The following is a 56,438-nucleotide window of genomic DNA, read 5'->3' as shown; positions in this document are numbered from 1 at the left end:
CTAAAGGTGGAGAAAGTTCCTACTGTACATATTTCGCAGCAAGGTTACGTTTTTCCTAGCAAGGATCACAGCCCCACTGGCTTCGTCCGCGCAAAGGAGTAAACGTGATCAGGAACTTTCTTGGAAAATTAGCTCTCGTCACTGCGTCCGTATCTGTGGCATTCACCGGCCTTGCCCCGGCCGGAGCCCAGGCGAATACGCCATCCACCTCCTCCGCGCAGGCCGGAGCCGCGGGATACTCCTACGTTCAACCCCGTAAGGCCCCCTGCGGAGGATTCGACGGCTACGTGGAATGGGGTGGTTCGGGCACGGTCGCCGACCCGGCATGGGTTGAATTGCAGGGACAGCACTGGAGCGTCTGCGATGGATACACCGCCTATATATATCTGGAATCGAGCATTGGTGGAGACAGCTACTACGTCGGCTTGGTGGATCCCGAGGAGTCGATTCCCCTAAATTGGGGCACCACCAAAACCGGTTCCATCTACGACAACCTCTATGTAGTGGTCTGCGTGCAACCCCCTGTCGGCAGATTTGTGTGCGGCGAACCGGCTTATGCCTGAGTTCGGCATGGCTCCGTCAATCCGGAGCCTTCCGGGAAGCGCCTGACTGAAGGAACCGTGGGTCCAGACAGCACCCCGGCTGATTTTCCTGCATGTCCAGAGTCGAGGCGCCGGTCGGAGCGATGGAGCCGTGGCCACGGCTCCATCGCCGTTCGCGCCTTTCCGGATCAACGAGACCGACCGCCCGACGCACTGCTCGGGCTCGGCCGGGCGGCCCGATCGCGGGGATCAGGCCGGGGTCTGGATGAGGGTTCGGGCGTGGCGGAGGTGCTGCACGAGGGCGTGTCCGTCGTGAGGCTCCGGGGTGACGTGCCGGCAGGTGAAGCGGTCGTCGGTGGAGTTGGTCCACGCGATGTCCGTGCCGGCGCCGGTGCCTGTGCCGGTGCCTGTGCCGATCCGGCCGATCGCGGTGAGTTTGAGCGTGTCGCCTGCGGGGCGAGCCTGGTGAAACCGTTCCCAAGGCTCTTCTCGCACCGTGTAGACGATGTTCCAGTCACCCGCGCCGAGTGCCAGGTTGAACGGGTCGATGGCGAGCCGTTCAGCGCATTCGAGGGCGAGCGGGTGGTAGGGGAGGGCATCCAGGGAGATCTCGGCGCCCAGGCCGGTGGACAGGGCGGTCAGCGCGTCGAGGAGGCCCGGGCGGGTGTTCGCGCCGGCGGTCGCGAGGCCCGCCTGCCGTACGGCGGCGGCCTCGTGCCATCGCGCCCGGGGACGGGCGACGTAGTCGAGCCAGGCGCCGCGCCGGGAGGCGGCGGACCGGTCGCGGGAGCGTGCCGCGTGGGTGAGCTGGAGGTAGGCGCTGAAATGTCCGCCGAGGTCGCCGGCGAGCACGATGAGGTCGCCGGGGCGGGCCCCGCGCCCGGGTGGCGCGCAGGGCGCACTGGGCGCACTGGGCGCACTGGGCATGGTGGGCATGGTGGGCATGGTGGGCATGGTGGACGCGGTGTCGGATCGGCCGTCTCGGTCTCCATCCCCGACGCCGATCGCCGATGCCACGACCTCGGGTGAAGGGCCCTCCGTGGCGTCGCATCCGGCGAAGACGATGTCGTTGGCCGCGCACTCCTCGGCGGCGCCCTCGATGACCTGGGCGGCGGCCTCGGCCGGCCACTCCCGGGGCAGGATCAACGCGAGCATGACGGCCTGCGGCTCGCCTCCGCCCGCGAGGATGCCGCTGCACGCGCTCGTCACCGCGAGGCGCCCCCACAGGCGGTGGTCCGCCCAGCCGTGCCGTACGGCCATGGGCCCGGCGACCCGGTCGATAGCGAAGTGCAGCAGCCGCCCGTCCGGCGTGCGCATGGTGCTCGCGGCATCGCCGAAGCTGTTCGCGAACGCCTCGTGGGTGGACAGGCGCGGCAGCAACTCGCGGATCAATGTTTTCTCGCCGATGTCCGCAATGGTGGGCATTTTTCCTGTGAGCATTTTTCCTCCTTGTGGGAGCCCTTGGCCGCTCTGTGGGTGGCGGTCAGGCCGTACGGCTGCCGACGCGGCCGACCGAGGGGCGTTGGATGAAGTAAGAAACTCAGCCGACGTGCTCATGGGACGCGCTTTTGGGATGTGTTCCCGGGAAATGCCATGTCATCGGCAGGATGATGAGGCATCCGCTCATCTCCTTATCGGTACAATAAGCTACCGGAATTGGGGCCGCTGTCGCGGTTATCTCCCTCCTGGTCGGCTCGTTTGTTGATATGGGCGAGATCGATATGTTGCGATCTTGATCTGGTCACCCGCCCGGTCCGGGGCTCTCCGTCTCCGATTCTCCGGGTCTCCTGGGGGTTCCCGGGAAACCGGGCGTGATCGCTCCGGGGGGTGGATGCCGGGGGCCTTGGTAAGGTGCCGTGCCCGTAAAAGGGGAATCTGGTCAGGCCTGAATTCGCCCTCAGCCGCTTTCTCCGCTCGACATAAGGCATATGTCGGGATTTACCCTGGGAGGAGTTCGGTTCCGGGGAGCGCGCATCAGGTGCGGTCCGCTCTGGCTAGCCTCGTCGCATGACCACGGAAGATCGACTCGCCACTGTCGACGACCTGCTGGCCCGCCCTTTTCCAAGCGAAGAAGAACGAGTGGTGCCGCCCGGAGGGACGTGGGAGGGGTATCGCTCCAGCGGGCAGCGCCACCACATGTGCGTCCTCAAGGCCGGCCGGGACTTCTGGGACGACCGCGGCGAGGATGTCGTCGAGGCGGCAGAGGAAGAGATCGCCGCCGCCTTCGAGACGCTGGCAACCGCGCTGACGTTGCGCTGGGGACGGCCTGAGGTGGTCGACCTGTGGCCTTACGTGGAGAGCGAGATCGCGGCGCCTGAGCTGATCAGCGAGCTCTGCCAGCTCAGCGGGAAGATGTCCGTCTGGCATCCCGGCGCCGGCCGATGGGTTGCACTCGCGGTCGGTCAGGCTGATCCGGAGTTCCCGATCCAGTTGCTCGCGGCCGTTGGTGAAACGTCGCTCCTCGCGGGCTCTCCTCAAGGGGCCGGGCCGGGTGGCCGGGGCTGTGCCGTACGACGGCGCTGAGCTGGGGGGTTTGTTGGGATTTATGCCCTAAAAGCGCTGAATGTGTGATGTGTTGTGCAGTCAAACGCAACGGGGGCGCTGTGATATGGATCACATTGGTGTCTTGGGGGGTTTAGTGGTGACTCATGGGGAATGTGAGATCATTGGCAAAGGGGGTAAATGCCGCTAAATAGCATGCATCTCGCCGCATGTCGCGGCTGTCATGCCAATGGGTATCGAGGTCCGTGGGATTGACAGAGGTCTGACTGCCCGTTGAGCATGGTTCCCCGTAATTGGTCGCGCGCACGGCCGTTTTGGTGCTCATAATGGCTTGAATTCGACAATTCGCCTGACATGATCAACTGAAGTTTCCGAGATCACCCGGGTGATCCGTCGACTCTGGGAGCCCCCGACCCATGAGGACCAGTGAGAGGCCGGTTCGCGATGGCCGCACCCCGCAGGGGGGCGGCTCGGGCCAGGCCAAGGGCGCGCCGGGCGGCCTGTCCGGCCCCGCCTCGCGCAAGTTGCCCGTGCCTCCGCGTGAGCGCAAGCCGGCGTTGGCGGCGCTCGCCGTACTGCTGATTCTCGGTGGAGCCCTGGCGACGACCCTGCTTGTTCTACGCAGCGGCGACCGGGTTTCGGCTATCCGCATCTCCGCGCAGGTCGGTGCAGGTCAGCCGTTCACTCCCGAGGTTTTGGAAGAGGTTCAAATCGCGGATACGGGCATCGGTTATGTGTCCTTCGCGGAGCGGGAAGAGGTCATGAAGACTTTCGCCCGGGTGACGTTGCTCCCGGGCACGCTGCTCACCGAGGAGATGACGGTGAGGGAAAGCGAAGAACTCGGCCCGGGCAAGGCGATTGTGGGCCTCGCCCTCAAACCGGGGCAGGTGCCGGCGGGATTGGACGAGGGCGACCGGGTGCAGGTGATTTTTGTACCCGGCCGAAATGGGGCGGGTGAACAACCGAAAGTGCTGGCGCAGGCGGCGCTGGTCCATCGGGTGCCGTCCGAGGGCAGGGGCAACGGGGTGATCAACGTGATCGTGGCCAGCTCCGCCGCCCCCACCATCACGCTCTACGCCTCAAGCGGCGAGATCGCGCTGGCCGAGCTTCCAGGAGCGCGGTGACGTGGCGCTGATCGTCCTCGCCGCCGACAAAGGGGCCCCCGGGGTGACGACGGCGGCGACCGCGCTGGGCGCGGTGTGGCCCCGGCCCGTGCTCGTGGCCGAGTGCGACCCGGCCGGCGGCGACATCGCCTACCGGCTGCCCGCCGAGGACGGCGGGATGCTCAACCCCGGCCGGGGGCTGCTGACGCTCGGCGCGACCGCCCGCAGAGGTCTCACGCCGGAGCAGATCTACGAGCACACGCAGCGGATCATCGGCGGGCTCGACGTGCTGGCCGGGCTGACGCACGGCGAACAGGCGGCCGGGCTGACATGGATGTGGGGGCCGCTCGGGCGGGCCTTCGCCGCACTCCCGAACGCCGACGTGCTGGCCGACTGCGGCCGGCTCGGCGGGCACCCGCAGATGAACGACCTGATCGCCGAGGCCGAACTCGTGGTGCTGTTCACCCGGGCGAGCCTGCCCCACGTGGCGCACCTGCGGGAACGTCTCGCGATCATGCAGAAGGGGCCGCAGGTGGGCGTGGTGGTGATCGCCGACAGCAGGCAGTACCGCGGCTCGATCGACGAGGTGCGCCGCATCGTCGCCGCGACGAACGCCGCCACCAACAAGGAGGTCGCCTTCGTCGCGGGCCTCGCCTACGACCCGAAAGGCGCCGAACTGCTGGGCGGGCAGTGGGGCGGACGCCTGGACCGCTCCCTTCTGATCCGTACGGCGCGCGAACTGGCCGGTCGCCTCGCCAGCAGCGTGCGCGCGCCGGAGCCGGCGCGATGAGCGCGGCGGGGACGGAGAGGCGGGCCGGGTGAGCATCATCGACCACGCGCTGGTGAAGCGGTTCCGGCAGGAGGTCGGCGACCGGCTGGCGCACCAGCGCAGACTCGACCAGGCGAGCGGCCTGCCGCCGATGACCGGCGAGGACGAGCGGCAGTTTGCCAGGGCGCTGATCGCGCAGGTGCTGGAGGAGTTCGCGCGCGGCGAGATCGGCGTAGGCCGTACGCCGCCGACCGCCGAGGAGGAGGAAGGGCTCGCGGCGGGCATCCACGCCGCGCTGTTCGGCGTGGGCCGGCTGCAGCCGCTCCTCGACGACTCCGACGTCGAGAACATCGACATCAACGGCTGCGACCGGGTCTTCGTCGGCTACGCCGACGGCCAGGAGCTCATGCACGAGCCGGTGGCGGAGTCCGACGAGGAGCTGATCGAGCTGATCCAGATCCTCGCGGCCTACAGCGGCCTGTCGAGCAGGCCGTTCGACACCGCGAACCCGCAGCTCGACCTGCGCCTGCCCGACGGGTCCCGCCTGTCGGCGGTCATGGACGTCACCGTGCGCCCGGCCGTGTCGATCCGCCGTGCCCGCCTCGGCAAGGTCTTCCTCAGCGACCTCGTGGGCAACGGCACCGTATCCCCGGAGGTGGGCCGCTTCCTGTCGGCCGCGGTCGCGGCACGCAAGAACATCATGATCGCGGGTTCCACGAACGCCGGCAAGACGACACTGCTGCGGGCGCTGGCCAACGAGATCCCTCCGTACGAACGGCTCATCACCGTCGAACGTGCCCTCGAACTGGGCCTCGACCAGTTCGCCGAGCTGCACCCGAACGTCGTCGCCTTCGAGCAGCGCCTCCCCAACGCCGAGGGGCAGGGCGAGATCAGCATGGCGGAGCTCGTACGGCGGAGCCTGCGCATGAACCCCAGCCGCGTCATCGTCGGCGAGGTGCTCGGCGACGAGATCGTGACGATGCTGAACGCGATGACGCAGGGCAACGACGGGTCGCTGTCCACGATCCACGCGAACTCCAGCATGGAGGTCTTCAACCGCATCGCGACGTACGCGCTCCAAGCGAACGAGAGGCTCCCCATCGAGGCGAGCCACATGCTGATCGCCGGAGCGATCGACTTCGTGGTCTTCATCGAGAAGCGCAACGAATACGCCGCGGGCGGCACCCTGCGCAGGTTCGTGTCGAGCATCCGCGAGGTGACCGGCTGCGACGGGCGGGTGCTGTCGTCGGAGGTGTTCGCGCCGTCCGACTACGGCCCGGCCCTGCCGCACGCGCCGATCTCCTGCCTGGACGAGCTGGCGGCCCACGGCTACTCGCCAGGGGGGTGGGGGTGATCCCGGTACCTCCAGGTCTGCTCGACCCGATGGCGCTGTTCGCCGGCGCCCTGGCGGGCGGAGGGCTGTTCCTCCTCGTCATGGCGATCCGCGGCATCCGCCCCCGCCCGGAGGCCGCCGACCGCAAGGCGCGCCGGCGGGAGCTGGTCCGGGTCCTGTCCACCCGTACGGCTGTCGCCTCCATCGCCGCGGTCGTCGTCCTGGTGGTGACCGGGTGGCCGGTGATGGCGGTGGGAGCCGTACTGCTCGTGCTGGGCTGGCGCGGGCTGTCCGGCGGCGCGGGCGAGGAGCGGGCCGCGATGAAGCGGCTGGAGGGGCTCGCCGCCTGGACCGAGTCGCTGCGCGACACCATCGCCGGGGCCGCGGGTCTGGAGCAGGCCATCCCGTCGTCGATCCGCGCCGCCGCGCCGATGCTCAGACCGCATCTGCGGTCCCTGGTCGACCGGCTGCACACGCGCATGCCGCTGCCCGACGCACTGCGGATGTTCGCCGACGAGCTGGACGACCCGTCCGCCGACCTGGTGATCGCCGCCCTCATCCTCAACGCCAAGCTCCGCGGCCCCGGCATGCGCGACGTGCTGTCCGCGCTCGCCGTGTCGGCCCGCGAGGAGCTCGACATGCGCCGCCGCGTCGAGGCCGAGCGCCGCTCGACCCGGCGCAGCGTGCAGATCGTGATCGGTACGGCCATCGCCTTCGCGGCCACGCTGATCGTGTTCAACCCGAGCTACGTCGCCGAGTACGACAACCTGCTCGGGCAGGCCGTACTCGTCGTGGTGGCCGGGCTGTTCGGCGCGGGCTTCGTGTGGATGCGCAGGCTCGCGCGGTTCGACAAGCCGGCGCGGCTACTCGGCCGGTTCACCGAACGCGCCGAGCGCCCGGACCGGCCCGAACGCCCGGACCGGTCTGACCGGCCCGAACGGCCGGAGCGGGTCGGGGAGGTGGCCAGGTGACGGAAACGCTGCTCGCCGGTGCCGTGCTCGGGCTCGGGATCTTCCTCCTGCTGCGGGCGCTGTTCCCCGCCAGACCCAGCCTCGTGTCGCGGCTGCTCGCTCTGGACGCCGCGCGGGAGGGCACGGACGGCCCCCGGCTCCAGCTCGTCCTCGCCGACGAGGAGGTCGGCGCCTTCCGGCGCAACCTCGGGGCCAGGCTCGCGCAGTTCTACGCGGCGCGCGGATGGGAGATCAGGTCGCTCAAGGCGGACCTGGCGCTGCTCGGCCGCTCGTTCGAAGGTTTCCTGGCGACCAAGGCGCTGCTCGGCGCGTCGGGCCTGCTGGCCTTCCCCATTCTGCTCGGCTGGCTGGCCCTCATGGGGTGGGGCGTGTCGGTGTCGATCCCGCTGTGGGCGGCGCTGGCCGCGGCGGCGGTGTTCTTCATGCTCCCCGATGTCCAGACGCGCCGGGACGCGGCGGCCCGCCGCCAGGATTTCCGGCATGTCGTGGGGGCGTTCCTCGACCTGGTCGCGATGAACCTGGCCGGAGGCCGAGGCGTGCCCGAGGCCCTGATGATGGCGGTGTCCGTGGGGGACACCGGGGATTCCGGCGACGTGTCCGGGTCCAACTGGGCGATGTCCCGCATCCGGGAGGCTCTGTCGAGCGCCCGCATCGTCGGGATCACCCCGTGGCAGGCGCTCGGCCAACTGGGCGAGGAGATCAACGTGGACGAGCTGCGCGACCTGTCGGCGGCGCTCGGGCTGGTGGCCGACGACGGGGCGAAGATCCGCGCGTCGCTGTCGGCGCGTGCGGCGACGCTGCGCAGGCGCGAGCTCGCCGAGATCGAGGGCCGGGCCGGTGAGCGGTCTCAGTCCATGCTGGTCGCCCAGTTGCTGCTCTGCGCGGGGTTCGTGGTGTTTATCAGTTTTCCGGCAGCGATGAAGATGTTGGGGTTGTAATGCTGAACCATCCGTGGATCGTGTACGCCAAGGCGGCGATAGCCGTCCGCGTGGAACGCGCGCGGAACGCCCCCTCCAAGGGCGCCTCCGCCGTCGAATGGGTGATCATCACCGCGATCATCGCCGGTGTCGCCCTCGGCCTCGCCACACTCATCCAGAACCTGGTCGAAAGCCAGCAGGCCGAACTGGAGAACACCTTCGGCGGCGGTGGCGGCGGCGGAAACGGGCAGCGGGACCGGTGACCCGCCGCGGCGCACGGCGCGACCGGGGAGCCACCGTCGTCGAACTCGCGATGCTGATGCCCGTGATCCTCGCCGTGGTGCTGCTCATCGTCCAGTTCGCGCTCTGGTTCCACGGCCGCCAGGTGGCGGACGCGGCGGCCAGGGAGGGCGCCCGCTTCGCCCGCGTGGCGGGCCCCGAGGCCGGGGGATGGCAGGCCGATGCCGAGGCCCGTGCCGTACAGATCGTGCGCGCCATTGGGCCGAGCCTCCTGCGCGGCGCCACGGCGCGGGCGTGGGAGGAGGGCGATCAGCGAGGAGTGGAGGTGACCGGTACGGCGGTGCAGGTCGTGCCGCTGCTCCCCGACACCACGTTCACGGTCACGGCGAGGTTCGGCGGACCGGTGGAGTGCTTCAGGCCCGATGACGGGAGCGACTCGTGCGGTTGAGGGGACGGAGGGACGCCGAACGCGGGTCCATGTCCGCCGAGGCGGTCATGCTCGCGCCGGTGTTCGTGCTGTTCCTGCTGTTCCTCGTCGCTGCCGGCCGCATCGTCGAAGCCCAGGGCGAGGTGAACGGCGCCGCCAGGGACGCGGCCCGCGCCGCCTCCGTCGAACGTTCCACCGCCGACGGCGAGGACGCCGCCGAACGCACCGCCCGCGCGGTGCTGTCGAAGCAGTGCGACTCCCCGGAAACCTCTCTGCGCTGGTCCAGAGTGCTCCAAGGCGGACATGTGCGGGCCGAGGTGAGCTGCGAGTTGAACCTGGGCTTCCTCGGCGTCTCCCAGCGCATGACCGGCACCTCCGTCGTCCCGCTGGAGCGGTTCAGGAGGATGGAGTGAACGCGGATCGCCGCCGCGCCGCCGACCGGGGGTCGATGTCGGTCTTCACCGTCATCTTCTCCGTGGTCGTCTTCCTCCTCGCCGGACTGCTCGTGGACGGCGGCGCCACCATCAACGCCAAGCTGCGCGCCGCCGACATCGCCGAGCAGGCGGCCCGCGCCGCGGCCGACGAACTCGACGTCGACCACCTACGGCGGACAAACCAGGCGAGACTGCTCGGTGGCGGACAACCGTGCGCGCGTGCCCGCGAGATCATCGAGGAGCACGGCGACGACGGCGTGAGCACGGGCGACTGCTCGGTCGGATCCGGGCAGACGCAGGTCACGGTCGCGGTGCGGGTGCGGTGGGAGGCTTTCTTCCTCTCGGCTCTTGGCTTTTCCGGCGGAGAGATGGAAGGTGAGGCCACAGCCGGACCTGATCTCGGAGAGGAGGCACCCTGACCACCAGGGGGAGAAGCGGGACATCGGGCAGGGGCCCGGACGGCGACAGGCGAGGGGAGGTGAGGGACATGGGGGACAGGCGTCCATCGGACCGCCGCACGCCGGACGATCGCATGAGGGACGGTCGCGGGCGGGACGGGCGAGTGAAGGACAGTCGCGGGCGGGACGGTCGCGCGGCGGACGGCCGGGCCGGTGACGGCCGTGTGGGTGACAGCCGGGCCGGTGACGGCCGTGTGGCGGACCGGGGCATGCGGCCCGGCCGCCCGGTGTCGCGGACGCCCGTGCGCATCAGGCCCCGCCGTACCGCGGGCGACATTCTCATCGGCATCGGCGCGCTGTGCGTCCTCGCCCTACTCATCGCCGGCGTCCCCTTCGCGCTGCTCCGCCTGGCCGGGCCGCCGATCTCGCCGGAACTGCTGAGCCTCGACCTGCTGTCCAGCCAGGTCGGCATGAGCACCGTCATCGCGATCCTCGTGCTGCTGGTGTGGCTGGCCTGGCTGCAGCTCGTCGTCTGCGTGATCGTCGAGGTCTACGCGGGGGTGCGCCGCGTCGGCATGCCCGCCCGCGTCCCGCTGTCGGGAGGCACGCAGGCGCTGGCCAACCGCCTGGTATCGGCGGCGCTGCTCCTGTTCACGGCCTCGGCCGTCGTGTTCCCCATGGTGAAGGCGAACAGCGGACCGCCGCCTTCGCCCTCCGCCATCGCCTCGGCCCTGGCCGCGCCCGTGGCGGAGGAAGACCGCGACCGGCCGTCGCTGAGCCCGGTGAAGAAGGCGAAAAAGGTGTACGTGGTGCAGCCGCCGCACGGGCGCCACCACGAGAGCCTGTGGGAGATCGCTGACAAGTGCCTCGGAGACGGGCGGCGATACGGCGAGATCTACCGGCTCAACCAGCACAAGGAGCAGCCCGACGGGTCCAAGCTGCAGATAGCCGACCTGATCCGCCCGGGCTGGGTGCTCGACATGCCGGACGACGCCGTCAACGTACACATCGTGCCAAGCGAGCAGCCCCGCAGCGCCACGCTCGACCGCCACCCGGGCAAGCCCGCCGAACTCGACGGCAAGACCGACTACCTCACCCCCGGCGACGCCCGCGGCGGAACCACGGCCCAGGCCGAGGACGCGACCCGCGTCGCGGGGGCGTCCGGTCCCGCCTCCGACTCCCCGTCCGCTGCCTCTGATGGGGTACGGCAGGCGCCGGGCGACGCCGACAGGACCCTGAACTACCAGGACTATGTCGTCGAGTACACCGAGCAGCGGCCGACGGTGGACGCCGGGGCGTTAGCCGTACAGGACAATACTGGCGGCGACGGTGCAAATCCGGGCGCGGAGCACCACCGGCACCTGTCCGAACTCCAGCGGGTGGACAGGGAGCCGGCCGTACAAAACGCAGAGACCGCACAAACTTCACAGGACGAGCGGGCGGGCCGGGTCGGCCAGAACGACCAGACCGACCAGACCGAGTCCGGAGGCGCCCGGCTCGAACCCCTCGACTACCTGGCCGGGGCGTCGCTGGCCGCCGCCGGTCTGCTCGTGGTGCTTGGCAGGCGGAGGCGCGAACAGATGTGGCACAGGGCGTTCGGACATCGCATCGCACGACCGAGGGAGGAGGCGGCCGAAGCCGAGACCGCGCTGCGCCTCGGCGCCGACGCCCCCGGCAGCCGCATGCTCGACGTCGGACTCAGAGTCCTCGGCAGAGAACTGGCCGCACAAGGCCGCACCCCGCCCACCATCTACGCCGCGCACCTGTCGGCCGCCAGCCTGGACCTGTGGATTCACCCGCCGCAGCAGGACGCCCCCGAACCGTGGACCGCCCACGACGGCGGCCAGGTGTGGCGGCTGGCCGCGCTCGACGGGCGCATGCTCGACGAGAGGACCGCGGCCGACGCGGCGGCGCCGTACCCGGGGCTGGTCTCCATCGGCACCGACGGACGCGGACGCGTGCTGGTCGACCTGGAGGCCGCGCAGGGCCTCATCGGCATCCACGGCCCGCAGACCACGGCGGCGCTCGCCGCGCTCGCCGTCGAACTCGCCACCAACCGGTGGTCGGACCGGATGCGCCTCACCCTCGTCGGCTTCGGCGAGGAACTCAGCGCCATCGCCCCCGAACGCATCCGCTGCGTGTCGAGCATCGGCGAGGCCCTCCCCGAGTTCGAGAAGCGCGCCGTCGACATCCTGCCCGACCAGGTGCTCACCGGGCGCGTCCACTCGCGGGCCGCCGACCCCGCGTGGCCCCCGCACTACCTGCTGTCGGCCGTCGCCCCCACCGAGGAGGAGGCCGCCCGGCTCGCCATCCTCGCCCGCACCGGCACCAGATCGGCCACCGGCTACCTCATCGCCGGAAACCTCCCGCACGCCACCTGGACATGGGAGATCACCGCCGACGGGCTCACCCGCATCGACGCGCTCGGCTTCGAAGTCGACGCCCAGCTCCTCCCCAAACGCGACTACAGCGCGCTGGTCGAACTGTTCAAAACCGCGCGCCGACTCGACGGCGAACCCATGCCCGTGGTCGCAGCCCCCGACACGCCGATCTCCATCCGCGCGCCCGAGATCGAGGTGCGCATCCTCGGCCCCATCGAACTCGAAGGCGTCGGCCCCCTCGAAGAGGGCCGCCTGCCCCTCGCCCAGGAACTCGTCGTCTACCTGTCCACCCACCCCGGCGGCGTACACCCCGTCGTCCTCGGCGGCGTCCTGTGGCCCCGCGGCGTCCACGCCGACGTGCGCGACTCCGCCATCGCCAGGGTCGCCGACTGGCTCAGCGCCGACGGCCGCGGACGGCCCCACCTGTCCACCGACGAGTCCGGGCGGCTCAAACTGGGGCCCGAGGTGCGCACCGACTGGTCGCTCTTCCAAGAGCTCGTCCGCCGCTCCCACAGCGACGCCCCCGCCCGGACCAACCTGCTCGAACGCGCCCTCAGCCTCGTCCGCGGCCCCCTCATGGCCTCGCGGCCCAAGGACCGCTACGCATGGCTCGCCTCCGACGACCTCGAATACAACGTCATCGCCGAGGTCGCCGACGCCGCCCACCGGCTCTTCGAGATACGGCTCGCCGCCGACCAGCCCGTCGCCGCCGTCGCGGCCGTCCGCGCCGGACTGCTGCTCGCCGCCGACGACGAGGCCCTCTGGCGCGACCTGCTGCGCGGCACCTACGCCACCGGCGACGCCGCCCGCCTCCGGGCCGTCGCCGACGCCCTCCACCGGCGCGCCGCCTCCCACCCGTACGGCGGCGGCATGTCACCCGAGACCGAATCGCTCATCGACGAGCTCCTGCCGTCCTGGCGCGTCACCCCGTTCCCCTCCACCTCGGCGGCTCCCCCCGCGCGGGAGGACGCGGGATGACGACCGGTGCGTGCCATAGCGAACCACGCGAACCCCTGGTCGCCCCCTGGCCGCCGTGCCCCGGGGCGGCCTAGCGTGACCGCCATGCGCAGCCTGATCGCGCTCGCGGCCGTACTGGCCACCTGTACGGCATGCGCCGAGCCACGCCCCTTCACCCCGGGCGGCGCCCTCGCCGACACGCCCGCCGACACGCCGCCACGGACTGCGGCAGGTACTGCGGCGCCCTCCGGCTCCCCGTCGGGCTCGGTCGGCTCGTCCGCCTCCGGCGGGGGGCGCGTCGACACCGTCACCGTGGGGCCGGGGCTGACCGTCACCATCGAGTGGCCGGCACGCGAAAGCGCCGGCCGTACGGCGATGCTGAAAGCGCTGACCGACTACATCGTCGGCGTCCGCCGGGCCGTGGCCGGCGACACCACGACCGACTACCGCACCCTCGTCCAGGACGACGCCTCCCGCCACGCCCTCGCCTGGGTCGACACCTTCCGCCGCGACGGGCACTCCCTCCAAGGCCACATACGCATCTACCGTCCGGCCGTCAAAGCCGTCGTCGGCGCCGGAGCCGAAGTGAGCGCCTGCGTCGACGAATCGGGCGCCGAACTCATCGACGCACGCACCCGGAAGGCACTACCCGACCAGCCCGCCTGGACCAGGTCACCCGACGGCATCTACGCCCAGATGGCAGGCGTACGGCGCGGCGACGACGGCGTGTGGCGGGTGATCTCCCTGCAACACGCCCAACAACCTCAAGATCCCGCGAAGGAGTGCTTGCAGTGACGAGGCTGCTTTCGTTGCTTGTCGGGGGTTCCTTGCTCGTCAGCGGCATGGGCGGCGGCATGGGCGGCGGCATGGCGGGCATGGCCGCGCCCGCCGCCGCCCAGGCGTCCACCAACCCCGGCGACGGGGGAGGGCCCTCAGGCGAGACCTGGCAGAAAGGCGACCAGGCAGGCGTCAACCTGCGCAACTCCACCATCGTGGTGAACGGCGGCGGGGGCGGTGGAAAGAGCACCGGATATCGCCTTAAGAGCCCCTGCTGGTACGAACCCGCCCGCTCGGCCCAGGAAATGCTGGACGCCCAGCAGGGCGTCCGCGACCAGTGGATGCGCTTCACCCCCGGAGCCGACTCCAAGAAACACGACAAGTTCCTCAAGCAGTTCAAGGACAAAGTCGGCGAACGAGGCCGATGGTGGGCCCCCGCCTACAACGCCAACGACCCCAACGGCAACGCCTGCTGGAGCGGGCTCCAGCCGTTCCTCTGGGTGCCCGAAGGCGAAACCCCGCCGGCCGGCATCACCCTCGCAGAACTCACCGACATCGCCCGCGCCGCCCTCACCGTGCCCAAACCCGCCATCCGCATCAACCCCGACGCCGAAAGCTACGTCAACCTCGACACCTTCGTCTGGCTCGACGGCACCGGAACCACCACCCGGTCCTCCACCGCCTCCCTCGCCGGCATGACCGCCACCGTCACCGCCACCCTCAGCCGCATCGCCATCAAATCCGGCACCTCCGGCGCCCGCGCCACCGTCGCCAACAACTGCGGCCGAACCGGCCAGCGCTACACCCGCGGCGCCGCACTCCGCTGCGGCGTCCGCTACAAACGCGCCTCCCTCGACCAGCCCCGCGACGTCTACACCATGACCGTCACCGCCACCTGGACCATCACCGCCAACGGCGTCGCCGGCACCTACGCCCCCGTCTCCATGAGCGCCACCCGCGACATCCCCGTCGGCGAAGTCCAAACCACCGTCCGCAGCCGCTCCTAAGCCCACAAACCGGTCAGCTCCAGAGCCTCCTCGGGGGATGCGGCGTGGCGGATGCCGGGGACCGGTCGGCCACGCTCGTCGAGGATCCGCCACCCACCGAGCTGGACCACCGGCACACGCCCCCTACGCATGGCGAGGGCCAGCTCCGACAGCGTGCCCCACGAACCGCCCACCACGATCACGGCGTCACCGGAATTCACGATGATATTGTTGCGAGCCTCCCCAACCCCCGTCGGAATCGCCACCGTCAGATCGGGATTCGCGCCCTCCTTGGTGTCCCGGGAAAGAACTCCCACCACCGTGCCCCCCGCCTCCCGCGCCCCCGCCGCGACCGCGGCCATAACCCCCGAATAACCCCCGCAAATCACCACCGCCCCCCGCTCGGCCAGCAACCTCCCCAACTCACGCGCATTCCCCCGGTCCTCCTCCGTGCATTCCCGAGGCCCACACACCGCCACCTGAACAGCCATACCTCCCCCTTCCCCTGAGTCACTCAGAAACGGTCGGCAATGATGGAGCGACAGCGGGATGCGCTGAGAAGAGAGCGATCCGCTCATTCAGCTCCGCCCCGAGGGCGCTCGCGCCGATTGGCGGGGTGGGGGCAGGTCAGGGCTCAAAGCGGGGTCACTGCAAGAGAACGGGTCGCTGGGGCGCACCTGCGGTCAGGATCTCAGCGACGAGATCGCTGAGGCCGAGTGGGTAGATGGTCTCGCTCGTCGAGCGCAGTTCAGCAAGAGTCCACCAGCGGCGGGCCTGGATGTCGTCGGGCTGGGTGGCGCGGTCGGGGTCGATGTCGTCAGCCGCGAAACGTGCGAGGTAGTACCGCTCGACTTGGCGGACATCTTGGCCGCCGACCTCGTGCTCGGTGCTGCGTTCGGCGATCTGCCCACCTAGGTGGACTTCGCCCTCCTCGACACCGAGCTCCTCGCGAAGCTCGCGGAGAAGAGCGGTGATGTGGTCCTCTCCGCTGTCGAGGGAGCCGCCGGGTGTGGCCCAGAAACCACCGTTCTCCTCATAGCGCAGCAGCAGCACACGCTCGTCGTCGTCCAGGGCGATAACGCGGGCGGCTGCACGCAGCGGCGTGGTCATCATGCCATCCAGTGTGGCAGCTCAGATCCGTTCGACAAGATAGTCCCCGATGCACGCGGCATCCAGATCGCACGCCTGAAAAGTGGCGAGGGCGTGGGCGGGGGTTTCCACGATGGGTTCGCGGCTCTGCTTTGAACCAGCTCATGGCTGCTTCGGCGTCGGCGAATGCCGGAATCACAAGCTGTTCCCGCGGAACAAGGGGGACCTCGTGCGAGTAAGGAAGGATCACTCTACGACCCGCATCGGCGGTCAGGAGATACCAGCTCAGGACTCGACGAACAGCCAGGGCCTGGTCCTTTGCACTGGTCTCTTCTCGAAGCCGTTCCTTGGCATGCGCCCTGAGAAGGTCGTGCAAGCGGTAGCGACTTGGCGACACCCTCTGCAGGAGATGCGCCGCAGCCAGCATGTCCAGGAGCCGCTGCGCGGCGCGCTGATCAGTGGAATCCACCAGCGCCATGGTCGCCGTCAAGCCGAACTCCCGGCCGGGGTGGAGGCCGAGGAGCCGGAAGGCGTGCTGCACCTCGGTTGAAAACCCGCGATACGACCAAGAGAACGCGGCGCGCACGTCACTGAGTTCGTCTTCGCTGGAGGCGAGGGAATCCAGCCGGTGCTGTTCGACGGCATCGGCGTCGCCCGCGAATTCGTTGTCCGAGTTCTGTATTCTTGTCGGTTCGCCGCTTTAGAATATGCCGTTGCGCTTCTCGTAAAAGTCGGCAAATGGGATCGACTGGCTCACCGCCATATCTCTCCAGTAGTTGGCCTCCACAATCTTTTCCGGGTCCTTCACGATCTCCGCTGCTTCGAACAAGCCATCCTCTTGGTAGTGCATGGTGATGAGGATGGAGGAGTCGAACAGCCAGTAGTCGTAGTGAGGAAGCCCCTCGGGCCAACTCCCGGACGAGACGGGGATAAGCCGCACGTCTTCGCCGGCCGGCACGGTGTGCGTGTATGCCCAGGCGCACTCGAACCGCACGTAATCGGAAAGGGGTTCCTCCACCACATGGACTCGATGCAGGAGCTTGCCGGCACCCCGAGCGGGCTTGACGGTTTCGCTGATCCACTGTGCGATCCCGGGGAACTCACCTCGCTGCCGCCCCGCCAGGAAGAGATCGAACTCCGCCTTCTCGTAGGAGACGTCGTAGCGCTGTAGCGACTCCAGGCGATAAGCCGTGAAGCGGAACTCCGAAAAAAAGCGATTGAACTCCGGGTCATCGAGGGAGCGGAACACTCGCCCCATTCAGGCGGCCTTGTTCTTGGCGCGGAGCCTCTCAACAGCACCCAGCAGCACCTCCGGGGCGATCTGTAGAGCGATCTCACCCGGCAGAACGTTGACGAGGTTAGAGAAGGTTTCCTGATCGACCGCAGGCCCTTGAATCACTATCTGGCCATCCTCGGCGAGATAGATGGTCGGGCAGCCGTTGCCGCCTGAGTTCTGGTCTTTGCAGAGGATTTCGAGCTGCATGGAGACCCTCCGTGAGGTCATCAAATGGCCTCAAAGGTATCCCGGTAAAGCTCTCAGGTCAAGGCGAAAGAATAGATTGGCCATAATGCGCATTACATGCAGCAATGGTCCTGAAAGCGTTGGCTTCGCTCCTCAGTCCGAAGTTCAGCTAGTCTAGCTGGGGCCTGGCTGGCATTTCGGCTTGACGGAGCCAGAGCCTTAGCGAGGCGACGACGAAACCCGCGAGATAGCGGTCGGCGAGTTTGTCCAACGGTGTCGCGATCGCCCGCCACTGCTTGAGCTTGGCGAAGCAGCGTTCGACCAGCTTGCGCTGCCTCTAGACCTCGGCGTCGAAAGCATAGGGGCGGCCTTCACGGCTACCCTTGCGCAGGCCCTGCGCCAGCGGTTGGCGATATGGTCCCGGCGCCCGGGAATGACCAGGGAACTCCGGTGAGCAGGCGCCACAGGATGCCGTCGATGACCTGGCGGTGGTCCCGCTGCGGGCGACCTCGGCCGTCCGCGGCGGGCAGGAGCGGCTCAATCCGCCGCCAGGCGCTGTCGGTCAGCTCGCCAACGTCTCACCATGAAAGATCATTCAAGCGCAAACGGCGTGATCATTTGTCAGACATGCTCCAGCCGCACCTATCCGGGCTGCCCCGTTTAACAGATGACCCGAACCGTCCTACTGAGAAGACAGTAAGGTCGTCGATGCTGTCGCCCGGCTGGACGCACGTGTATGAGCCCGAGAATCCTGCTGAACGATAGATGCGGATTGCTTTAGAAGAATTATTGATGACCGAAAAGGTGTCGTCGTTGATCGGCTCCGGCAGAGGATTTTGGCTTCCGTATCCCTGATATTTCGTTCCCGTGAACCAGCGGTCAGTCCAGAGGCACCAGTGGCCACTGGCGCAGGTGGCCGCTTGTGCCGGTGTGGCGGAGACGAGAGTTGTTGCCGCGATGCCGGCGGAAACAACAGCCAGATGGAGTAACTTCTTAAGCCTCAATACCCCACATCCTTAATAAGGTATGGCGATGCCGCAGAATTCCGATTCTAGCCAATGTCAAGAGCAGTAAATCATGACGACTATGGTGTGTAAAGGGGGGAATTTGTGCCACATGGCACGTAGGTTTTACCCCTAATGTCCGAATGTTCGGGCCCGGGACGCGAGCTCTGCCGGGGCTCTACCTCACCAACACCTACTACGAGCGGAGCCGTGGACCCCGCGGGGTCAGGGGATGAGGGCAACCTCGGGGAAGCGGGTGTCGGGGCTCTCGAACAGGTGGGTCGGCTTGCCTCGCAGGTGTAGGTCGAAGAAGGCGCCGACGTACGCGCGCTGGGCCGCCACCGAACGGCCGGGATCGATCGTGCCCACGTAGTCCGCGAGCGGCACGTTGGGGAGCTTGGCCGCGATCTGCGGCAGCAGCGGCTGCAGGTCGGTGAACGAGCCGTGGGCCGCGCCTTTGAAGCGAAGCTCCCGCTTCCATCCGGTCGAGGCCCGCCAGAACGACTTCCAGCTCGGCTCACTCTCACGCGTGTGGGTCTCGGCCGCCAGTTGCAGGAACGGCCTGGTCACACCGCGTACGGCGATCGGGCCGACATAGGCGCCGTCAAGGTTGACGCCCGCGTCCACGCGGGTGTCGTCGCGGGTCAGTTGCGCGGCGACCGACCCGCCCAGCGACTGTCCCAGCGCCCCCACTCGCGAGGCGTCGGGCGCGCCGAGCATCCCCTCGGGCAGTTTGCCGCTGATCGGGCGGCCGTGGGCCAGGGCGGTGACCTGGTCCAGGACGTAGCGCATGTCCGCCATGCGCGCCCGCGCGTGCTTGGCCAGCAGCTTGGCGATGACTTTCGGCGTCAGCTTCGCGGGCAGCGGCAGGGCGCGCACCAGGCGTCCGCCGGGAAACTCCACCTGGTCGGCTTCGTAGGTGTGGTCGATGGTGACGACCAGGTAGCCGCGCGAGGCGAGATCTTCGACCAGGGTGGTGCCCAGCGTGCGCGGCCCGCCGTCCCCTGAACCGAAAAGCACCACCGGCAGCTTGCCCGCACGCGGTTCGACCGGCGCGTCCGTGCGGGCGTGGGTGCGCGTGGCGTACCTCGGCTCCAGGCCTCATTTTGAACGATCAGCAAGCGTCAGCGGGGCCGGGGTTCGAGTCCCTGACGGCGCACCTGAGAGAAACCCCAGGCCAGTGCTGCTGGCCTGGGGTTTTGTTACTCGTTGACCGTCTCGACAGTTTTCCTCACTGCATGTTGATCACGCTGGTCGTTCGTTGTTTGCTCGCCGGCCGAACCTGGTCGTCCTGGCCGAGGCTGACCAGGACGGCAGAGTCCTACACGTGGCGTCCACTACCAGCCGCGCCGGGCTTACACCCAGTCACCCCAACAGCAGTTCGGTGCGAGCTGCCACTTGTAGCGGGTTCGACCATCGACGCCGGTCACCTTCACCCGGATGGTGCCGCCGTTCCTGGAAAAGTAGTCCGCGTACACGCCAGTGCGGGGCCGCAGCTGGCCGCCGAGCGAGGCCCAGCCGCTCCAGCTACCGCCTGGTGAGAGTTGCCACTTGTGGTTCAGGTCCCCACCGTCCGCGCGGCCGAAGATCTCGAGGCGGCCGTCCTGGTTGCGGGTGACTCCGACGCCGGAGGTGACGTGGCCGCCCAGGCTGTAGTTTCCGCTGTTGATCGGTCCGCCGGGGGTCGACGCCCAGGCATGCCAAACGGCGCCGTCACTGCCGACCCAGAATCTCTCGGCCCGGCCGTCGGCGTTGTACTCCGTGACGGTGGCTCCCCAGCCGCCTGCAAATGCGGGTGCGGGCACCGCAACGAGTGCCGTTACCAGCAGGGCCGCTGCGAGCAAGGCCCTGCTCACCACTTTCCGCATACGAATCTCCTCGTTCTAGATGGTGTACTCGACCTCGTAGCCGCGTGATACGGCCCTGAGGAAAACGATTTCTCTGGTATTTGCTTAGGCGGATACGGCGAAAAGACCGTTGGGAGTGCTGCGGGATCCGCGATTATGAAGGTGGCGATTTCTTGAGCGAACTCCTCCTTTCGCGCCTTGATCGCACCAATGAAATCGCCACCGGGTGCCCTGCCGGAACAGTCCCACGCCCTAACGAAAGGTGCAAGAATCCCGGCTATAAGTAAGATGGCCGGATAGGTAGACGATTAGTTATGGATGCAGGTAATAGCACGGGGGTACAGCGCTGGAACGGGCGCTGGAGGCGGCCAAGGCGAAGGGCTTGGCGCACGTCAATCTGGACGGCGCATTGATCGAGACCGATCGGTGTTCCGCTCCCGGCCCTGGCGGCTACGACCTTTGATGGTCGGGCAAGCACAAGCGCCACGGCGGCAACCTCTGAACGCCCCCCATCGGCAAACTCGCCTGACCAGCCAGGCTCACGCAGCGTCACAGAGCTGCTGAATGCCTACTTTTCAGTTGCGCTGCAGCACGGCGCGCGCCGCTTGAATCAGAGCGGTGACAGGGGGGTGGTCATGGTCGGTAAGCCAGGCCAAGGCCGACGTGGAGAGGGGTAGATCCGTGACATCGACGTACGAGACGCCACGGCGGGTGTAGTCGTAGCGAGCCTCGGCGGGCAGGAAGGCGATGGCCTGGCCACGGGCGACGGCTGACAGCAGCGCATCCATGTCCCCGGCCATGGGTCCATAGCGTACGGGCCTGCCGTCGGGGCGGGGGTTGACCGTCCAGTAGTCCCACCATTCCCGAAGTTCCGGGATCGGGACATCGACCACCACGTGGTCGGACAACTGGGCCAAGGTCAGCGGTGCCCGAGCCACCAGCGGGTCGTCGGCGGGTAGACAGGCGACGCGGGGCCCTGTCGCCAGGTGCAGGCTCCGCACCCCGGGCGGCAGAGGGGGCCGGAGGAACGCAGCGTCGACCTCTCTGCGGTGCAGGACATAAGTTTGCTCGACGAAATTCATGGAGCGGATCTCCACGGTGATGGCAGGGTGCCGGGCTGAGAGTTCGGCGAGGATGGCGATCGCGTATGGCATGAATGCCTCACCGCCGATGGCTCCGATCCTCAAATGGCCTCGCACTTGCCGCGCGTGGGTGGCGGCGATAGTTCGAAAGCGGTCCATAGCCGCCACGACGCCACGCGCTTCGGGTACCAGAGCCCGGCCGGCAGCGGTGAGATCCACGCGACGGGAGGAGCGCTGCACCAGGTTGACACGCAGTCGGTCCTCTAATGCCCGGATTTGTTGGCTCAGTGCTGGCTGCGTCAGGAACAGACGTTGGGCGGCGCGACCGAAATGGAGTTCTTCGGCCAGCACTAAAAATAGCCGCAGTTGGTGAAGGCTGGGCTCGCGGGATGGGGGGTCGTCCGAAGAGGGCTGAGCCTTGCTGGCGCCACTGCGATCCATAAGGCGAAGTATAAGTACTTATCTACGGCTTTTGTGGCGAATTGGTCCTGCTTGATTGCTTGCCTGAGAGAAGTGCTCTGAGCTGGGATGATTGGGACTTCGGCTTGGCGGAAGAGGGTAGCCTTAGTCCGGTCTCTGAAGTTGTGGAATCGGGAACGGTGCCTGCCTGCTGCTTGGCGACGCAGCACCCGAGAGTCCTCTAAAGTTCTTTCTCCGGCTTCCTGTGTCTCCAAGGGATGAACAGCCAATGCGTGGTCACTCTTCGAGAAGCAGTCTGCATGATCGCCTTTCCGGTCCTCATCGTCCCATAAGGGATCGAAGTGACGTTGTCAAGCCCTCGGTCGATGCAAAGCCGAGAGCGCTCGTCGCCCCTGCGAGGAATTGGCTTAGTTTGTCGATGGCGGCGTTTGTAGACGCATTTCAAAGGAAATTATCGATCCGGGTCGAGCCGACCGCGGCTCGGTGGGCTGCCGCCCGTCCGGCGACGTCTATGTGGTCCTGCTGGGCCCGGATCAGGTAGCCGTCCTTCCCGTGCGTCCGTCGAAGCCGATGGCCGAGGGCATCTGCGATCTGGGCCGGACCAAGGCTCACACTTAAGACCTACACAGTTCCCAGTACGCCTCGCGCAGCTCGGCGGTCTCAGACAAGCGGCGTGCTTCCAGAGCGCTGACGACCTCGGCCGCGCGCCAGTAACTGGAGGGTGCCAGCAATCCGCTGGTAATGGCGACCAGAGCGGTATCTGCGGCTTCGTCGGGCAGATCGGCGGCCAGGAGGGCGAGCGCCAAGTCGAGCCGTGCGGAGGCCGCCCTCCTGGGGCGGGGCGGGCCGTCCGTCGTTGACTCCAGACGAGCGAGCACGCCCCGCGCGTACCGTTCGGCCGCCGGATCCCCGATCCACGACAGTGTGGTCGCTGTGTAGGCGTCGCTCTTGGCCGGGTCGTACCGGTAGTGGTGCTCGGGACGGTCGGGTATGGGGAGGGGCTCTACGAGCCGGGAAACCCTGCCAAGGGCATCGCGGGTCTCAGGACCCGCACCGAGGCGTGCCCATGCACGACCTTCCTGCGCGGTCGCCTGGATATAGGCGGAGCTTCCCTTCGGGGCCACCCTCTGCGCGCTTTGAGCAAGGGCTAGCGCCTGCCGATGGTCACCGGACGTAAGGGCTTGCCAAGCCTCGGTTTCAAGGCACCAGCCTGCTATCTCGGCATGCTCAGCATGTTTCGCGAGTTGCATTGCAGTGCGGAGACGTGCGGCACCCGAGGGGAATTGGCGGAGATCGATATGGCACGTCGCAGCGAGCAGGGACAGCCAGCCGCCGGCCACGATGATCCGCCGATGCTCCGCAAGGGTCATTCTGGCGTTGACGAACGTCGAGACATAGGAAATGTGTCGCCGCACCCGCTGGAGCAACTCCGCGGGGGGTGTTCTGGGATAGGCGACCGCGAGGTCATCAACGGCCATTTCAAGCCGTTCAAGCGTCTCTTCGCCCATATCGCTTGCGGCAACACGCCGTGCGAGCTCCATGGCCTCTAGTTCGTCATCGCCTGCTGCCTCGATTTCCACCTGAAATGCGTCATTCTCGTGAAACAGGTCGTGCTCGGTTGTCTGGAAGACCCGCGCGTACAGCTGAGGATACGGCTCGCTCGGCCGATGCTTTCCGGCCTCCCAGGAGCGGATCATGCGGACGAGGGACTCATGTGTTGGCAAATGAGCTCGCTGTCGGCCTTCGGCGACTTCTCGAATCCGAGTGGCCATCCCAGCCAGGGATAACGTGCTCTCCAGACGCTTCATGCGCAATCGGACGGCCCACGCAGGAATATCGCTCATGCTGACTCATCTCGCGAATGGACACGGGGGATATCTGCCGTATCCAAAAGTATCCCCTGCCGCGACCCCGATCAGGCGGCTTGAGATGGACCAACGAGTGATCCAACGGCGGGACGGACCCGCCAAGCCCTTCGCGCGGTTCGGTGAGGAGCCTGGCGTACCGCACCAGCCCGGCCTCCGCACATCGCACGCCATTCAGAACGAGGAGAAACCATGCCCGACCGGAATGTCTCCCTATCCGCTTTCGGTATCGGCCGCCGACTGCCGGGGGAGTACTTGCTGAACATGAGCCTGGACGACGCTCTTGGCCGGATCCAGGGCCGGGCTCTCCATGTGCGAGTCGCACACGCGATCCTGCACCGCATCGCCCATGCGGCCTACCCGCCCGGCTCGCTCCTGCCCTCCGAGCACGCCCTCGCCGACAGGTTCGGCTGCTCACGGCTCACCGTACGGCAAGCCTTGCAGGCACTCGCCGCACTCGGCATCGTGGCCCCCATACCCCGCAAAGGTTGGAGGCTGCGCCCACGCGACCTGGCCCAACCGGTCCGCGACCACCGCTACGAGATCATCGCCGCCGACATACGCCGAAAGATCACCACAGGCCGCTATCCGGCTGGAGCGCTCCTCCCCGGTGAACTCGACCTCGCCCGCCTCCACCGCTGCAACCGCTCCACCATCCGCAAGGCCCTTGCCATGCTCCAAGACGAGGGCCTGCTCGACTGCGCGAGAAGTATCGGCCGGCGGGTCGCCGGCAGTGGCACCGCGGGAGAAGGCAGCGGTGTCCCGGCAGGGCCGCGACCGCGACGCGTGCTGGAGGCGATCCCCCGTCGATACGCCAACGGACCCGCCGCTCAAGGCGGACCTTCGGCCCCGGCCACACCGGCTGCCCGAGCGGTACGGCGGTAGCCTCCACCACGGGCTACCGCCGGAGGGTGACCGCGACCCTGCCGGTCAGGCCCGGCCTCCGAACGACCTGCGAGGTCGAAACGCTGACGGCGGAGGCGGGTGAGAGCCTGGGAGCGCACCCGTGGGCTTATGCGCCTTCGTGGGTGAGGAGCCACTGTTTGACGGGGGTGCCGTAGTAGTAGCCGCCGAAGCCACCGGACTGGGGGAGGATGCGGTGGCAGGGGACGAACGGCGCGATGAGGTTTTGGGCGCAGGCCGAGCCGGCGGCGCGGGCGGCGGTGCGGGGGAGGCCGGCGTGTTCGGCGAGGTCGGCGTAGCTGACGGTGGTGCCGGCGGGGACGGCGCGAAGGGCGGCCAGGAGGCGCTGGCGGGTCTCGGTGCCGGGCTGGCTGACGGGGATGGCGTCGAGTGCGTCGAGGTCGCCCTTCAGGTAGTCGCGTACGGCTTGCGCCGCCGGGCCGATGTCGTCGACGACCGCGAGGCCGTGCGCTTGGAGGGTGAGCGGGAGCCGTACGAACATTTCCTGGGGGTCGGCGGTGAAGCCGGCGGCGACGAGGTCGTCGCCGTAGGTGAGGAGCGAGAGAGGTCCGGGAGGGGTCGGCACGACCTGTGCCTGCACTTTCGGGCTCATGGTGAACTCCACAGGTGGAGAGCGGCGTATGCCCGCCAGGGGCGGGTCCGCTCGATGTCGTCGTCGGTGATGGACAGGCGGCGCATGGCGCGGCGGAGGCCGAGGTCTCCGTCGGGCCATGCGTCGGGGTCGGACATGGCGCGCAGGGCGATGTAGCCGGCGGTCCAGGGGCCGATCCCGGGCACTTCCATGAGGCGGGCCCGGGCTTCGGCGGGTTCTTGGCCGCCGTCGAGGTCGATGCGGCCCGTCGCGATGTGTTCGGCGAGGACACGCAGGGTTTGGGCTCTGCGGGTGGTGAAGCCGAGGCCGGTCAGGTCTGTCTCGGCGAGGCGTTCCGGGGTGGGGAACACGTGGGTGAGGGCGGGGTCGGGGCTGCCTGCCACGCGGGTGCCCAAGCCGGGGTGGGTGATGAGGCGGCCGAGCATGGTGCGGGCTCCGGCGACGGAGATCTGCTGTCCGACGACGCCGCGTACGGCGAGCTCGAACGTGTCGTACGCCCCGGGCACTCGCAGCCCGGGGCGGGCCTCGAGGAGGGGGGCGACGGCGGTCGCGCCGAGGACGGCGGCGATCGACTGCGGGTCGGCGTCGAGGTCGAGCAGGCGCCGGGAACGTGCCACGATGCGGGCGAGGTGCTGGGCGTCGTGCAGGGCGGCGTCGAGCCGTACGAACCCGGGCTGCGGAGTCAACGTGATCACACCGCCGGGGATCACCCTGCTATACGCCGTCTCCGTCACCCGCTCCAGCCCCGGTACGGCACGGGCCGCGAGGAAGGCCAGCAGCGCCCCCGCCTCGTACGGCGTGCGGTGGTGCAACCGCACCGACAGTACAGCGGAGCCTTCCGCGCGCGCCTGCGGGTCGGCGGCCCGGGCGGCGCGCCGCAGTTCGCCGGGCGGGAAGCCGTACACCTCTTTCATGGTCGCGTTGAACTGCCGCAGGCTGCCGAATCCCGAGGCGAAGGCCACGTCGCCGATCGGCAGGGCGGTCTCGGTGAGGAGCTGCTTGGCGAGCAGCATCCGCTTGGTCCGGGCCACCGCGAGCGGCCCGACGCCGAGTTCGCCGACGAACAGGCGGTGCAGGTGGCGTTCGGTGATGTGGAGGCGCCCGGCGAGCCCCGCGACGCCGTGGTCGTCGGCGACGCCTTCGTCGATGAGGCGGAGTGCCCGGCCGACGGTGTCGCCGCGGTGGTTCCAGCCGGGGTCGCCGGGGCTGAGTTCGGGGCGGCACCGTTTGCAGGGGCGGAAGCCCGCGGCCTCGGCGGTGGCCGCGTGCCGGTAGAAGCGCACGTTGCGGGCGCTCGGCGTGCGGGCGGGGCAGATCGGTCGGCAGTAGATGCGCGTCGTGGTCACGGCGGTGTAGAAGCGGCCGTCGAAGCGCGGATCACGGGCGCTGACCGCGCGGTAGCAGGAGTCGAAGTCGAGCTCGGTAGCAGCCACGATTCGACGTTATCCGCACTTCACCCCGCGGGACCGGCGGGTTTCGGACATGTGCGTGGGGGCTCGCGGCGGCCTTGGACCCGGCGGGTACCGAAGCGGCTGAGAGCCTCTGTGGGCCTACTTCGACGAGACCCCGACACCCAAGTCGAACTCGCGGTAAACCCTGGCCCAGAAGCCGTCTCTGAGCCACACGCGGGCCTCCGGGTAGGGGCGCAGAGAGTGACCGAGCTCCTTCTCCGCCTCGATGAGGAGCTCGGTGTCGATGACGGTCGGCAGGATGGGGCCGGGAAGCAGGTCGCGGATGTTGTCGCGGCCTCGGGTGAGGATCCACTTCTGCGCGACGTGCTCGCCGACCTCTTCCACGCGCTGGCGGTTCGGGCCGAGCTTGGCGACCTGGCCGACCTGCTTGGCGGCGGGCCTGGCGGGGGTGCGGCCGGCGAACACCTGGGCGGGGGAGGGCGTCGCCGGGGCGGCGACGGGGGGAACCGCCTGGGGGGCGCGGCCGAAGAAGGGGCGCAGGAAGTCCGCGCTGATCACTTCGACGGTGTCGGCCTCCCAGACGAGGCGTTCGGCCTGGTTGGTGCCGTAGGGCGGCTCCACGCCCCAGAGGTGGACGCGCACGCCGTACGCCTGGGCGGCTTCGACGGCGGGGACCATGTCCTCGTCACCGGCGAGCAGGATCGTGTCGCTGACCGCGTGGTGGCGGGCCAGGGCTTCGAGGTCGCTGCGGATCTGCGCGTCGACGCCCTTCTGCTGTCCCCGCGCGTTGAGGTTGCCGAGCCGTACCTTCACCCAGGGGAGTTGCGCGATGACCCGCTGGTCGACGGTCGGGACCCGATCTCGGGCCGCGTCATACCAGTAGATTCGCAGCAACTCCCCGTGAATGCGATCATCAGCATGCTTTTGCAAAGCTTGGATCAACTCGTCCGCGGCGACCCGGTATTCCTTGCGCTCCTTGGCGCCGAGAAGCACCTCGCCGGCCGCCGCGTAGAGGTAGCCGACATCCACGAGCACCGCGTATTTGGCCGCAACAGTGTGCGGCGCGAGGTCCGGGGTGGCCATGTGGTCCTCCATGCCGCGGGGCTGAGTCGGGGTGGCTTCCAGGTGTCGGCTGACTATATACGCCTACTTTTCTAGATAGTCCCAAGTCTCAAGGAAGTTGACACCCCATTCGGGAGATCCATCACCTGTAAATAGGCTGGGAAGCTCTCCTCCATGCGCCAGGGCCATGGGTAAGCGGCTTTCTCATGAGATCAGCCGGATTCCTCCACGATTCCAGGCTTTGTGTAACTTGTACCTTGGAGACGACGCCCCTGGCCGTCAGGGCCGCGACGAGGGCCGCGACCTCTTCGGCAGTGGCGTCACCGCGAACGATACGCAGGTACGGTGCTTCCATAGGGCCTCTTTTCGCAGATCCACGGGTAAACAAGCCTTCCTGATATGCGAGGATCGTCAGGAAGGATCCGGATTTGCTTACAGCTCGCTTGCAGCGCTTTGCCTTACAGCGGGATGTTGCCGTGCTTCTTCGGCGGCAGGGTCGCCCGCTTGTTGCGGAGGGCTCGCAGCGCCCGGATGATCTGCACCCGGGTGCTCGCGGGACGGATCACCGCGTCGACGTAGCCCCGCTCGGCGGCGAGGTACGGGTTCGCCAGCGTGTCCTCATATTCCGTGATGAGGCGGGCGCGCTCGGCGTCCGGGTCCGCCGCTTCGGCGAGTTCGCGCCGGTAGAGGATGTTGACGGCCCCCTGCGCCCCCATGACCGCGATCTGCGCCGTCGGCCAGGCCAGGTTGATGTCGGCGCCGAGGTGCTTGGAACCCATGACGTCGTAGGCTCCGCCGTACGCCTTGCGGGTGATCACCGTGACCAGGGGCACGGTGGCCTCGGCGTAGGCGTACAGAAGCTTGGCGCCGCGCCGGATGATGCCGTTCCACTCCTGGTCGGTGCCGGGGAGGAAACCGGGCACGTCCACAAAGGTCAGGACCGGGATGTTGAAGGCATCGCAGGTGCGCACGAAGCGGGCGGCCTTCTCCGAGGCGGCGATGTCGAGGGTGCCGGCGAAACTCATCGGCTGGTTGGCCACGATGCCCACCGAACGGCCCTCGACGCGGCCGAAGCCGACCAGGATGTTGGGGGCGAATCCCGCGTGGACCTCCAGGAACTCGCCGTCGTCCAGCACTCGGCCGAGGACGGCCTGCATGTCGTAGGGCTGGTTGGCCGAGTCGGGGATCACGCTGTCCAGCTCGGCGTCCTCGTCGGTGATCTCAAGAATCGGGTCGAGCGGGTAAACCGGGGCCTCGTCCATGTTGTTGGACGGAAGGTGAGACAGCAGCGCACGGGCGAAGTCCAGGCAGTCCTGCTCGTCGGTCGCCTCATAGTGCGCCACGCCGGACCGGGAGTTGTGGGTGTGCGCGCCGCCGAGTTCCTCGAAGGTCACTTCCTCGCCGGTAACCGTCTTGATCACATCCGGACCGGTGATGAACATGTGAGATTTCTCCTGAACCATCAGGATGAAATCGGTAAGCGCCGGCGAATAGACCGCGCCGCCCGCGCACGGGCCCATGATCAAGGAAATCTGCGGAATTACTCCGGACGCATGGACATTGCGCTTGAAGATCTCCGCATAGAGCCCGAGCGAGACCACGCCTTCCTGGATGCGCGCGCCGCCCGAGTCGTTGATCCCGATAACGGGGCAGCCCGTCTTGAGCGCATGATCCATGACTTTGACGATCTTCTCGCCGAAGACTTCACCGAGAGATCCACCGAAAACCGTGAAATCTTGCGCGAACACCGCGACCGGTCGGCCGTCCACCGTTCCGTATCCGGTGACCACGCCGTCGCCGTACGGCCGCTCCTTGTCGAGCCCGAAGCTCGTCGAGCGGTGCCGGGCGAACTCATCGAATTCGACGAAACTCCCCGGGTCGAGGAAGGCGGTCAGTCGTTCGCGCGCCGTCATCTTGCCCTTGGCGTGCTGCTTCTCCACCGACCGGGCGGAACCGGCGTGAGCCGCCTCGTGGAGACGTCGCTCAAGGTCGGCGACCTTGCCCGCCGTCGTGTGGATGTCCACCGCGGGAACCTCAGGCTTAGCCTCGGCACTCATCGCTTCCCTCACAGCTTCTACCGCTACCAGTACGTTTTCGCTCGTCCGCAAGGGTAGCCATCCTGCGAAGACGCACTTCTGGCAGGGCCGGAATCCGTGCGAGACCCTCCGAAGACACGCCACACCTCCGAAGACACGCCCAGCTGGTCGATATGTCCGCCAAGCAGCCTCACTGGCCTGCGCCTCTGCCAGACTGGCGCATATGACCGACGCGGTGCGCACACAGGGCCTCTTCAAGCGATTCGGGCAGCAGACCGCCGTAGCCGGTGTGGACCTCGTCGTCCCCCGAGGGAGCTTCGCCGGCCTGGTCGGACCCAACGGCGCAGGCAAGACCACAACCCTCAGCATGACGACCGGGCTCCTTCGGCCCGACGGCGGCAGCATCCACATCGACGGATTCGACGTGTGGCAGGACCCCGTCGCCGTCAAGGCCAGAATCGGCGTCCTCCCCGAAGGGCTGCGCCTGTTCGAACGGCTCTCGGGCCGCGAACTGCTGCACTACAACGGCCAACTGCGCGGCCTGCCCAAACCGGAGGTCGAACGGCGTACCGAGGAACTCCTCGCGGTCATGGACCTCCTGGGATCCGCCGACAAACTCGTCGTCGATTACTCCACCGGCATGCGCAAGAAGATCGGCTTAGCCGCGGCGCTCCTGCACAACCCTGCGGTCCTCTTCCTCGACGAACCCTTCGAAGGCGTCGACCCCGTCAGCGCCAACACCCTCGTCGACGTGCTCACCCGCTACACCTCCTCCGGATCGACCGTGGTCTTCTCCAGCCACGTCATGGACCTCGTCGAACGCCTCTGCGACTGGGTATCGGTCATGAGCGGCGGATACATCGTCGCCCAAGGCCCCCTCGACCAGATCCGCGCCGGACGCACCCTCAACCAGGCGTTCCTCGACCTCGTCGGCGCGAGCAACTCCGGCAGCGGCAGCGGCAACGGTGAGGAGGGGCTGTCGTGGCTGGGCTCGGCACAGGCGTGAACCTCGGCATCGGAGGCGTCGCCGCACTCTTCTTCAAGCTCAAACTCCGCCTGATCATCGGCAACCTGCGCGGCGAGACCGCCCGCCAGATCGGGTTCGTCTTCAGCGTCCTCGCCGCCGTCGCCGTCGCCGTGATCGGCTTCATCACCATGGGCCTCGTACGGCTCGCGCCCCCCGACATGGCCGTCGACCTCGTGGTCATCGCGTTCACCATGTTCTGGGTGGCCTGGGCCATCGGCCCGCTGATGATGTTCGGGCTCGACGACACGCTCGACCCCTCCCGCGTGGCCCTCCTCCCGCTCACCACCGGGCGGCTCGCCGCCGGCATGTTCACCGCCTCCGTGACAGGCGTGTGGCCCCCCGTCACGCTCATCATCACCTCCGGCGCCCTCACCGGGATCGCCGTCGGCGCCACCGGGATCACCACCGGAATCGTCGCCGTCGTCCTCCTCTTCGCCCTCTGCATCGTCACCTCCCGCCTCGTCACCACCGCCCTGTCCGGCGCGCTGCGCAGCCGCCGAGGCCGCGACCTCGCCGCCGTCAGCGTCGTCTTCGTCGTCCTGCTCAGCCAACTGCCCAACCTCGTCGTCAACCAGGGCTCCGCCCTCGACGTGCCGCGGCTCATCGGCGACATGGCGGGCGTCCTGCGCTGGACCCCGGCCGGCATGGCCGGGCACGCCATCGGCGCCGGCGGCCTCGTCGCCCTCGCCGAACTCGCCGCCGTCGCCCTCATCGTCGCCGTCTTCGGCATCCTGTGGATCGCCGCGCTCAAACGCGCCCTCGTCACCCCCGACACCTCCACCCAGGCCGCCGGCGTACGCTCCCGCAGCCTCGCCGCCCGCGTCCTCCCCGAAAGCGCGTTCACCGCGGTCGTCGTCAAAGAGCTCAAATACGCCCGACGCGACCCGCGCGGCCGTGTCGGCTGGATCACCGCCGTCGCCGTCAGCGGCGTCCTGCTGTTCTCCATCAGCGGCCAGGGCGGCGGCGCAGCCGCAGGCGCGTGGCTCGTCTACTTCCCCGCCTGCCTCAGCGCCCTCATGACCGCCCTCCAGTCCGCCAACGCCTTCGGCATCGACGGGCGCTCCCTGTGGATGAACGCCGTCGTGTACGGCACAGCCCGGGACCTGCGCACCGACCTCGCCGGCCGCCACCTCGCCCTCGTCGTACTCGCCGTCCCCCTCATCACCGCCGTCGCCATCGCCGGCGCCCTCCTCGCGGGCGACTGGACCTTCGCGTGGTCGGCCGCCCTCACCGGCTGGGGCGTCTTCGGCGTCGGCCTCGCCGTCGGCTCCGTCACCACCGTGCTCGTGCCGTACACCACCCCCGAACGCCTCAACTCCTTCAGCGGCGCCGCCCCCGGCCAAGGCGGCATCGCCTTCCTCAGCTCCTTCGGCTCACTCCTCGTCACCGCCCTCCTCGCCCTCCCCATCGCCCTGCCCCCGCTCCTCGGCGCGGCCTGGTGGAGCCTCCTCGCCGTGCCGTACGGCCTCACTGCCGCCTGGGCCGGCCGCCGCCTCGCCTCCGCCCTCGGCCTCGCCCGCATGCCCGAAATCCTCGCCGCCGTCTCCCGCCCGTCGTGAAGCACCGCAGGTGAGAGGGTGTGCAACCTGTGGTCTAGTCCAATTTGCGGGGGCGGGCGCGAGGAGCGCGGGGGGACTCGCTAGTGTTCGCTTCATGAGCGCGATCGCTTCGCATCAGGCAGGACGTTCCTCCGCAGAACGGCACAGCGCTGTCGTCGAGATGCCCGATGAGCTCCGTGCTGACGTGCGGTTGCTCGGGGGGCTGCTGGGGCAGGTGATCGCCGAACACGGCGGTCCGGATCTCTTGGCAGACGTTGAGAAACTGCGCAAAGCGGTGATCGCGGCGCGCAGAGGTGACGTCACGGTCGACGAGGTGGCTGCGCTGGTCGACACGTGGCCGATCGAGCGGGCCGTGCTGATTGCGCGGGCTTTCACGTGCTACTTCCACTTGGCGAACCTCGCGGAGGAGCATTTCCGCATCCGCACCCTGCGGGCGCGGGATACGGGCGAGACGCCGCTTCCGGATTCGCTGGTGCAAGCCGTACTGGAGGTCAAGAAAGACCTGGGGGACGCCCGCGTCGCCGAACTGATCGAAGGGCTGGAGCTGCGGCCGGTGATGACGGCCCACCCGACGGAGGCGCGCCGGCGGGCGGTGGTGACGGCGATCCAGCGGATCAGCGCCCAGCTCGCCGAGTACACCATGCCCGGGCGCGGTTCGGGGGAGAGGGCCGAGTCGAAGCGGCGCCTCCTAGAGGAGATCGACATCCTGTGGTGCACGTCGCAGGTCCGTTCGACGAAGCTCGACCCGCTGGACGAGGTCCGTACGGCGATGGCCGCGTTCGACGAGACCCTGTTCCGCGTGGTGCCGCTGGTCTACCGGTCCCTGGACGCCGCGCTCGGCGAGGGGACGGGCACGAGGGCCCCGATGGCGCGGCCGTTCATCCGCTACGGAAGCTGGATCGGCGGCGACCGCGACGGCAACCCCAACGTGACGGCGTCGGTGACCCGGCGGGCGCTGCAGATCCAGGCCGAGCACGTCCTGCTCGCGCTGGAGAACGCGACGACCCGGATCGGCCGTGCGCTGACGCTGGGTGCCCGTCACGCCGAGCCCTCGCCGGCGCTGAAGGCGGCCCTGGCCGCCGCCGAGGACGCTGTGCCGGACATGGTGTCGGAGCTGGGGACGCGCTCCCCGGCCGAGCCGCACCGGCAGTGGATGCTGTACATCGCGGCCCGCGTCGTCGCCACCCGCCGGCGCGACCTCGACCTCGCCTACCGGTCGCCGGACGAGATGCTGGCCGACCTGCGGCTGTGCCAGGAGTCGCTGGCGGCGGCCGGCGCGACCCGCCAGGCGTACGGCGAGCTGCAGCACCTGATCTGGCAGGTCGAGACGTTCGGCTTCCACCTCGCCGAGCTGGAGGTGCGCCAGCATTCGCAGGTGCACGCGGCGGCTCTGGAAGAGGTGAGGGCGGGCGGCCCGCTGTCGGAGCGCACCGAGGAGGTGCTCGCCACGATCCGGGTGATCGCCTGGATCCAGGAGCGGTTCGGCGTGAAGGCGTGCTCGCGTTACGTCGTCTCGTTCACGCGGACGTCGGACGACGTCGCCGCCGTCTACGAGCTTGCCGACCACGCCCTCGGCGGGCGCGCCCCGGTGCTGGACGTGGTTCCGCTGTTCGAGTCGGGCGCCGACCTCGCGAACGCGCCCGCCGTACTGTCCGGCATGCTGGAGCTCGAACCGGTGCAGCGGCGGCTCGCGACCAACCACCGCCTGCTCGAAGTGATGCTCGGCTACTCCGACTCCGCCAAGGAGCTCGGGCCCGCGGCGGCCACGCTGGCGCTGTACCAAGCGCAGGAGCGGCTCACGGCGTGGGCCGCCGAGCACGACGTGCGGCTGCGGCTGTTCCACGGCCGCGGCGGCGCGCTCGGCCGCGGCGGCGGCCCGGCCAACCGCGCGGTGCTCGCGCAGGCCCCCGGCAGCGTGGCGGGCCGCTTCAAGGTCACCGAGCAGGGCGAGGTCATCTTCGCCAGGTACGGCCACGCCGCGATCGCCCGCCGCCACATGGAGCAGGTCACCAACGCCGTCCTGCTGGCCTCCACGCCCGCCGTCGAGGCCCGTACGGCTGACGCCGCCTCACGCTTCCGCCCCCTCGCCGAGCGGGTCGCCGCCGCGTCGGAACGCGCCTACCGCGCCCTCACCGAGGCTCCCGGCTTCCCCGAGTGGTTCGCCCTGGTGAGCCCGCTTGAGGAGATCGGCGCCCTGCGTCTCGGCTCGCGCCCCGCCCGGCGCGGCCTCGGCGCCCCCCGGTCCCTGGACGACCTCCGGGCCATCCCGTGGGTGTTCGCCTGGGCGCAGACGCGGGTCAACCTCCCCGGCTGGTACGGCCTCGGCAGCGGCCTGGCCGCCATCCTGGAGTCGGACTCCGGCCTCGAAGAGCTCCGGGCCGCCTACCGCGAATGGCCGCTGTTCGCCTCCCTGCTGGACAACATCGAAATGTCCCTGGCCAAGACCGACCGGGCCATCGCCTCCCGCTACCTCGCCCTCGGCGGGCGCGACGACTTCGCCCGGCAGGTCCTCGCCGAATACGACCTCACGCGCAAGCTCGTCCTCACCGTCACCGGCCACAGCCGGCTCCTGGAGAACCGCCGCGTCCTGTCCCGCGCCGTCCAGCTCCGCGACCCTTACGTCGACGCGCTGTCCCACCTGCAACTCCGCGCCCTCAAGGCGCTCCGCTCCGGCGACACCCTCACCGGCGCCGAACGCGAACGCCTCTCCACCCTCCTCCTCCTGTCCGTCAACGGCGTGGCCGCCGGCCTTCAGAACACCGGCTGACGCCCCTCACGAGTAAAGGTGGCGCGACGCTCATGCCGCGTCGTGCCACCGGCGTGGGCACTCACTCGTCACGACCCGCCCGCGCCGCATCCGCGATGTCGGCCATGCTCAGCCCCGCAGGCTTCCTCCGTGCAGCCCTCGCATACACCTCGGCGACGGTCGGATGCGAGGCGGCTTCTACGATCAGCCGACGTAGATAGGCCGCCAAGCTCGTGCCTTCGGCAGCAGCCCGGTCGCGCACGACATCCAATACCTCAGCAGGCAGACCGCGGATCTGAACATGGCGGGTTTTCACGCTTCACCATGATGGCGAGCCATGGGTTCCACGGTGGGGAATCCCGTTAAACGATGCGGGTGGCGCCGGTGTAGATGTTGAACCTTTCGCCGCGGAGGAAGCCGATGAGGGTGGCGCCGAACTCTCTGGCGAGGTCGACGGCGAGGGAGGAGGGGGCGGAGATGGCGCACACGACGGGGATGCCGGCGCTGAGCGCCTTTTGCAGGATCTCGTAGCTGCTGCGCCCGCTGACCAGCAGGATGCGGTCGTGGAGGGGGAGCCCGCCGGTGAGGAGGACGTGGCCGATGAGCTTGTCGACGGCGTTGTGGCGGCCGACGTCTTCGCGTACGGCGAGAGCCGTGCCGTGGGCGTCGAACAGCCCGGCGGCGTGGAGGCCGCCGGTTTTGCCGAAGACGCTCTGGGCGGCGCGGAGGCGGTCGGGGAGGGCGGACAGGGTTTCGTGGGAGACCCGCGGGCCGCTCGCCGGGGCGAGGGGCGGGCGGCGGTCGCGGAGGGCGTCGATGGTGGCGGTGCCGCACACGCCGCACGCGCTTGAGGTCATGAAGTGCCGGTCGAGGCCGGGCAGGTCGGGGAGGCGGGGCCGGCGCAGCCGTACGGTGACCGTGTTGTAGCGCGCTTCGGCGGGCACGTCGGCGTCGGTGCAGTAGCCGATGGCGGCGATGTCGTCCTCGCCGGCGACGCCTTCGCCGTACAGGAAGCCGGCGGCGAGCTCGAAGTCGGCGCCGGGGGTGCGCATGGTGATCGCGAGGGTGCGGCGTTTGCCGCCGGCCTGGACGCGGATCTCCAGCGGCTCCTCGGTGGCGAGGTCGTCGCGCCGCTCCTTGATCTGGCCCCGGTTCACCTCGGTGACCCTGGCCCGGGTGGACGGGCCGGGGCGCGGGACACGCGGGACACGCGGGATGGTCATGGGGCGACTCGCGCGACGGTGACGAGGGCGTTGTAGTCGGGGATGCGCGCGTCGGCGGACCTGCGGACGGGGTCGAGGAGCACGTTGCCCTCCGGCCAGTGGATCTGCAGGTTGCCCGGCATGAGCGGGGCACGCAGCACGCGGCCGGTGAAGCTGCCGGCGGCGCCGCGCAGTTCGACGGGGGTGCCGTCGGGCAGGCCGAGCCGGTCGGCGTCGTAGGCGCTCATCAGCACCGCCTCCCTGGTGGCGCCGTTGAAGCCGTCGCGCCGCTCGTGGACCATGCTGTTGAACTGTTTACCCCGCCGCGTGGCCACCATGAACGTGCCGTCGGGGCGTTCGAGGGAGGGCAGGGCGACGGCGGAGAACCGGCCGCGCCCGTCGGGGGTGCCGAAGTGGCCGCCGGGGCACAGGTGGCGCCCGCCGTACTGCACGTTGTCCCCGAAGGCGGACAGTCCGGCGATGCCCTCATAGAACGGCACCGCCCGTTCGATATCCTGGCGGATCTGCGGGGTGCCGGTGTAGCGGACGCGGTCGGCGAGGTCGGGCCGTACGCGCGCCGCCAGCTCGGTGAAGATCCGCCACTCGGGCCGGGCCTCCCCGATGCGCGGGCCTTCGATCTCGGGCGAGAAGATCACGCGCCGCTCGGTCGAGGTCTCCGTGACCCCGCCTTCCATCTCGTAGCGCGTCTGCGCGGGCAGCAGCAGGACGTCGCCCTCGTCGGAGGGGACGAGCATCTGCGACGACATCACGATGTCGATGTGGACGCGGAGGGGGAGCCGGGCCAGGGCCGTACGGCAGTAGCCGGGGTCGGGCAGCACCTCCAGGAAGTTGCCGCCTGAGGAGATCAGCGCGTCCAGGTCGCCGGCGTGGGCGGCATCGATCATGTCGGTCGCGGTGAGACCCGGCGAGGTTGGCACCTCGAATCCCCACATGTCGGAGAACTTCTGGGCGTTCTCCGGCGTGATCGGCAGCCCGCCGGGCAGCCCCGTGGCATACGCGCCCATCTCGGCGCCGCCCTGCACTCCGCTGTGCCCCCGGATCGGCATGAGGCCGCAGTTGTCCCGGCCGACAAAGCCCCGGGCCAGGGCGAGGTTCACGATCGACCGCACGTTGTCCTCGCCGTACGTGTGCTGGGTGACGCCCATCGACCACACCAGGACCGCGGACCTCGCCTCGCCGAGCAGCCGGGCCAGCTCGAACATCTGCTGCCGAGTGGACCCCGACAGGGCCTCCAGCTCCTCCCACGTCTGCTCGGACACGGCACGCGCCGCCTCGTCGAATCCCGAGGTGTGCTCCTCGACGAATGCCCTGTCGACCCAGCCGTTCTCCACGAGATGCTTGAGCACGCCGTTCAGGAATCCGATGTCGCCGCCGACGTTCACGCCGAAGAAATAATCCGTGATCTTGGTGCCGAAAACCGCGGACTCCGCGTTGGACGGCACCCAGTATTTCTCCATGCCCGGCTCGCGATAGGTGTTGACCATCGCGATCCGCGTCCCCGCCTTTTTGGCGTGGTAGAGATATTTCATCGCCACCGGCTGGTTGTTCGCCGGGTTCGAGCCGATGAACACAATGAGGTCGGACCCCACCCAGTCCTTATACGAACACGTTGTGGCGGCGGCCCCGATCATTTCCTTGAGGGCCACGGTGGACGGCGAGTGGCAGATCCGGGCGGCATTGTCGATCGAGTTCGTGCCGAGCGCGCGCACCGCCTTCTGTGCGGCGAAATAGTTCTCATTGGGAATGCCGCGGCTGGTCAGATAAACCCCGAGCCGGGCGTCGCGCAGCCTTTCCGCGGCGAGGTCCAGCGCCTCGTCCCACCCGATCCGCCTGAATCCCCGCTCTCCCGCGCGCCGCAGCATCGGGTACGGCAGGCGCCCGAGTTCGCGCAGTTGCGCGCTGCGCAGCCGTTCGAGGCCGGTGACGTCGGCGAGGACGGCCGGGTCGAGCGCGGGCATGGTGTTGAGCTGGAGCAGCCTGAGCCGGATGTTGCACAGGTGGACTTCGTCCATGGTCCAGTCGCGCATGCCTTTGGTGCCGAGCGCGCAGCCGTCGCAGGTGCCCTGGGTGAGGATGCGCCACGCGTAGCGGCGGTTGCCCCGCACCGAGCGGAACGCCTTCCACAGCTCTAGATAGTTGTTGGGTTTCCGCTCCCCGATGCCGAACGGTTTCCATCCTGCCCAGTTGCGCGGATCCAGGCGTTTGCTCATGGAGGCTCCTCACCGTGGTGGCTCTAAGCCATCATGCTCCCCTTGCGATGGGTCGGGAAGTTTGTCCGTCTCGTGAAACTTTCCGTAAAGGAGCGCAGGCGCGGGACCAGGCGCGATGCGAGACAATGGGCCCCGTGCCTGAATCGCCGTACACCGACCTCGACCGGCCGCCGCTGTCCGAAGCGGCGCTCAACCACGCCCTCGTCCGCCCCGGCGGACTCTGGACCGGTGTGACGGTGGTCCAGCGGACCGGATCCACCAACGCCGACCTGGCGCAGGCGGTGGTGCGCGACGGCGCCAAAGAGGGCCAGGTGCTCATCGCCGAGGTGCAGGAGCAGGGGCGCGGACGCCTCGGGCGCACCTGGACCGCGCCTGCTCGGGCCGCGATCTCGATGTCGATGGTCCTGCGGCCCGACGTGCCGGCCGGGCGGATCGGATGGGTTCCGCTGCTGATCGGCCTCGCCGCCGCCTCAGGCCTGCGCCGCCTCGCCGAGGTGGACGTGCGCCTCAAGTGGCCCAACGACCTGCTCGTGGGGGAGCGCAAGCTCGCCGGTGTGCTCGCCGAGCGGGTCGACGACCACGTGGTGGTCGGCATCGGGCTCAATGTGGCGCAGCGCGCCGGTGAGCTGCCCGTGCCGACGGCCACATCGCTGGCGGTCGAAGAGGCCGCCTGCCTCGACCGCGACCCCCTCGTGCGGGCGATCCTCAGGGAGATCGAGGAGATCTACCGCGAGTGGGTCGCCGCGGGAGGAGACGCCGACGCGAGCGGCCTTCGCGCGGCCTGCCTCGCGGTGAGCGCCACCGTCGGGAACGACGTCAGGGTCGCGCTGCCGGGCGACGGGGCGCTGACCGGCCTCGCGACCGGCATCGACACCGAGGGCCGCCTGCTCGTGGCCGACGCCGACGGCAAGGAGCACGCGCTGAGCGCGGGCGACGTCGTCCACGTGCGCCCCGCCGGCCAGGAGCCCTAGCCAGGCCGCCCTGGCCGGGAGCCTTGGGTGGGAGCCCGGCCACGAGCCCCGGCCGGGAGTCTTGGCCGGGAGCCTTGGGTGGGAGTCTTGGCCGGGGGCCTTGGGTGGGAGCCTTGGCCGGGGGCCTTGGGTGGGAGCCCCGGCCGGGAGTCTTGACCGGGAGGCTTGGCCGGGGTCTCGCCACGAGCTCTGGCCGGGCGTCCTCCGCGGGTGCCGGTGGCCCGGCCTGATTGCCGATTCCATGGCGGCGTTCCCGCCGCCGTGCCACGATTTGCGCCATGGGTCTGCCTGATCGCCACCTGACAGCGGGGGAGAGGCGCGTGCTCTCCTTCCAGCCCCATCGCAAGCAGCTCCTGGGGCCGCTCGTCGCATTGGTGCTGATCGCCGCGGCCTCCGGCGCCGCGATCTACTTCATCCCGTCGGACTTCGAGTACGCCCTCCACGCGCGGGTCGGCGCGGGGGTGCTGGCCGTCATCCTCATGACCATCTGGTCGTTCGTCCCCTACCTGCAGTGGACCAACACCGCCTACACGCTCACCACCCACCGCTTCACGGCCAGCAACGGGGTGCTCAGCAAGTCCATCGACGAGATCCCGATCGCGAAGGTCAACACGGTCAGCTCCGACCAGTCGTTCGTCGAGCGCCTCCTCGGCAGCGGCACGCTCACGATCGAGTCGGCGGGTGAGCACGGGCGGCTCGCTTTCCGCGACATCCCGAAAATTCAGGATGTGCGGGCCGAACTCTTCCGCCTGACCGAGGAGGCCGCGGGCGAGGACGACGCGAGCGACCCCGAGCACGCCGACCCCGAGCACGCCGACCCCGAGCACAGCGACGCCGAGCACAACGACGCCGGGCCTGCCGACAGGGCCGGGCATGCCGACGTCCTGGCCGGCGCGGGGGACGCGAAGGGCGCAGGGGGCGGCGGCGACGCTGATGAGAGGCCCGATGGGCGGGTGCCGTAGCCTTGCGGGCCGGGGGGAGTCGATGAGCGGAGTTCAGGCGGAAGGCCACTCGACGGCACAGCGGATCGGGCGTCTGCTCGGCGGGCCGCCGCCCCGCCACACCCGCGCGGAGGTGGCTGAGATGTCCGGGGTCCCCCCGGAGCTTGCCGAACGCATCTGGCGCGCTCTCGGCTTCGCGTCGGTCGCCGCTGACGCGCCCGCCTTCACCGACGCCGACGTCGCCGCACTTCAACGCGTGGGTTCGATGCTCGGCGACGAGATGCTCGACGAGGCCACGGTGATTCGCATGGCCCGCGCGCTCGGCCGTACGACCTCGCGGCTGGCCCAGTGGCAGGCCGAGATCATGATGGGCGCGATGATCAGGCCGGGGGCCGGGCACGGCGAGGAGGACCTCGGCCGGGTGCTCGACGCGGCCCGCCGTCTGCTCCCCGACTTCGAGCACGTGCTCGTCCACGTGTGGCGCGCCCAGCTCGCCGCCGCCGGCACCCGGTTGCTCACCGTGGCCGGGCTCGACGACGACTTCGAGCCACGCCGCACCACCATCGCGGTCGGCTTCGCCGATCTCGTGTCGTTCACCCAGCACGCCAGAGAGCTCGACGAGTACGCCTTGGGCGACCTGGTCGAGGGCTTCGAATCGCGGGCCGCGGACGTCGTGGCGGCGCGCGGGGCGCGGCTGGTGAAGACCCTCGGCGATGAGGTGCTGTTCACCGCCGCCGAGCCCGGGGTCGCCGCGGAGGTGGCCTTCGACCTGGTCGACGCGGTGCGGGAGCGCGACGACGGGCCCGATGTGCGGATCGGGCTGGCCTACGGCCCGGTCCTCCCGATGATGGGCGACGTGTTCGGCACGACCGTCAACTTGGCCGCCAGGCTCACCGCGATCGCCCGTCCTGGCACGGTGCTGTCCGATGAGCCGCTGGCGTTGGCGCTGGACGGGGCGCAGGGCGTTGAGGCCCACCGGATCCGGCGGAGGCCCGCCCGGGGACTTGGGGTAGTACAGCCATATGTGCTCCGGCGTACGTAGCGCGCCGGTCAGCGGGGGAAATGTGCGCAATAGTTGAATATTAAAGGTTGTCGGGCGTAGCCCCAGCCCCACGGCGCGACGAGGCGCCACCGTAACGTGAGGAAAGCGAGGTGTGTGGCGATGCCGTATGAAGTGCAGGGAGTCGTCGCGCTTGGCAAAGGTGAGCCGGTTTCCGTGGAGACGGTGCTCGTGCCCGACCCCGGGCCGGGCGAGGCGGTGGTCAACGTCCAGGCCTGCGGGGTCTGCCACACCGACCTGCACTATCGCGAAGGCGGGATCAACGACGACTTCCCGTTCCTGCTCGGCCACGAGGCCGCGGGCATCGTCGAGGCCGTCGGCCCCGGCGTCACCACCGTGTCCCCCGGCGACTACGTGATCCTCAACTGGCGGGCCGTCTGCGGCGAATGCCGGGCCTGTCGGCGCGGTAGACCCTGGTACTGCTTCAGCACCCACAACGCCGCCCAGAAGATGACGCTGGCCGACGGCACGCCGCTCAGCCCCGCCCTCGGCATCGGCGCCTTCGCCGAGAAGACCCTGGTCGCCGCAGGGCAGTGCACCAAGGTCGACCCCGCGGCCCCGCCCGCCGTGGCCGGCCTGCTCGGCTGCGGCATCATGGCCGGCCTCGGAGCCGCGATCAACACCGGCGGCGTCACGCGCGGTGACAGCGTCGCGGTCATCGGCTGCGGCGGGGTCGGCGACGCAGCCGTACTCGGAGCCTCGCTCGCCGGGGCATCCAAGATCATCGCGGTGGACATCGACGACAGGAAGCTTGAGTGGGCCCGCGGATTCGGCGCGACCCACACGGTCAACTCGGCCGCCACCGACCCCGTCGAGGCCATCCGCGAGCTCACCGGCGGAAACGGCGCCGACGTCGTCATCGACGCCGTGGGCCGCCCCGAGACCTACAAGCAGGCGTTCTACGCCCGCGACCTCGCGGGCACCGTCGTCCTCGTCGGCGTGCCCACCCCCGACATGACCCTGGAACTGCCCCTGCTCGATGTCTTCGGGCGCGGCGGCGCGCTGAAGTCGTCGTGGTACGGCGACTGCCTGCCGAGCCGCGACTTCCCCATGCTCATCGACCTCTACCTCCAGGGCAGGCTCAACCTGGACGGCTTCGTCACCGAGACCATCGGCCTCGGCGACGTCGAGGAGGCGTTCGCCAAGATGCACCGCGGAGAGGTGCTGCGCTCGGTGGTGGTCCTGTGATCACCAGAGTCGTCACCTCCGGCACCTTCAGCCTCGACGGCGGCACCTGGGACGTCGACAACAACGTCTGGCTCGTCGGATCGGGCGAGGAGGTCATCGTCATCGACGCCGCCCACGACGCTCAGGCGATCCTCGACGGCGTCGCCGGCCGCCGGGTCACCGCCATCGCCTGCACCCATGCGCACAACGACCACATCAACGCCGCCCGCGAGCTCGCCGAGGCCACCGGCGCGCCCATCCTGCTGCACCCCGCCGACCAGCCTCTGTGGGAGGCGGTGTACGGCGACGCCGTGCCGTACGCGCCTCTCGCGGACGGCGAGGAGCTGTCTGCGGGCGGCGTGAAGCTGCGCGTCCTGCACACGCCCGGCCACGCGCCGGGCGCCGTGTGCTTCTACGCGGCCGACCTCGGCGTCGTCTTCTCGGGCGACACCCTGTTCTCCGGGGGGCCGGGCGCCACGGGCAGGTCCTACTCGTCCTTCGACGAGATCATCGAGTCGATCCAGGAGCGGCTGCTGACGCTGCCCGGCGAGACGGTGGTCCACACCGGGCACGGCGATTCCACCACCATCGCGGACGAGGTTCCGCATCTGGACGAGTGGGTGGCCCGCGGCCACTGAGATTCGCTCCACGGCGGCCTCCCGGACTCTCTCCGGGGGGCTGCCGGTGTTCTCGGCAGTGTGATGTTCATCACATTTCTGTGCTTGTCCGGCGAGCGTTTGCGATCTCTGTTTAGCCGGAGGGAGGGCGGGGGCTCCCCGGTGCGACCCTTGGTCGCTGAGGGGAGGCCCTGAGGCTGGTTAGTGCAGGCTTGCCTGCGTGTGCAGGGCTTGGCTTAGCGCAGCCTTGCCTGTTTCCGCGGGGTTTCCGGGTCGGCGGCGGGTTCTCCGGACGGCCGACGGAGATCCTTTTATGTGATCTTTCTCGGTTTGAATTCGCCTGTGAATCATGAAGCGCGGTGATTTGATCGGCGTCCGCGGTTGGGTGGTGCGGTTACTACCACAGGGGCTAAGGCAAGGCTTACCGAACCAGTGCTATCTTAGGCATGCCTTACCTAATGGGTTCAGTGGTGGAGGAGTTCGGCTGCCCCAATGTATGTATGCATCTGCCGCGCTGTGACTGAAAATGAAGTTCACGAGTGCATCGCGTCCGGCGCCCGTAGCGCGAAGCAAATCCGCGACACCACGGGTGCCGGGAGCGACTGCGCCACCTGCGTACGAAAGATCTGTGCAATGCTGAAGCGGTCTGAGGAATTGATTTCGACCGCATAGCAAGGGGCCCGCCATGCAGGGCGACAAGCAGATCATCGAGCTGCTCAATGAGCAGTTGACCGCCGAACTCACCGCGATCAACCAATACTTCCTCCATGCGAAGATGCAGGAGAACTGGGGCTATACCAAGCTCGCCTCCTACACGCGCGCGGAGTCTTTCGATGAGATGCGCCACGCGGAGAAACTCACCGATCGTATTCTCTTTCTTGAGGGACTGCCCAACTACCAGCGGCTCGGCACCCTGCACATCGGGCAGACCGTGCAGGAGCAGCTTCAGGCCGACCTGGAGATCGAGCTGAGCGTGGTCAAGCGCCTCAAGCCCGCCATCCAACTCATGCGCGAAAAGGGTGACATCACCTCTGCGAGGATCTTCGAGGAGATCCTTGAGGACGAGGAGCACCACATCGACTACCTGGAGACGGAGCTGGCGCTCATCGACGCCCTGGGCGAGCAGCTCTACCTCGCCCGCTTCGCGGAGCCGCCGTCCGCGGATTAGGTGATACGCGTGTTACTGGGGTAAATGACACGACACGCCCGCCGGGTACCTTCCGTGCGGGCGTGTTGGTTTTTGCGAGACTGTTCCGGAGGGCGGAGGGCCGGTCGCCCGAGGTGTCCTACCCTTCGGGGCGGTAGCCGTACCCTCCAATCTCCAACCCTTGCGTGATGACTAACCGTCATTTATCAGTGTTTGCCCAGGTCAATGGATGGGTCAATGACGAGTCAAACCGCGCGCTGTAGCCGGGAAACGATCGCCTAAGGTCCTACGATCGCTTCATGACCTGCGTACTTCTCGCCGAGGATGACACCTCGATCTCTGAGCCGCTGGCGCGCGCACTGCGCCGTGAGGGCTATCAGGTAGAGGTGAGTCCCGACGGCCCGCAGGCCCTGGAAAGGGCTCTGTCGGGAGGCATCGACCTCATCGTTCTCGACCTCGGTCTGCCAGAGATGGATGGGCTTGAGGTGGCCAGGCGCATTCGCGCCGAAGGGCACGGCACGCCCGTGCTGATCCTGACCGCGCGTGTCGACGAGGTCGACACCGTGGTGGGGCTCGACGCCGGCGCCGATGACTATGTGACCAAACCGTTCCGACTGGCCGAGTTGCTGGCCCGGGTGCGGGCACTGCTGCGCCGGGGCACCTCCGAGACCCCCGTGGTCCAAGGGGTGCGCATCGACGCCGACTCCCGCCGGGCCTGGATGGGAGACAAGGAACTGCATCTGACGACCAAGGAGTTCGACCTGCTCCGCGTGCTGGTGCGTGACGCGGGCAAGGTGGTGACCCGAGAGCAGATCATGCGTGAGGTGTGGGACACCAACTGGTGGGGTTCCACCAAGACGCTTGACATGCACATTTCGTGGTTGCGCCGCAAGCTTGGCGATGACGCCGCCAAGCCGCGCTACATCACCACGGTCCGGGGGGTCGGCTTCCGGTTCGAGCGAGAGTAGGGAATGCGCCGCAGACTGCTGTCCTCCACCCTGGTCGTCGCCGTCATCGCGGTCCTGCTGCTGGGCGTGCCCCTCGGGGTCGTGGTCAGCCGCCTGATCGTCGACGAGGCGTCTCAGGAGCTGCGGTCAGAGGCGACACGCCTGCTTGGGGAGGTTGAATACTCCAGGATTCAGGATCAGCCCATTGATCCCGCGCAACTAGAGATGAAATATCGCAATCGATATATCCAGATCTACGAACGCGGAAACCCCCCCAATGCGACCATCGTCGGCACCGAACCCCCGACCGGTCACCAGATGACCGAGGACGCCCACTCTGAGAACGGGGTCTACGTCCGGGTCAGCCGTGACCGCGGCCAGGTGGAGCAAGACGTGCGTGCTCGCCTCCTGCTGATCGTGGCTCTGGCCGCCGCGGCGCTCGCGGTGGCAGTCGGGCTCGCGATCGTGCAGTCGCGCCGTCTGACGCTACCCCTGCAAGATCTCGCGATGATCGCTGAAAAACTAGGGTCCGGCGACGCGAGACCGAGCAGACACCGATATGGGATCCAGGAACTCGACCGCGTCGCCGAGGTCCTGGATCGCAGCGCCACGCGCATATCCGACCTGCTCAACCGGGAGCGCGAGTTCGCCACGGACGCCTCCCACCAGCTCCGCACCCCCTTGACGGGGCTCACCATGCGCCTTGAGGAGATCGTCGCCGCGGCCGACCAGCCGACGATCGTCCAGGAGGAGGGGGAAGCCGCCATCGTCCAGGCGGAGCGCCTCACCGCCGTGATCGACGAACTGCTCGCAGCCGCACGGCGCCAGCGCCACTCGCAGGCCGAGCAGATCGACATCGACGAGGTGCTCGACCAGCAGGTCCACGAGTGGGATCCGGCGTTTCGCCGTGCCGGTCGCACCGTACGGCTCACCGGCACGCGTGGCCTCTTCGCCCTCGCCACCACCGGCGGCCTCGGTCAGGTCATCTCGTCTCTGCTGGAGAACTCCCTCCAGCACGGCGGGGGGCCGGTCACCGTCACCACGAGCAGCTCTGAGAAGTCGATCGTCATCGAGGTGGCCGACGAAGGGCCGGGCATCAGCGAGGATCTCGCGCCCCGGGTGTTCGAGCGCAACGTCAGCGGGGGGACGGGCACCGGCCTCGGGCTGACGCTCGCCCGGGCCCTGGCCGCCGCGGACGGCGGCCGTCTAGAGCTGGTACGCCCCCGTCCCGCGGCCTTCGCCGTGTTCCTCCGGCCGGTCGGCGACATTGGGCGCAACCGGGTGGTGAGCGGACCGGCCTAACGGACGGACCGGCCCAGCGTGAGGTCGGACAGATGCGGGACCGGATAGACCGGATACGTGCGCGCCCGGACAAGTGTGTAACCGGACACGTGGGTGACTGGACACGTGGGTGACGGGGGCCGTCCGGCGCGAGGTCGGGCCGGTGGCGGTCGACGTCGGCCTAGCGGCCGCTCGCGGCTGCCTGCTCGGCGGTCGCTCCCGGCATGCCGCTCCCCATGGGACGGGTGGCGGTCCTGTCGTGCGCAGTGTTGTGTGTGGCGCTGTTGTGTGTGGCGCTGTTGTGTGTGGCGCTGTTGTGTGTGGCGCTGTTGTGTGTGGCGCTGTTGTGTGTGGCGCGGTCATGTGGAGCGCCGCCATTCGCAGTGCCGTTCACGGTGCCGTTCGTGGCGCTGCCGTTCGCAGTGTTCGGCAGCGTGTTCGGCCATGTGTTCGGCTGCGTGTTCGGCAGTGGCGCGCGAGGGGTGGGGATCTCGGCGGGCTCACCGGGCGCCGAGCCCGCTTCGGCCGTGGCGGGCGCCAGGAAGACCCACTTCCGGTAGGACCAGAAGCGGAACAGCGTGCCGAGGACGAGCCCCACGAGCTGGGCGGCGCTGTAGCTCACCGCATCGGTGAGTTCGAGCGTGTAGGTCACAAAACCGATCACCAGGAGTGAGATCAGCAAACCGATCGCGTTGAGGAGGAAGAAGAGGAAGTATTCCCGCGCGAGTCCGCTTTGCTCCCGGTGGCGGAAGGTCCAGAGTCGATTGCCGGCGTAGGCGAAGGTCGCCGCGACGACCGTGCCCACGACCTTGGAGATCAGTGGACCCCACTCCAGGCCGAACCTCAGATAGTTAGACAAAGAGAAGTCGATCACGAAGGCCACAGCCCCGATCACGCCGAACTTTGCCATCTCATGTACGAGGTGGGCAATTTGATCATAAGCGCGTCGAAGTAGCTGCACGACTGCACGGTCCTTTCCGGTTCGCTGATCGGTCGCGCCCGTGGTGCTCGGTCTCAGTGCTCCGTCTCGGTGGCGTCGGTGCTGGTCTTGCAGTTCCGGCGATGCGGATTTCGGCGCTGGCACCAGATTACCGGGGTCGGCTTCCACCTCCGCGCAAGGCCGAAGTGAAAGTCATTCCGAGAAGCCTTGTGAAACGTAGTCCACTCGGTGGCTGTTGGGTTTACTCTGGCGACAGATCATAGGTGTAGACCACATGGGAAATCTGGACATCTGCGCATGCTCCCGTGATGGTCCGTCTATGGACCCCTCCTGGCCGCGCACGCCACCTTCCGGTTCACCGCCTGAGACGGGACCGGATGCCAGAGCGTATGTCCGGGATGACCAGGACGCTGGGCGGTCGTGCCTCCCGAGGCTACCCGGAACGGCCGCTCAGCCATGGGCGGACGCCCCCGCACCAGATCCTCGCCAAGGGCGGGTACGCTGAGGCGCCGTGAGCACACCTAGCCTGACCGGGGCGAACGCACCCCTCGTCGGGCCGGTCGTCGGCATGATCGGCGCCGGCCAACTCGCCAGGATGACCCAGCAGGCGGCCATCGCCCTCGGCATCGAACTCCGCGTCCTCGCGGCCTCGGCCGACGAGAGCGCGGCCCGCGTCATCGTGGACACCCGCCTCGGCGACTACCGCTCGGCGGCAGATCTCCGCGAGTTCGCCAAAGGCTGTGACGCGGTCACCTTCGACCACGAGCACGTGCCGACTGAGCACATCGAGGCCCTGGCCGCCGACGGCTTCGCCGTACACCCCGGGGCCGATGCCCTCGTGCACGCGCAGGACAAGGCGCTCATGCGCGAGCGGCTCACCGCCATCGGCGCGCCCTGCCCCGCCTGGGCCCGGGTGGCCGACGAGGCCGATGTGGCCGCCTTCGGCGAGGAGCACGGCTGGCCGGTGGTGCTGAAGGCTGTCAGGGGAGGATACGACGGGCGAGGCGTGTGGGTCTGCGACGCGGTCGAGCAGGCCGCCCCCGTGCTGGCCTCCGGGGTCGCGCTGATCGCCGAGTCGTTCGTGCCGTTCGAGAGGGAGCTGGCGGTCCTGGTCGCCAGGTCCCCGCACGGGCAGGGCGTCAGCTACCCGGTGGTGGAGACCGTCCAGCGCGACGGCATCTGCGTCGAGGTTCTCGCGCCCGCCCCCGGGCTCGACCCCGAGGTCGCCGCGGGAGCCCAGAGCATCGCCCTGCGCATCGCGCGCGAACTCGGCGTCACTGGGCTTCTCGCGGTCGAGATGTTCCAGACCGCCCGCGGGCTCCTCGTCAACGAGCTCGCCATGCGCCCCCACAACAGCGGCCACTGGACCATCGAGGGCGCCAGAACCTCTCAGTTCGAGCAGCACCTCCGGGCGGTCCTCGACCTGCCGCTCGGCTCGCCCGCCCCGACCGCGCCCGTCGTCGTCATGGCCAACCTGCTCGGCGGCGACGACCCGGACCTGTTCTCGCGTTACGAGCACGTCATGGCCCACGACCCCGGGATCAAGGTGCACTTCTACGGCAAGGAGGTGCGGCCCGGGCGCAAGATCGGCCATGTCACCGCCCTCGGCGACGACCTTGAGACCGTGCGGGAGCGCGCTCGCCACGCCGCCGTCTACCTCACCGAAGGGATCTATACGTGAGCACCCCCCAGGTCGGCATCGTGATGGGAAGCGACTCCGACTGGCCGGTCATGCGGCTCGCCGCCGAGGCGCTCAGCGAGTTCGGCGTCCCGTTCGAGGCCGACGTCGTCTCGGCACACCGCATGCCGCAGGAGATGGTCGCGTACGGCGAAGCCGCCGCGGGCCGCGGCCTGCGCGTGATCATCGCGGGGGCCGGGGGAGCGGCCCACCTGCCCGGCATGCTGGCCTCACTGACCCCGTTGCCGGTCATCGGGGTGCCGGTGCCGTTGAAGTACCTGGACGGCATGGACTCCCTGCTGTCCATCGTGCAGATGCCCGCCGGCGTGCCGGTGGCCACCGTGGCTGTCGGGGGTGCCCGCAACGCCGGGCTGCTCGCCGTACGCATTCTCGCGGCCTCCGACCCGGAGCTCCAGGCCCGCATGGTGGAGTTCCAGGCCGACCTCAAGGCCCAGGCCCACGCCAAGGGCGCCCGCCTCAGGGCGGAGGCGGCCGACCTCTAGCGCACTCGCCGGCGCTTGAGCCGGGGGCCGGGGCGGCTGTGCCGCGCCCGGCCGGTGTCCCGCGAGGGGCGTCAAGGGCGGCCGAGCGCCCGATATGTCCAGGCAGCGGCGCGCCAGCTCATGGGGTCGAGGGCGTTGCGGCCATCCACGATCTTGCGCGTCTCCACCACCGAGCCCAGCTCCTCCGGGTCGAGCGTCACGAACTCCGGCCACTCGGTCAACATCAGGACCACGTTGGCCCCGCGCGCCGCGTCCAACGCGGACTCGCCGTAGGCCAGCTCCGGGTGGGCGCGGCGGGCGTTGTCAAGCGCGACCGGGTCGTACACCGTGACCCGGCCCCCTTGCCGTCCAATGGTGACGGCGACATCCAACGCGGGCGAATCCCGGATGTCATCGGAGTTGGGCTTGAACGCCGCGCCGAGCACGCAGACCGTGCAGCCATGGAAGGAACCTCCCGCCAATTCGCGGGCCAGGTCGACCATGCGGGCGCGGCGCCGCATGTTGATCGCGTCGACCTCCCGCAGGAAAGTCAACGCCTGGTCCGCGCCCAGCTCCCCGGCCCGCGCCATGAACGCCCGGATGTCCTTCGGCAGGCAGCCGCCGCCGAAACCGAGCCCCGCGTTGAGGAACTTGCCCCCGATCCGCTCATCGAACGACAACGCCAGCGACAACTGCTTCACATCCGCGTGAGAGGCCTCGCACACCTCGGCCATCGCGTTGATAAAAGAGATCTTGGTGGCGAGAAAGGCGTTGGCCGCGGTTTTCACCAGTTCCGAGGTCGCGTAGTCCGTCACCACGATCGGCACCTCGCCGAGCGGCTCATAGACGTCCCGCATGACCTTCTCCGCCCGCTCACTCGCCACGCCGAGCACAATGCGATCCGGGTGCAAGGTGTCATGAACGGCGAAGCCCTCGCGGAGAAACTCCGGGTTCCAGGCCAACTCGACCTGCGAACCGGCGGGCGCCAGCCGTACGAGCTTGTCGGCCAGGCGCTGCGCGGTGCCCACCGGCACCGTGGACTTGCCGACGACCAGGCACTCGCGGTCCAGGTGGGGCGCGAGCGACTCCACGACGGCGTCGAGATAGGAGACGTCCGCCGCGTATTCGCCTTTCTTCTGGGGCGTGCCCACGCAGACGAAATGCACGTCCCCGAACGCCGCGGCCTCTTCATAGGAGGTCGTGAACCGCAGCCGCCCGGACGCGAGATTGCGCCGGAGCACCTCTTCCAGCCCTGGCTCATGTATCGGCAGTTCGCCGGCCTTCAACCGCTCGATCTTGGCCGCGTCGACGTCCAAGCCGAGAACCTCGAAACCCAAATCGGCCATGCAGGCGGCATGGGTGGCTCCCAGGTATCCAGTCCCGAGAACGGTCAGGCGGTACGGCACGGGCAGGCTCCTCTCCTCCAACTCCGGATCGCACGCGCCATCTTTGCGTATGAGGGTCCAGGGCATGCGACCGGCTCGTCGTGTTCTCCTGTCTTACCTGCGCAAACCAGCAAAGTTACCCACGAGTCAAGTTAGGGCCGGGTGGACCGGTGCAACGAAGCTTTGACGTCCTACCATTCAGTTATGAGCTTCCCTGCCTACGCGCCCACCGACGAACACCAGATGCTCCGCGAGGCCGTACGCGCACTCGCCGAGGAGAAGATCGCGCCGCGCGCCGCCGCGACCGATGCCACCGAGGAGTTCCCCTGGGAGGTCTACAAGGACCTCACCGCGGCGGACTTCCACGCCGTGCACATCCCCGAAGAGTACGGCGGAGCCGGAGCGGACGCCCTGGCCGCGGTGATCGTCATCGAGGAGGTGGCCCGGGCCTGCGCCTCCTCGTCGTTGATCCCCGCCGTCAACAAACTCGGCACCGTACCGCTGCTGCTCGCCGGGTCCAAGGAGCTCAACAAGCGTTATCTTTCCCCCGTCGCGCGCGGTGACGCCATGTTCTCCTATGCCCTCTCCGAGGCCGAGGCCGGAAGCGACGCCGCCGCCATGAAAACCCGCGCCGTCGCCGACGGAGACCGCTACGTGCTCAACGGCACCAAAATGTGGATCACCAACGCCGGCGTCTCCGAGTTCTACACCGTCATGGCCGTCACCGACCCCGACGCCGGAGCCCGCGGCATCTCCGCCTTCGTCGTCGAGAAAAGCGATGAAGGCGTCGGCTTCGGCCCCAAGGAGAAGAAACTCGGAATCAAGGGCTCGCCGACCCGCCAGGTCATCCTGGACAACGTCCGCATCCCCGCCGAGCGCATGATCGGCGCCCCCGGCACCGGCTTCAAAACCGCTCTCGCCACCCTGGACCACACCCGCATCACCATCGCCGCCCAGGCCCTCGGCATCGCCCAAGGCGCCCTCGACTACGCCATCGGCTACGTCAAAGAACGCAAGCAGTTCGGCAAGGCCGTCGCCGACTTCCAAGGCGTCCAATTCATGATCGCCGACATGGGCATGAAGCTCGAAGCCGCCCGCCAGCTCACCTACGCCGCCGCCGCCAAATCCGAACTCGCCATGCACGGCCAGCCCCAGAAGGACCTCACCTTCTTCTCCAGCGCCGCCAAATGCGCCGCCTCCGACGCCGCCATGGAAATCACCACCGACGCCGTCCAGCTCCTCGGCGGCTACGGCTACACCACGGACTACCCCGTCGAGCGGATGATGCGCGACGCCAAGATCACCCAGATCTACGAAGGCACCAACCAGATCCAGCGCATGGTGATGGCCCGCCAACTTCTCAAGTAGGGGTATGGCCTGGGCGAACCCCGGCTTGCCGGGCCTGGTCGGGTCACTGAAAGCTCATGCGGTCTCGATGATGACGTGTTCTCCTCGCACGCCGCCCGGCCTCCAGTGCGGGCTCGCCGAACAGGACCCGCCGGGCCGAAAAGCCCGCGGCCATCCGGCGCACAGGCGTCGGCATGGCGACGCTCCAGCGCCGCTCTCCCCTAAAGTGACGTGGGCCGTGCCGTACGCGGCCGAGTCACCACCCTGCGAGGCCCCCCATCGTGTCCAGCCGTTTCGATGACCTGAGAGCCGACTGCGGTCGGTGTTTCGGGCTCTGCTGCGTCGCGCCGACCTTCACAGCGTCGGCGGATTTCCCGATCGACAAGCCCGCGGGAAAGGCATGCCCCAACCTGGGGGCGGACTTCCGGTGCGGGATCCATTCCCGCCTCAGGGAGCGGGGTTTCGTCGGATGCACGGTCTTCGACTGCTTCGGAGCGGGGCAGAAGGTCTCGCAGGTCACGTTCAGCGGCCGCGATTGGCGGCGGGAGCCGGCTGCGGCGACGCTGATGTTCGAGGCGTTCGCGGTCATGCGGCACCTTCACGAACTGCTGTGGTATCTCAGCGAAGCCCTGGGATTCCGCGAGGCCAGGGAGTCGCGCGGCGAGCTGGGGCGGTTGCGCGACGAAACGGAACGGCTCACCCGCATGGACGCCGAGGCACTCGCCCGGCTGGACGTTATGCCGCATCGGCAGCAGGTCAACGCTGTTTTGCTGCGGGCCAGTGAACTGGTCCGCGCCGGAGTGCGGCGCAAAGCCAAGGACAGGAGAGGCGCTGACCTGATCGGCGCCGACCTCCGGCGGGCCGATCTGAGAGGGGCGAGCCTGCGGGGCGCCTACCTCATCGGGGCCGACCTGCGTGAAGCCGATCTACGGAAGGCCGACCTCATCGGGGCCGATTTCCGCGGCGCCCGCCTGGAAGGGGCCAACCTTTCCGACAGCCTTTTCCTGATCCAATCCCAGCTCGACGCGGCACGCGGCGACGACCGAACCGTGGTCTCGTCACCGTTGAAACATCCGGCCCACTGGTAACGCTTGTTGAAGCGGAGCTGTTTCCCGGCCTCCCGGCAACAATTCCGCCACGCCCGAGCTATTTCCTCGTGTTCCGGGTGCTGCTCGGCCCCCGGAATGGGGAGGGCCGCGGTCGAGGGGGCGTGATGAACGAGGAAGTACGCGTGGATGTCGGCGGCATTTCGCTGCCGGGGCATGTGGTGGTGCCGCCGCAGGCGGAAGGCGTCGTGGCGTTCGTCCACGGCAGCGGAAGCAGCCGGCACAGCCCGCGCAACAGGCAGGTCGCCGACGAACTGAACGAGGCCGGCCTGGCGACCTTGCTCTTCGATCTCCTCACCCTGGAAGAGGAACTCGATCGCAACAACGTCTTCGACATCGAACTGCTCGCCGAACGGCTCGTCGGAGTGACCGCCTGGCTTGAAGCCCAGGACGATCTGGCGGGCTTCCCCATCGGCTACTTCGGCGCCAGCACCGGCGCGGCGGCGGCGCTCTGGGCGGCCGGCGTCGCCGGCGTCGACGTGCGCGCCATCGTGTCACGCGGTGGCCGCCCGGACCTGGCCTCCGGGCGCCTCGGAGCCGTACGCGCCCCGACGCTGCTCATCGTCGGCGGGTACGACGAGGTGGTGCTCGACCTCAACCTCGCCGCCCAGCGCGAACTGCGGTGCGAGAACGAACTCCGCATCGTCCCGGAGGCCACACACCTCTTCGAGGAGCCAGGAGCCCTCCGCATGGTGGCCGAATTCGCCCGCGACTGGTTCACCTCCCACTTCACCCCGGTCTCGCCCATATAAGCGGGGCTATTTGAGGATTGTTTGGGCTTTGGCGAGGGCTTGGGCGTGCATGGTGTGGTAGGCGCGGATGTGGGCTTCGCGTAGGCGGAAGAGGGCGGATTGGTGATGGTTGTAGCGGTCGCGTTCGACTTTTGATTTTCCGGTGGCCTGGCTGCATTCTGCGTCGGCGACGGCGATCCTGGTTTCCTGGGGATGCGGGGCCGGGAGAGGGCTTTTATCCCGGGCGTAGAGGGCGGCGACGGCCTTTTTGGCGTCGTTCCAGGTTTTGAAGGCGAAGTCCCTCTGGGACATGCAGCCGCTCCAGCGGGTGACGGCCGCGGTGACCTCGGAGTCTTGTGCCATAGCCTTGGCGACGGGGGTGGTGAAGGTGCTCACGGCGCCGTAGGCGATCGCGTAGGCGTTCAGGTCGCCGTAGAGTTCGGTGCGTGCCTCCGCGAGGCAGCCGTCGGCGGGCGTGCCGTAGGAGCCTCCGCCGGGGAGTTCGGCCGTGATCTGTTTCCCTGAGCCGTTGAGTCCCCGCAGCCACTGCCTTTGCTCTTCTTTGGGCAGGGCGAAGACGTAGTCGCCGTTGGGGGTGGGGGATTTTTTTCTGCCGCCGGCCAGGGCGTATGACCCGTAGCCTTCGCGACTGCTTTTCTCGACGTCATCGTTGGTTGCGAGGTGGAATTTGTCGTGCCATTCCTGTTCGCTTGCCTGGGTGATGCCCGGGATGACGTACCTGAAGTCTTTCCTTTTCATGCAGTCCGAGACGAGCGTCAGTTCGGCGCCCTTGATCACGGCGTTGTCCTTGGGGGAACCATATGCCGCCATCAGGATGGCGGCCGGGTCCGGGTCCGGTTGCACTGCCGGTTGTGCGGCCCGGCCCGGGGCCGGTTGCATGCCCGTGTCCGCAGCCGGGAGCACCGTGGGATCTGCGGCCCGGGCGGCCTGGGCGACCACCTGGCGAGGGTCGACCCCGTTGTCGGAAAAATACAGTGAAGCTGATGCAACAAAGGCGGTGAACACGGCTATTCGTGTCCGGGACGCTCGGCTTCCGGTCGTCATGGGATCGCCATTCGTGTGTTCGCGGGGGGTGTTTGTCGCGGGGGCTCGGGCGGAGCCTCTCGGCGGGCCATGGTAATGGCATGCTCACAAGTGCGACGGTGGCGATTCAAGCGGTGGCGGAGCCGTGGAACGGTGTCTGCGGAATTCGATGACCTATGCGTCCGCATGGATATGCCGCGGGAAGTGACCGTTCTTTGCGATTGCCGCATGTCGCGCCGTGAGAGCGCGACCCGGTGCACTGATCCGGCTATGCGTGGAAAGGCGCACCGGGGGCCGTCGGCATTCGAATCCCCGCTGTTACCGTGATTTAGGGTACGGCCAGCGGGGCCGGACTCTAGAGTAATGCTTGCGTTTGCGGGGCGAGAGAGAGCGTTTCGCTACGCGATCGATGCTTTACTCAGAGTCAGTAAAATGGCGGCCCCCGGCGCCCGGGGTCAGACGTCGTCCAGTAGGCGATTATCGAAGGCATTGGCTTCGGCGTGGATTTCGCGAGCTCCCGGCCCGCACGGCGTGCCGCCCGGCGGCGGGGTCAGGTGATCCAGCCGTGCCGTACGGCAAGAGCCCCGAGATGCATGCGCGTTTTCGCCCCCCATTCCTCCATGAGGGAGGCCACGTGCCGGCGAATGGTGCGCTCGGTGACGCCGACCTCTCTGGCGACCTCGCGGTCGCTGCGTCCGGCGGCGAGCAGGGTCAGGATGCGCTGCCGTACGGGCTGGGTCACGGGAGTGGGCGGCGGACGCCGGTCGGCGGGAGGCAGGTGATGCCACACGCTTTCGAACAGGTGGCGTGCCGTCTCCGTGAACAGCGGGTGCCGCACGACGAGTACGGCGGGGCACGTCGGGGTGGGGACGGGGAGGATGACGTCGTCGTCGACGATGGACAGGCCGGCCCCGGGGAGCCCGTTGTGCACCCGGACGGCGGCCCCGTGGTCGCCCAGGGCGCCGACGAGCCGGGTGGCGTGGGGACGGTCCCGGAGGACATCGGCCGAGACGACGACCCGCACGGTTCCGGCGGATGTCGGGGGAAGTGCCGAGGGGTCGCCGCCTACGGCCAGAAGGTCCCAGGTGGCGAGTGTGCCGAGGACCCTGACCTCGTCCACGGCGTTGGCGTGCAGGTCCAGGACCGCTTCGGGGGCGGTTATGGGGCCCTGGATGAGGCGGGCGACCTCTTGGTCGTCCGGCATGTCCGGGGCTTGGGTCGCGAGCAGGGCTTGGAGGCGTCCCAGCGTGTCGTACAGGTCGAGCAGGCCGTGATGGCGATCGGTCAGTTCGGTGCG

The 56,438-nt window shown here is 68.6% G+C and carries 56 protein-coding genes (1 of these 56 cut by a window edge); 33 read left to right on the top strand and 23 right to left on the bottom strand.

Annotation, left to right across the window (positions count from 1 at the left end):
- Positions 1–104 precede the first annotated feature (104 nt).
- Positions 105–563: a hypothetical protein gene (locus tag BLQ73_RS31075; protein ID WP_143020181.1), complete on the top strand. Its 459-nt coding sequence runs from the start codon at positions 105–107 to the stop codon at positions 561–563.
- A gap of 228 nt (positions 564–791) precedes the next feature.
- On the opposite strand, the gene BLQ73_RS08840 is transcribed toward BLQ73_RS31075, so the two are convergent.
- A complete protein-coding gene (locus BLQ73_RS08840) occupies positions 792–1,982 on the bottom strand; it encodes a thiamine-phosphate kinase (protein WP_176955335.1) in 1,191 nt (396 codons plus the stop codon).
- A gap of 567 nt (positions 1,983–2,549) precedes the next feature.
- Here BLQ73_RS08840 and BLQ73_RS08835 point away from each other — a divergent pair.
- The 13 genes from BLQ73_RS08835 to BLQ73_RS08775 all read left to right on the top strand — a co-directional run bounded on the left by BLQ73_RS08835 (position 2,550) and on the right by BLQ73_RS08775 (position 14,758).
- Positions 2,550–3,065, top strand: coding sequence for a hypothetical protein (locus BLQ73_RS08835; RefSeq protein ID WP_093169864.1), 516 nt, complete (start codon positions 2,550–2,552; stop codon positions 3,063–3,065).
- 395 nt (positions 3,066–3,460) lie between these two features.
- On the top strand, positions 3,461–4,168 hold the full coding sequence (locus tag BLQ73_RS08830; RefSeq protein ID WP_245690913.1) for a hypothetical protein: 708 nt from the start codon (positions 3,461–3,463) through the stop codon (positions 4,166–4,168).
- 1 nt (position 4,169) lies between these two features.
- Entirely contained in the window at positions 4,170–4,937 is a 768-nt protein-coding gene (locus tag BLQ73_RS08825; RefSeq protein ID WP_093169863.1) for a hypothetical protein, read from the top strand.
- A 28-nt stretch (positions 4,938–4,965) separates the two neighbouring features.
- The gene (locus BLQ73_RS08820; RefSeq protein ID WP_245690912.1) at positions 4,966–6,270 is read left to right on the top strand and encodes a TadA family conjugal transfer-associated ATPase; all 1,305 of its coding nucleotides are present in this window, start codon (positions 4,966–4,968) and stop codon (positions 6,268–6,270) included.
- The gene (locus BLQ73_RS08815; protein WP_245690911.1) at positions 6,267–7,220 is read left to right on the top strand and encodes a type II secretion system F family protein; all 954 of its coding nucleotides are present in this window, start codon (positions 6,267–6,269) and stop codon (positions 7,218–7,220) included. Before BLQ73_RS08820 ends, BLQ73_RS08815 begins: the two co-directional genes overlap by 4 nt.
- Positions 7,217–8,158, top strand: coding sequence for a type II secretion system protein (locus BLQ73_RS08810; RefSeq protein ID WP_093169862.1), 942 nt, complete (start codon positions 7,217–7,219; stop codon positions 8,156–8,158). Before BLQ73_RS08815 ends, BLQ73_RS08810 begins: the two co-directional genes overlap by 4 nt.
- Positions 8,158–8,400, top strand: a complete 243-nt coding sequence (locus BLQ73_RS08805; protein WP_093169861.1) for a hypothetical protein — start codon at positions 8,158–8,160, stop codon at positions 8,398–8,400. Before BLQ73_RS08810 ends, BLQ73_RS08805 begins: the two co-directional genes overlap by 1 nt.
- Positions 8,397–8,825, top strand: coding sequence for a TadE/TadG family type IV pilus assembly protein (locus BLQ73_RS08800; RefSeq protein ID WP_245690910.1), 429 nt, complete (start codon positions 8,397–8,399; stop codon positions 8,823–8,825). Before BLQ73_RS08805 ends, BLQ73_RS08800 begins: the two co-directional genes overlap by 4 nt.
- A complete protein-coding gene (locus BLQ73_RS08795; protein WP_143020180.1) occupies positions 8,816–9,217 on the top strand; it encodes a TadE/TadG family type IV pilus assembly protein in 402 nt (133 codons plus the stop codon). The genes BLQ73_RS08800 and BLQ73_RS08795 overlap by 10 nt, the downstream gene beginning before the upstream one ends.
- A complete protein-coding gene (locus tag BLQ73_RS08790) occupies positions 9,214–9,657 on the top strand; it encodes a pilus assembly protein TadG-related protein (protein ID WP_245690909.1) in 444 nt (147 codons plus the stop codon). The genes BLQ73_RS08795 and BLQ73_RS08790 overlap by 4 nt, the downstream gene beginning before the upstream one ends.
- Positions 9,658–9,860: 203 nt before the next feature.
- Positions 9,861–12,995 (top strand): AfsR/SARP family transcriptional regulator, encoded by a 3,135-nt coding sequence (locus BLQ73_RS32165; protein WP_245690908.1) that lies wholly within the window; start codon positions 9,861–9,863, stop codon positions 12,993–12,995.
- Between the two features lie 84 nt (positions 12,996–13,079).
- Positions 13,080–13,769 carry a hypothetical protein gene (locus BLQ73_RS08780; RefSeq protein WP_093169858.1) on the top strand — a complete coding sequence of 230 codons (690 nt, stop codon included), beginning with the start codon at positions 13,080–13,082 and terminating at the stop codon, positions 13,767–13,769.
- Positions 13,766–14,758, top strand: a complete 993-nt coding sequence (locus tag BLQ73_RS08775) for a hypothetical protein (protein ID WP_245690907.1) — start codon at positions 13,766–13,768, stop codon at positions 14,756–14,758. Before BLQ73_RS08780 ends, BLQ73_RS08775 begins: the two co-directional genes overlap by 4 nt.
- Here BLQ73_RS08775 and BLQ73_RS08770 read toward each other — a convergent pair.
- Together BLQ73_RS08770 and BLQ73_RS08765 are read right to left on the bottom strand one after the other, a co-directional pair.
- Positions 14,755–15,228 carry a TIGR00725 family protein gene (locus BLQ73_RS08770; RefSeq protein WP_093169857.1) on the bottom strand — a complete coding sequence of 158 codons (474 nt, stop codon included), beginning with the start codon at positions 15,226–15,228 and terminating at the stop codon, positions 14,755–14,757. The genes BLQ73_RS08775 and BLQ73_RS08770 overlap by 4 nt on opposite strands.
- A 154-nt stretch (positions 15,229–15,382) precedes the next feature.
- Positions 15,383–15,850 carry an NUDIX hydrolase gene (locus BLQ73_RS08765; RefSeq protein ID WP_218125675.1) on the bottom strand — a complete coding sequence of 156 codons (468 nt, stop codon included), beginning with the start codon at positions 15,848–15,850 and terminating at the stop codon, positions 15,383–15,385.
- A 385-nt stretch (positions 15,851–16,235) separates the two neighbouring features.
- On the opposite strand from BLQ73_RS08765, the gene BLQ73_RS32160 reads away from it, so the two are divergent.
- Positions 16,236–16,376, top strand: coding sequence for a hypothetical protein (locus tag BLQ73_RS32160; protein ID WP_176955334.1), 141 nt, complete (start codon positions 16,236–16,238; stop codon positions 16,374–16,376).
- Between the two features lie 150 nt (positions 16,377–16,526).
- On the opposite strand, the gene BLQ73_RS08755 is transcribed toward BLQ73_RS32160, so the two are convergent.
- From BLQ73_RS08755 to BLQ73_RS08720, 8 genes are all read right to left on the bottom strand, one after another.
- Positions 16,527–17,075, bottom strand: a complete 549-nt coding sequence (locus BLQ73_RS08755; RefSeq protein WP_245690906.1) for a DUF6879 family protein — start codon at positions 17,073–17,075, stop codon at positions 16,527–16,529.
- Positions 17,076–17,084: 9 nt separating this feature from the next.
- Positions 17,085–17,309, bottom strand: a complete 225-nt coding sequence (locus BLQ73_RS08750; protein WP_093169926.1) for a hypothetical protein — start codon at positions 17,307–17,309, stop codon at positions 17,085–17,087.
- A 356-nt stretch (positions 17,310–17,665) separates the two neighbouring features.
- Positions 17,666–17,854, bottom strand: coding sequence for a transposase (locus tag BLQ73_RS33110; protein ID WP_218125684.1), 189 nt, complete (start codon positions 17,852–17,854; stop codon positions 17,666–17,668).
- Between the two features lie 48 nt (positions 17,855–17,902).
- Positions 17,903–18,292, bottom strand: a complete 390-nt coding sequence (locus tag BLQ73_RS08740) for a peptidase inhibitor family I36 protein (protein WP_093169854.1) — start codon at positions 18,290–18,292, stop codon at positions 17,903–17,905.
- 225 nt (positions 18,293–18,517) lie between these two features.
- Positions 18,518–19,390 carry an alpha/beta hydrolase family protein gene (locus tag BLQ73_RS08735; protein ID WP_143020179.1) on the bottom strand — a complete coding sequence of 291 codons (873 nt, stop codon included), beginning with the start codon at positions 19,388–19,390 and terminating at the stop codon, positions 18,518–18,520.
- 257 nt (positions 19,391–19,647) lie between these two features.
- A complete protein-coding gene (locus BLQ73_RS08730; RefSeq protein ID WP_093169853.1) occupies positions 19,648–20,160 on the bottom strand; it encodes a DUF8189 domain-containing protein in 513 nt (170 codons plus the stop codon).
- A 554-nt stretch (positions 20,161–20,714) separates the two neighbouring features.
- Positions 20,715–21,662, bottom strand: coding sequence for a LysR family transcriptional regulator (locus BLQ73_RS33890; RefSeq protein ID WP_093169852.1), 948 nt, complete (start codon positions 21,660–21,662; stop codon positions 20,715–20,717).
- Between the two features lie 593 nt (positions 21,663–22,255).
- Positions 22,256–23,485 (bottom strand): NsdA family TPR-like regulatory protein, encoded by a 1,230-nt coding sequence (locus BLQ73_RS08720; RefSeq protein ID WP_218125674.1) that lies wholly within the window; start codon positions 23,483–23,485, stop codon positions 22,256–22,258.
- A 213-nt stretch (positions 23,486–23,698) separates the two neighbouring features.
- Between BLQ73_RS08720 and BLQ73_RS08715 the strand changes: the two genes are divergently transcribed.
- Positions 23,699–24,391, top strand: coding sequence for a GntR family transcriptional regulator (locus tag BLQ73_RS08715; RefSeq protein ID WP_093169851.1), 693 nt, complete (start codon positions 23,699–23,701; stop codon positions 24,389–24,391).
- Between the two features lie 127 nt (positions 24,392–24,518).
- Here BLQ73_RS08715 and BLQ73_RS08710 read toward each other — a convergent pair whose 3' ends face one another.
- The 5 genes from BLQ73_RS08710 to BLQ73_RS08690 all read right to left on the bottom strand — a co-directional run bounded on the left by BLQ73_RS08710 (position 24,519) and on the right by BLQ73_RS08690 (position 29,553).
- Complete coding sequence (locus BLQ73_RS08710; RefSeq protein ID WP_093169850.1) at positions 24,519–25,022, bottom strand: methylated-DNA--[protein]-cysteine S-methyltransferase; 504 nt, start codon at positions 25,020–25,022, stop codon at positions 24,519–24,521.
- The gene (locus BLQ73_RS08705) at positions 25,019–26,455 is read right to left on the bottom strand and encodes a DNA-3-methyladenine glycosylase 2 family protein (protein WP_093169849.1); all 1,437 of its coding nucleotides are present in this window, start codon (positions 26,453–26,455) and stop codon (positions 25,019–25,021) included. The genes BLQ73_RS08710 and BLQ73_RS08705 overlap by 4 nt, the downstream gene beginning before the upstream one ends.
- A gap of 117 nt (positions 26,456–26,572) precedes the next feature.
- Positions 26,573–27,517, bottom strand: coding sequence for an NYN domain-containing protein (locus BLQ73_RS08700; RefSeq protein WP_093169924.1), 945 nt, complete (start codon positions 27,515–27,517; stop codon positions 26,573–26,575).
- A gap of 121 nt (positions 27,518–27,638) precedes the next feature.
- The gene (locus tag BLQ73_RS08695) at positions 27,639–27,851 is read right to left on the bottom strand and encodes an acyl-CoA carboxylase epsilon subunit (protein ID WP_093169848.1); all 213 of its coding nucleotides are present in this window, start codon (positions 27,849–27,851) and stop codon (positions 27,639–27,641) included.
- A 103-nt stretch (positions 27,852–27,954) separates the two neighbouring features.
- Positions 27,955–29,553, bottom strand: a complete 1,599-nt coding sequence (locus BLQ73_RS08690; protein WP_093169847.1) for an acyl-CoA carboxylase subunit beta — start codon at positions 29,551–29,553, stop codon at positions 27,955–27,957.
- Positions 29,554–29,755: 202 nt separating this feature from the next.
- On the opposite strand from BLQ73_RS08690, the gene BLQ73_RS08685 reads away from it, so the two are divergent.
- The 3 genes from BLQ73_RS08685 (at position 29,756) to BLQ73_RS08675 (ending at position 34,885) form a co-directional block, all read left to right on the top strand.
- The gene (locus BLQ73_RS08685) at positions 29,756–30,538 is read left to right on the top strand and encodes an ABC transporter ATP-binding protein (protein ID WP_093169846.1); all 783 of its coding nucleotides are present in this window, start codon (positions 29,756–29,758) and stop codon (positions 30,536–30,538) included.
- The gene (locus BLQ73_RS08680; protein ID WP_245690903.1) at positions 30,514–32,118 is read left to right on the top strand and encodes a hypothetical protein; all 1,605 of its coding nucleotides are present in this window, start codon (positions 30,514–30,516) and stop codon (positions 32,116–32,118) included. The genes BLQ73_RS08685 and BLQ73_RS08680 overlap by 25 nt, the downstream gene beginning before the upstream one ends.
- 94 nt (positions 32,119–32,212) lie before the next feature.
- Positions 32,213–34,885 carry a phosphoenolpyruvate carboxylase gene (locus BLQ73_RS08675; protein ID WP_093169845.1) on the top strand — a complete coding sequence of 891 codons (2,673 nt, stop codon included), beginning with the start codon at positions 32,213–32,215 and terminating at the stop codon, positions 34,883–34,885.
- 61 nt (positions 34,886–34,946) lie between these two features.
- Here the strand turns inward: BLQ73_RS08675 and BLQ73_RS08670 are convergent, their stop codons facing one another.
- The 3 genes from BLQ73_RS08670 to BLQ73_RS08660 are packed head-to-tail and all read right to left on the bottom strand — an operon-like array spanning position 34,947 to position 38,297.
- A complete protein-coding gene (locus BLQ73_RS08670) occupies positions 34,947–35,180 on the bottom strand; it encodes a FitA-like ribbon-helix-helix domain-containing protein (protein ID WP_093169844.1) in 234 nt (77 codons plus the stop codon).
- Between the two features lie 46 nt (positions 35,181–35,226).
- The gene (gene fdhD / locus BLQ73_RS08665; protein WP_093169843.1) at positions 35,227–36,087 is read right to left on the bottom strand and encodes a formate dehydrogenase accessory sulfurtransferase FdhD; all 861 of its coding nucleotides are present in this window, start codon (positions 36,085–36,087) and stop codon (positions 35,227–35,229) included.
- The gene (locus tag BLQ73_RS08660; RefSeq protein WP_093169842.1) at positions 36,084–38,297 is read right to left on the bottom strand and encodes an FdhF/YdeP family oxidoreductase; all 2,214 of its coding nucleotides are present in this window, start codon (positions 38,295–38,297) and stop codon (positions 36,084–36,086) included. Before BLQ73_RS08660 ends, fdhD begins: the two co-directional genes overlap by 4 nt.
- A 134-nt stretch (positions 38,298–38,431) precedes the next feature.
- On the opposite strand from BLQ73_RS08660, the gene BLQ73_RS08655 reads away from it, so the two are divergent.
- From BLQ73_RS08655 to BLQ73_RS08615, 9 genes are all read left to right on the top strand, one after another.
- Complete coding sequence (locus BLQ73_RS08655) at positions 38,432–39,268, top strand: biotin--[acetyl-CoA-carboxylase] ligase (RefSeq protein WP_093169922.1); 837 nt, start codon at positions 38,432–38,434, stop codon at positions 39,266–39,268.
- A 278-nt stretch (positions 39,269–39,546) separates the two neighbouring features.
- Positions 39,547–40,230, top strand: a complete 684-nt coding sequence (locus BLQ73_RS08650; RefSeq protein ID WP_093169841.1) for a PH domain-containing protein — start codon at positions 39,547–39,549, stop codon at positions 40,228–40,230.
- 22 nt (positions 40,231–40,252) lie between these two features.
- Positions 40,253–41,251 (top strand): adenylate/guanylate cyclase domain-containing protein, encoded by a 999-nt coding sequence (locus tag BLQ73_RS08645; protein ID WP_093169921.1) that lies wholly within the window; start codon positions 40,253–40,255, stop codon positions 41,249–41,251.
- A gap of 120 nt (positions 41,252–41,371) precedes the next feature.
- The gene (locus BLQ73_RS08640) at positions 41,372–42,457 is read left to right on the top strand and encodes an S-(hydroxymethyl)mycothiol dehydrogenase (protein WP_093169920.1); all 1,086 of its coding nucleotides are present in this window, start codon (positions 41,372–41,374) and stop codon (positions 42,455–42,457) included.
- Positions 42,454–43,074 carry an MBL fold metallo-hydrolase gene (locus tag BLQ73_RS08635; protein ID WP_093169840.1) on the top strand — a complete coding sequence of 207 codons (621 nt, stop codon included), beginning with the start codon at positions 42,454–42,456 and terminating at the stop codon, positions 43,072–43,074. The genes BLQ73_RS08640 and BLQ73_RS08635 overlap by 4 nt, the downstream gene beginning before the upstream one ends.
- Positions 43,075–43,545: 471 nt before the next feature.
- The gene (locus BLQ73_RS08630) at positions 43,546–43,725 is read left to right on the top strand and encodes a (2Fe-2S)-binding protein (protein ID WP_093169839.1); all 180 of its coding nucleotides are present in this window, start codon (positions 43,546–43,548) and stop codon (positions 43,723–43,725) included.
- Positions 43,726–43,738: 13 nt separating this feature from the next.
- Positions 43,739–44,221 carry a bacterioferritin gene (gene bfr, locus BLQ73_RS08625; RefSeq protein WP_093169838.1) on the top strand — a complete coding sequence of 161 codons (483 nt, stop codon included), beginning with the start codon at positions 43,739–43,741 and terminating at the stop codon, positions 44,219–44,221.
- 278 nt (positions 44,222–44,499) lie between these two features.
- Positions 44,500–45,168, top strand: a complete 669-nt coding sequence (locus BLQ73_RS08620; RefSeq protein ID WP_012888073.1) for a response regulator transcription factor — start codon at positions 44,500–44,502, stop codon at positions 45,166–45,168.
- 3 nt (positions 45,169–45,171) lie between these two features.
- Positions 45,172–46,449: an ATP-binding protein gene (locus BLQ73_RS08615; RefSeq protein WP_093169837.1), complete on the top strand. Its 1,278-nt coding sequence runs from the start codon at positions 45,172–45,174 to the stop codon at positions 46,447–46,449.
- A gap of 160 nt (positions 46,450–46,609) precedes the next feature.
- On the opposite strand, the gene BLQ73_RS33105 is transcribed toward BLQ73_RS08615, so the two are convergent.
- Positions 46,610–47,536 carry a GtrA family protein gene (locus tag BLQ73_RS33105; RefSeq protein ID WP_245690902.1) on the bottom strand — a complete coding sequence of 309 codons (927 nt, stop codon included), beginning with the start codon at positions 47,534–47,536 and terminating at the stop codon, positions 46,610–46,612.
- A gap of 343 nt (positions 47,537–47,879) precedes the next feature.
- Between BLQ73_RS33105 and BLQ73_RS08605 the strand changes: the two genes are divergently transcribed.
- Together BLQ73_RS08605 and purE are read left to right on the top strand one after the other, a co-directional pair.
- The gene (locus BLQ73_RS08605; protein ID WP_093169836.1) at positions 47,880–49,049 is read left to right on the top strand and encodes a 5-(carboxyamino)imidazole ribonucleotide synthase; all 1,170 of its coding nucleotides are present in this window, start codon (positions 47,880–47,882) and stop codon (positions 49,047–49,049) included.
- Complete coding sequence (gene purE, locus BLQ73_RS08600; protein ID WP_093169835.1) at positions 49,046–49,549, top strand: 5-(carboxyamino)imidazole ribonucleotide mutase; 504 nt, start codon at positions 49,046–49,048, stop codon at positions 49,547–49,549. The genes BLQ73_RS08605 and purE overlap by 4 nt, the downstream gene beginning before the upstream one ends.
- 71 nt (positions 49,550–49,620) lie before the next feature.
- On the opposite strand, the gene BLQ73_RS08595 is transcribed toward purE, so the two are convergent.
- The gene (locus tag BLQ73_RS08595; RefSeq protein WP_093169919.1) at positions 49,621–50,934 is read right to left on the bottom strand and encodes a UDP-glucose dehydrogenase family protein; all 1,314 of its coding nucleotides are present in this window, start codon (positions 50,932–50,934) and stop codon (positions 49,621–49,623) included.
- A gap of 183 nt (positions 50,935–51,117) precedes the next feature.
- On the opposite strand from BLQ73_RS08595, the gene BLQ73_RS08590 reads away from it, so the two are divergent.
- From BLQ73_RS08590 to BLQ73_RS08580, 3 genes are all read left to right on the top strand, one after another.
- On the top strand, positions 51,118–52,281 hold the full coding sequence (locus BLQ73_RS08590; protein ID WP_093169834.1) for an acyl-CoA dehydrogenase family protein: 1,164 nt from the start codon (positions 51,118–51,120) through the stop codon (positions 52,279–52,281).
- A 260-nt stretch (positions 52,282–52,541) separates the two neighbouring features.
- Positions 52,542–53,348, top strand: coding sequence for a pentapeptide repeat-containing protein (locus BLQ73_RS08585; RefSeq protein ID WP_245690901.1), 807 nt, complete (start codon positions 52,542–52,544; stop codon positions 53,346–53,348).
- A gap of 125 nt (positions 53,349–53,473) precedes the next feature.
- Positions 53,474–54,118, top strand: coding sequence for a dienelactone hydrolase family protein (locus tag BLQ73_RS08580; RefSeq protein ID WP_176955333.1), 645 nt, complete (start codon positions 53,474–53,476; stop codon positions 54,116–54,118).
- Between the two features lie 6 nt (positions 54,119–54,124).
- Here the strand turns inward: BLQ73_RS08580 and BLQ73_RS08575 are convergent, their stop codons facing one another.
- Entirely contained in the window at positions 54,125–55,057 is a 933-nt protein-coding gene (locus tag BLQ73_RS08575) for a hypothetical protein (RefSeq protein WP_093169832.1), read from the bottom strand.
- A gap of 634 nt (positions 55,058–55,691) precedes the next feature.
- Positions 55,692–56,438: the 3' portion of a helix-turn-helix domain-containing protein gene (locus BLQ73_RS34525; protein ID WP_218125672.1), read on the bottom strand. Its footprint extends 747 nt past the window's final position; only the last 747 of its 1,494 coding nucleotides appear in the window; its start codon lies beyond the right edge, outside the window; it ends in the stop codon at positions 55,692–55,694.

The organism is Sinosporangium album (genome assembly GCF_900100605.1).
Classification (GTDB): Bacteria; Actinomycetota; Actinomycetes; order Streptosporangiales; family Streptosporangiaceae; genus Sinosporangium; species Sinosporangium album.
Note: the sequence above shows the minus strand (reverse complement) of the source record. Positions and strands in the feature narration are given on the sequence as shown.

Excerpts from the sequence above, each read along its gene's own strand:
- BLQ73_RS08720 (WP_218125674.1), bottom strand. The coding sequence starts at position 23,485 with ATGAGCGATATTCCTGCGTGGGCCGTCCGATTGCGCATGAAGCGTCTG.
- BLQ73_RS08615 (WP_093169837.1), top strand. The coding sequence starts at position 45,172 with ATGCGCCGCAGACTGCTGTCCTCCACCCTGGTCGTCGCCGTCATCGCG.
- BLQ73_RS08730 (WP_093169853.1), bottom strand. The coding sequence starts at position 20,160 with ATGCGGAAAGTGGTGAGCAGGGCCTTGCTCGCAGCGGCCCTGCTGGTA.
- BLQ73_RS08645 (WP_093169921.1), top strand. The coding sequence starts at position 40,253 with ATGAGCGGAGTTCAGGCGGAAGGCCACTCGACGGCACAGCGGATCGGG.
- BLQ73_RS08660 (WP_093169842.1), bottom strand. The coding sequence starts at position 38,297 with ATGAGCAAACGCCTGGATCCGCGCAACTGGGCAGGATGGAAACCGTTC.
- BLQ73_RS08835 (WP_093169864.1), top strand. The coding sequence starts at position 2,550 with ATGACCACGGAAGATCGACTCGCCACTGTCGACGACCTGCTGGCCCGC.
- BLQ73_RS08750 (WP_093169926.1), bottom strand. The coding sequence starts at position 17,309 with ATGCAGCTCGAAATCCTCTGCAAAGACCAGAACTCAGGCGGCAACGGC.
- fdhD (WP_093169843.1), bottom strand. The coding sequence starts at position 36,087 with ATGACCATCCCGCGTGTCCCGCGTGTCCCGCGCCCCGGCCCGTCCACC.
- BLQ73_RS08630 (WP_093169839.1), top strand. The coding sequence starts at position 43,546 with ATGTATGTATGCATCTGCCGCGCTGTGACTGAAAATGAAGTTCACGAG.
- BLQ73_RS32160 (WP_176955334.1), top strand. The coding sequence starts at position 16,236 with ATGCGCCGCAGCCAGCATGTCCAGGAGCCGCTGCGCGGCGCGCTGATC.
- BLQ73_RS08695 (WP_093169848.1), bottom strand. The coding sequence starts at position 27,851 with ATGGAAGCACCGTACCTGCGTATCGTTCGCGGTGACGCCACTGCCGAA.
- BLQ73_RS08700 (WP_093169924.1), bottom strand. The coding sequence starts at position 27,517 with ATGGCCACCCCGGACCTCGCGCCGCACACTGTTGCGGCCAAATACGCG.
- BLQ73_RS08840 (WP_176955335.1), bottom strand. The coding sequence starts at position 1,982 with ATGCTCACAGGAAAAATGCCCACCATTGCGGACATCGGCGAGAAAACA.
- bfr (WP_093169838.1), top strand. The coding sequence starts at position 43,739 with ATGCAGGGCGACAAGCAGATCATCGAGCTGCTCAATGAGCAGTTGACC.
- BLQ73_RS08650 (WP_093169841.1), top strand. The coding sequence starts at position 39,547 with ATGGGTCTGCCTGATCGCCACCTGACAGCGGGGGAGAGGCGCGTGCTC.
- BLQ73_RS08710 (WP_093169850.1), bottom strand. The coding sequence starts at position 25,022 with ATGAGCCCGAAAGTGCAGGCACAGGTCGTGCCGACCCCTCCCGGACCT.
- BLQ73_RS08770 (WP_093169857.1), bottom strand. The coding sequence starts at position 15,228 with ATGGCTGTTCAGGTGGCGGTGTGTGGGCCTCGGGAATGCACGGAGGAG.
- BLQ73_RS08640 (WP_093169920.1), top strand. The coding sequence starts at position 41,372 with ATGCCGTATGAAGTGCAGGGAGTCGTCGCGCTTGGCAAAGGTGAGCCG.
- BLQ73_RS08675 (WP_093169845.1), top strand. The coding sequence starts at position 32,213 with ATGAGCGCGATCGCTTCGCATCAGGCAGGACGTTCCTCCGCAGAACGG.
- BLQ73_RS08685 (WP_093169846.1), top strand. The coding sequence starts at position 29,756 with ATGACCGACGCGGTGCGCACACAGGGCCTCTTCAAGCGATTCGGGCAG.
- BLQ73_RS08715 (WP_093169851.1), top strand. The coding sequence starts at position 23,699 with ATGCCCGACCGGAATGTCTCCCTATCCGCTTTCGGTATCGGCCGCCGA.
- BLQ73_RS33890 (WP_093169852.1), bottom strand. The coding sequence starts at position 21,662 with ATGGATCGCAGTGGCGCCAGCAAGGCTCAGCCCTCTTCGGACGACCCC.
- BLQ73_RS08830 (WP_245690913.1), top strand. The coding sequence starts at position 3,461 with ATGAGGACCAGTGAGAGGCCGGTTCGCGATGGCCGCACCCCGCAGGGG.
- BLQ73_RS08765 (WP_218125675.1), bottom strand. The coding sequence starts at position 15,850 with ATGATGACCACGCCGCTGCGTGCAGCCGCCCGCGTTATCGCCCTGGAC.
- BLQ73_RS08590 (WP_093169834.1), top strand. The coding sequence starts at position 51,118 with ATGAGCTTCCCTGCCTACGCGCCCACCGACGAACACCAGATGCTCCGC.
- BLQ73_RS08780 (WP_093169858.1), top strand. The coding sequence starts at position 13,080 with ATGCGCAGCCTGATCGCGCTCGCGGCCGTACTGGCCACCTGTACGGCA.
- BLQ73_RS08805 (WP_093169861.1), top strand. The coding sequence starts at position 8,158 with ATGCTGAACCATCCGTGGATCGTGTACGCCAAGGCGGCGATAGCCGTC.
- BLQ73_RS08690 (WP_093169847.1), bottom strand. The coding sequence starts at position 29,553 with ATGAGTGCCGAGGCTAAGCCTGAGGTTCCCGCGGTGGACATCCACACG.
- BLQ73_RS08580 (WP_176955333.1), top strand. The coding sequence starts at position 53,474 with ATGAACGAGGAAGTACGCGTGGATGTCGGCGGCATTTCGCTGCCGGGG.
- BLQ73_RS08620 (WP_012888073.1), top strand. The coding sequence starts at position 44,500 with ATGACCTGCGTACTTCTCGCCGAGGATGACACCTCGATCTCTGAGCCG.